Annotated in this window: 54 protein-coding genes and 1 riboswitch (1 of these 55 running past the window's edge); of the genes, 33 read left to right on the top strand and 21 right to left on the bottom strand. The window is 47.0% G+C overall.

Annotated features, from left to right (window positions below):
• Positions 1-259 precede the first annotated feature (259 nt).
• The gene (locus tag IRQ95_RS17110) at positions 260-793 is read left to right on the top strand and encodes an AAA family ATPase (RefSeq protein WP_194438159.1); all 534 of its coding nucleotides are present in this window, start codon (positions 260-262) and stop codon (positions 791-793) included.
• Positions 794-960: 167 nt separating this feature from the next.
• On the opposite strand, the gene IRQ95_RS17115 is transcribed toward IRQ95_RS17110, so the two are convergent.
• Entirely contained in the window at positions 961-1,602 is a 642-nt protein-coding gene (locus IRQ95_RS17115) for a DUF2959 domain-containing protein (RefSeq protein ID WP_194438161.1), read from the bottom strand.
• A gap of 88 nt (positions 1,603-1,690) precedes the next feature.
• Between IRQ95_RS17115 and IRQ95_RS17120 the strand changes: the two genes are divergently transcribed.
• The 3 genes from IRQ95_RS17120 (at position 1,691) to IRQ95_RS17130 (ending at position 4,061) form a co-directional block, all read left to right on the top strand.
• The gene (locus IRQ95_RS17120; RefSeq protein ID WP_194438163.1) at positions 1,691-2,635 is read left to right on the top strand and encodes a virulence factor BrkB family protein; all 945 of its coding nucleotides are present in this window, start codon (positions 1,691-1,693) and stop codon (positions 2,633-2,635) included.
• Entirely contained in the window at positions 2,607-3,041 is a 435-nt protein-coding gene (gene dtd, locus IRQ95_RS17125; protein ID WP_075652004.1) for a D-aminoacyl-tRNA deacylase, read from the top strand. The genes IRQ95_RS17120 and dtd overlap by 29 nt, the downstream gene beginning before the upstream one ends.
• 90 nt (positions 3,042-3,131) lie before the next feature.
• Entirely contained in the window at positions 3,132-4,061 is a 930-nt protein-coding gene (locus tag IRQ95_RS17130; protein WP_194438164.1) for a bifunctional GNAT family N-acetyltransferase/hotdog fold thioesterase, read from the top strand.
• On the opposite strand, the gene IRQ95_RS17135 is transcribed toward IRQ95_RS17130, so the two are convergent.
• The 4 genes from IRQ95_RS17135 to hslR all read right to left on the bottom strand — a co-directional run bounded on the left by IRQ95_RS17135 (position 4,025) and on the right by hslR (position 9,362).
• A complete protein-coding gene (locus tag IRQ95_RS17135; protein ID WP_194438166.1) occupies positions 4,025-5,995 on the bottom strand; it encodes an AsmA family protein in 1,971 nt (656 codons plus the stop codon). The two genes, IRQ95_RS17130 and IRQ95_RS17135, sit on opposite strands and share 37 nt — an antisense overlap.
• 110 nt (positions 5,996-6,105) lie before the next feature.
• The gene (gene pckA, locus IRQ95_RS17140; RefSeq protein ID WP_194438168.1) at positions 6,106-7,734 is read right to left on the bottom strand and encodes a phosphoenolpyruvate carboxykinase (ATP); all 1,629 of its coding nucleotides are present in this window, start codon (positions 7,732-7,734) and stop codon (positions 6,106-6,108) included.
• Positions 7,735-8,070: 336 nt separating this feature from the next.
• The gene (hslO, locus tag IRQ95_RS17145; protein ID WP_194438295.1) at positions 8,071-8,946 is read right to left on the bottom strand and encodes an Hsp33 family molecular chaperone HslO; all 876 of its coding nucleotides are present in this window, start codon (positions 8,944-8,946) and stop codon (positions 8,071-8,073) included.
• 29 nt (positions 8,947-8,975) lie between these two features.
• Positions 8,976-9,362, bottom strand: coding sequence for a ribosome-associated heat shock protein Hsp15 (gene hslR / locus IRQ95_RS17150; RefSeq protein ID WP_194438170.1), 387 nt, complete (start codon positions 9,360-9,362; stop codon positions 8,976-8,978).
• A gap of 220 nt (positions 9,363-9,582) precedes the next feature.
• On the opposite strand from hslR, the gene gspC reads away from it, so the two are divergent.
• The 12 genes from gspC (at position 9,583) to IRQ95_RS17210 (ending at position 20,809) form a co-directional block, all read left to right on the top strand.
• Complete coding sequence (gene gspC / locus IRQ95_RS17155) at positions 9,583-10,443, top strand: type II secretion system protein GspC (RefSeq protein WP_194438172.1); 861 nt, start codon at positions 9,583-9,585, stop codon at positions 10,441-10,443.
• 34 nt (positions 10,444-10,477) lie between these two features.
• Positions 10,478-12,493 carry a type II secretion system secretin GspD gene (gene gspD / locus IRQ95_RS17160; protein WP_194438174.1) on the top strand — a complete coding sequence of 672 codons (2,016 nt, stop codon included), beginning with the start codon at positions 10,478-10,480 and terminating at the stop codon, positions 12,491-12,493.
• On the top strand, positions 12,493-13,983 hold the full coding sequence (gspE, locus tag IRQ95_RS17165; protein WP_194438176.1) for a type II secretion system ATPase GspE: 1,491 nt from the start codon (positions 12,493-12,495) through the stop codon (positions 13,981-13,983). The genes gspD and gspE overlap by 1 nt, the downstream gene beginning before the upstream one ends.
• A complete protein-coding gene (gspF, locus tag IRQ95_RS17170; RefSeq protein WP_194438178.1) occupies positions 13,983-15,218 on the top strand; it encodes a type II secretion system inner membrane protein GspF in 1,236 nt (411 codons plus the stop codon). Before gspE ends, gspF begins: the two co-directional genes overlap by 1 nt.
• Before the next feature lie 32 nt (positions 15,219-15,250).
• The gene (gene gspG, locus IRQ95_RS17175; RefSeq protein WP_194438180.1) at positions 15,251-15,697 is read left to right on the top strand and encodes a type II secretion system major pseudopilin GspG; all 447 of its coding nucleotides are present in this window, start codon (positions 15,251-15,253) and stop codon (positions 15,695-15,697) included.
• Between the two features lie 87 nt (positions 15,698-15,784).
• Positions 15,785-16,369, top strand: a complete 585-nt coding sequence (gspH, locus tag IRQ95_RS17180) for a type II secretion system minor pseudopilin GspH (protein WP_194438182.1) — start codon at positions 15,785-15,787, stop codon at positions 16,367-16,369.
• Entirely contained in the window at positions 16,356-16,712 is a 357-nt protein-coding gene (gspI, locus tag IRQ95_RS17185; protein WP_194438184.1) for a type II secretion system minor pseudopilin GspI, read from the top strand. Before gspH ends, gspI begins: the two co-directional genes overlap by 14 nt.
• On the top strand, positions 16,699-17,364 hold the full coding sequence (gene gspJ, locus IRQ95_RS17190; RefSeq protein ID WP_194438186.1) for a type II secretion system minor pseudopilin GspJ: 666 nt from the start codon (positions 16,699-16,701) through the stop codon (positions 17,362-17,364). Before gspI ends, gspJ begins: the two co-directional genes overlap by 14 nt.
• The gene (gene gspK, locus IRQ95_RS17195) at positions 17,354-18,367 is read left to right on the top strand and encodes a type II secretion system minor pseudopilin GspK (RefSeq protein WP_194438188.1); all 1,014 of its coding nucleotides are present in this window, start codon (positions 17,354-17,356) and stop codon (positions 18,365-18,367) included. The genes gspJ and gspK overlap by 11 nt, the downstream gene beginning before the upstream one ends.
• Complete coding sequence (gspL, locus tag IRQ95_RS17200; protein ID WP_194438190.1) at positions 18,333-19,541, top strand: type II secretion system protein GspL; 1,209 nt, start codon at positions 18,333-18,335, stop codon at positions 19,539-19,541. Before gspK ends, gspL begins: the two co-directional genes overlap by 35 nt.
• 10 nt (positions 19,542-19,551) lie before the next feature.
• Entirely contained in the window at positions 19,552-20,043 is a 492-nt protein-coding gene (locus tag IRQ95_RS17205; protein ID WP_194438193.1) for a type II secretion system protein M, read from the top strand.
• A 4-nt stretch (positions 20,044-20,047) separates the two neighbouring features.
• Complete coding sequence (locus tag IRQ95_RS17210; RefSeq protein WP_194438195.1) at positions 20,048-20,809, top strand: type II secretion system protein N; 762 nt, start codon at positions 20,048-20,050, stop codon at positions 20,807-20,809.
• Positions 20,810-20,878: 69 nt separating this feature from the next.
• Here the strand turns inward: IRQ95_RS17210 and envZ are convergent, their stop codons facing one another.
• Together envZ and ompR are read right to left on the bottom strand one after the other, a co-directional pair.
• Entirely contained in the window at positions 20,879-22,186 is a 1,308-nt protein-coding gene (gene envZ / locus IRQ95_RS17215) for a two-component system sensor histidine kinase EnvZ (RefSeq protein ID WP_194438201.1), read from the bottom strand.
• A gap of 71 nt (positions 22,187-22,257) precedes the next feature.
• Positions 22,258-22,977 (bottom strand): osmolarity response regulator transcription factor OmpR, encoded by a 720-nt coding sequence (gene ompR / locus IRQ95_RS17220; protein ID WP_075652052.1) that lies wholly within the window; start codon positions 22,975-22,977, stop codon positions 22,258-22,260.
• 301 nt (positions 22,978-23,278) lie between these two features.
• On the opposite strand from ompR, the gene greB reads away from it, so the two are divergent.
• Both greB and IRQ95_RS17230 read left to right on the top strand, forming a co-directional pair.
• The gene (greB, locus tag IRQ95_RS17225) at positions 23,279-23,761 is read left to right on the top strand and encodes a transcription elongation factor GreB (RefSeq protein WP_075652054.1); all 483 of its coding nucleotides are present in this window, start codon (positions 23,279-23,281) and stop codon (positions 23,759-23,761) included.
• Between the two features lie 71 nt (positions 23,762-23,832).
• On the top strand, positions 23,833-26,154 hold the full coding sequence (locus IRQ95_RS17230) for a Tex family protein (RefSeq protein WP_194438204.1): 2,322 nt from the start codon (positions 23,833-23,835) through the stop codon (positions 26,152-26,154).
• 96 nt (positions 26,155-26,250) lie between these two features.
• Here IRQ95_RS17230 and IRQ95_RS17235 read toward each other — a convergent pair whose 3' ends face one another.
• Together IRQ95_RS17235 and bioH are read right to left on the bottom strand one after the other, a co-directional pair.
• Complete coding sequence (locus tag IRQ95_RS17235) at positions 26,251-26,721, bottom strand: ATP-dependent Lon protease (RefSeq protein WP_194438206.1); 471 nt, start codon at positions 26,719-26,721, stop codon at positions 26,251-26,253.
• Positions 26,722-26,850: 129 nt separating this feature from the next.
• The gene (gene bioH / locus IRQ95_RS17240) at positions 26,851-27,642 is read right to left on the bottom strand and encodes a pimeloyl-ACP methyl ester esterase BioH (protein ID WP_194438208.1); all 792 of its coding nucleotides are present in this window, start codon (positions 27,640-27,642) and stop codon (positions 26,851-26,853) included.
• Positions 27,643-27,707: 65 nt separating this feature from the next.
• On the opposite strand from bioH, the gene IRQ95_RS17245 reads away from it, so the two are divergent.
• From IRQ95_RS17245 to IRQ95_RS17265, 5 genes are all read left to right on the top strand, one after another.
• Complete coding sequence (locus IRQ95_RS17245) at positions 27,708-28,424, top strand: ComF family protein (RefSeq protein WP_194438210.1); 717 nt, start codon at positions 27,708-27,710, stop codon at positions 28,422-28,424.
• A gap of 91 nt (positions 28,425-28,515) precedes the next feature.
• On the top strand, positions 28,516-29,103 hold the full coding sequence (gene nfuA, locus IRQ95_RS17250) for a Fe-S biogenesis protein NfuA (RefSeq protein ID WP_194438216.1): 588 nt from the start codon (positions 28,516-28,518) through the stop codon (positions 29,101-29,103).
• A 203-nt stretch (positions 29,104-29,306) separates the two neighbouring features.
• The gene (gene nudE / locus IRQ95_RS17255; RefSeq protein ID WP_194438218.1) at positions 29,307-29,855 is read left to right on the top strand and encodes an ADP compounds hydrolase NudE; all 549 of its coding nucleotides are present in this window, start codon (positions 29,307-29,309) and stop codon (positions 29,853-29,855) included.
• A gap of 25 nt (positions 29,856-29,880) precedes the next feature.
• The gene (gene cysQ / locus IRQ95_RS17260) at positions 29,881-30,708 is read left to right on the top strand and encodes a 3'(2'),5'-bisphosphate nucleotidase CysQ (RefSeq protein WP_194438220.1); all 828 of its coding nucleotides are present in this window, start codon (positions 29,881-29,883) and stop codon (positions 30,706-30,708) included.
• Positions 30,709-31,382: 674 nt separating this feature from the next.
• Complete coding sequence (locus IRQ95_RS17265) at positions 31,383-34,028, top strand: beta-N-acetylhexosaminidase (RefSeq protein WP_194438222.1); 2,646 nt, start codon at positions 31,383-31,385, stop codon at positions 34,026-34,028.
• Positions 34,029-34,274: 246 nt separating this feature from the next.
• Here the strand turns inward: IRQ95_RS17265 and recG are convergent, their stop codons facing one another.
• The 5 genes from recG to gmk all read right to left on the bottom strand — a co-directional run bounded on the left by recG (position 34,275) and on the right by gmk (position 41,098).
• Entirely contained in the window at positions 34,275-36,353 is a 2,079-nt protein-coding gene (gene recG, locus IRQ95_RS17270) for an ATP-dependent DNA helicase RecG (protein ID WP_194438224.1), read from the bottom strand.
• A gap of 832 nt (positions 36,354-37,185) precedes the next feature.
• Positions 37,186-37,869 (bottom strand): tRNA (guanosine(18)-2'-O)-methyltransferase TrmH, encoded by a 684-nt coding sequence (gene trmH, locus IRQ95_RS17275; RefSeq protein WP_194438227.1) that lies wholly within the window; start codon positions 37,867-37,869, stop codon positions 37,186-37,188.
• 62 nt (positions 37,870-37,931) lie between these two features.
• Positions 37,932-40,052, bottom strand: coding sequence for a bifunctional GTP diphosphokinase/guanosine-3',5'-bis pyrophosphate 3'-pyrophosphohydrolase (gene spoT, locus IRQ95_RS17280; RefSeq protein WP_194438229.1), 2,121 nt, complete (start codon positions 40,050-40,052; stop codon positions 37,932-37,934).
• Between the two features lie 36 nt (positions 40,053-40,088).
• Positions 40,089-40,361, bottom strand: coding sequence for a DNA-directed RNA polymerase subunit omega (gene rpoZ / locus IRQ95_RS17285; RefSeq protein ID WP_075652078.1), 273 nt, complete (start codon positions 40,359-40,361; stop codon positions 40,089-40,091).
• Between the two features lie 113 nt (positions 40,362-40,474).
• Positions 40,475-41,098 (bottom strand): guanylate kinase, encoded by a 624-nt coding sequence (gene gmk / locus IRQ95_RS17290; RefSeq protein ID WP_075652080.1) that lies wholly within the window; start codon positions 41,096-41,098, stop codon positions 40,475-40,477.
• Between the two features lie 346 nt (positions 41,099-41,444).
• Positions 41,445-41,544, top strand: a riboswitch (purine riboswitch).
• A gap of 63 nt (positions 41,545-41,607) precedes the next feature.
• Between gmk and IRQ95_RS17295 the strand changes: the two genes are divergently transcribed.
• On the top strand, positions 41,608-42,978 hold the full coding sequence (locus IRQ95_RS17295; RefSeq protein ID WP_194438231.1) for a solute carrier family 23 protein: 1,371 nt from the start codon (positions 41,608-41,610) through the stop codon (positions 42,976-42,978).
• Between the two features lie 72 nt (positions 42,979-43,050).
• On the opposite strand, the gene IRQ95_RS17300 is transcribed toward IRQ95_RS17295, so the two are convergent.
• Positions 43,051-43,902: a glycerophosphodiester phosphodiesterase family protein gene (locus IRQ95_RS17300; RefSeq protein ID WP_194438232.1), complete on the bottom strand. Its 852-nt coding sequence runs from the start codon at positions 43,900-43,902 to the stop codon at positions 43,051-43,053.
• A 254-nt stretch (positions 43,903-44,156) separates the two neighbouring features.
• Between IRQ95_RS17300 and IRQ95_RS17305 the strand changes: the two genes are divergently transcribed.
• Positions 44,157-44,582 (top strand): phosphate-starvation-inducible protein PsiE, encoded by a 426-nt coding sequence (locus IRQ95_RS17305; protein WP_194438234.1) that lies wholly within the window; start codon positions 44,157-44,159, stop codon positions 44,580-44,582.
• A gap of 59 nt (positions 44,583-44,641) precedes the next feature.
• Here IRQ95_RS17305 and uxuA read toward each other — a convergent pair whose 3' ends face one another.
• The 3 genes from uxuA to IRQ95_RS17320 form a co-directional block, all read right to left on the bottom strand.
• The gene (gene uxuA, locus IRQ95_RS17310) at positions 44,642-45,829 is read right to left on the bottom strand and encodes a mannonate dehydratase (protein WP_194438236.1); all 1,188 of its coding nucleotides are present in this window, start codon (positions 45,827-45,829) and stop codon (positions 44,642-44,644) included.
• Positions 45,830-45,946: 117 nt separating this feature from the next.
• A complete protein-coding gene (locus IRQ95_RS17315) occupies positions 45,947-46,735 on the bottom strand; it encodes an FCD domain-containing protein (RefSeq protein ID WP_194438239.1) in 789 nt (262 codons plus the stop codon).
• A gap of 100 nt (positions 46,736-46,835) precedes the next feature.
• Positions 46,836-47,819, bottom strand: coding sequence for a TRAP transporter substrate-binding protein (locus IRQ95_RS17320; protein WP_194438241.1), 984 nt, complete (start codon positions 47,817-47,819; stop codon positions 46,836-46,838).
• 316 nt (positions 47,820-48,135) lie between these two features.
• Between IRQ95_RS17320 and IRQ95_RS17325 the strand changes: the two genes are divergently transcribed.
• The 8 genes from IRQ95_RS17325 to IRQ95_RS17360 all read left to right on the top strand — a co-directional run bounded on the left by IRQ95_RS17325 (position 48,136) and on the right by IRQ95_RS17360 (position 55,872).
• Positions 48,136-48,648: a TRAP transporter small permease gene (locus tag IRQ95_RS17325; protein WP_194438244.1), complete on the top strand. Its 513-nt coding sequence runs from the start codon at positions 48,136-48,138 to the stop codon at positions 48,646-48,648.
• A 19-nt stretch (positions 48,649-48,667) separates the two neighbouring features.
• Positions 48,668-49,969 carry a TRAP transporter large permease gene (locus tag IRQ95_RS17330; protein ID WP_194438246.1) on the top strand — a complete coding sequence of 434 codons (1,302 nt, stop codon included), beginning with the start codon at positions 48,668-48,670 and terminating at the stop codon, positions 49,967-49,969.
• 71 nt (positions 49,970-50,040) lie between these two features.
• A complete protein-coding gene (locus tag IRQ95_RS17335) occupies positions 50,041-51,507 on the top strand; it encodes a fructuronate reductase (RefSeq protein ID WP_194438248.1) in 1,467 nt (488 codons plus the stop codon).
• An 83-nt stretch (positions 51,508-51,590) separates the two neighbouring features.
• Positions 51,591-53,012: a glucuronate isomerase gene (gene uxaC, locus IRQ95_RS17340; RefSeq protein ID WP_194438250.1), complete on the top strand. Its 1,422-nt coding sequence runs from the start codon at positions 51,591-51,593 to the stop codon at positions 53,010-53,012.
• Positions 53,012-53,947, top strand: coding sequence for a sugar kinase (locus IRQ95_RS17345; protein ID WP_194438252.1), 936 nt, complete (start codon positions 53,012-53,014; stop codon positions 53,945-53,947). Before uxaC ends, IRQ95_RS17345 begins: the two co-directional genes overlap by 1 nt.
• 33 nt (positions 53,948-53,980) lie before the next feature.
• Positions 53,981-54,607, top strand: coding sequence for a bifunctional 4-hydroxy-2-oxoglutarate aldolase/2-dehydro-3-deoxy-phosphogluconate aldolase (locus tag IRQ95_RS17350; RefSeq protein WP_194438254.1), 627 nt, complete (start codon positions 53,981-53,983; stop codon positions 54,605-54,607).
• Positions 54,608-54,691: 84 nt separating this feature from the next.
• Positions 54,692-55,357 (top strand): hypothetical protein, encoded by a 666-nt coding sequence (locus IRQ95_RS17355; RefSeq protein WP_194438256.1) that lies wholly within the window; start codon positions 54,692-54,694, stop codon positions 55,355-55,357.
• Complete coding sequence (locus tag IRQ95_RS17360) at positions 55,357-55,872, top strand: YgjV family protein (RefSeq protein ID WP_194438297.1); 516 nt, start codon at positions 55,357-55,359, stop codon at positions 55,870-55,872. Before IRQ95_RS17355 ends, IRQ95_RS17360 begins: the two co-directional genes overlap by 1 nt.
• Positions 55,873-55,966: 94 nt before the next feature.
• On the opposite strand, the gene IRQ95_RS17365 is transcribed toward IRQ95_RS17360, so the two are convergent.
• From IRQ95_RS17365 to IRQ95_RS17375, 3 genes are all read right to left on the bottom strand, one after another.
• Positions 55,967-56,404, bottom strand: a complete 438-nt coding sequence (locus IRQ95_RS17365; RefSeq protein ID WP_194438258.1) for a hypothetical protein — start codon at positions 56,402-56,404, stop codon at positions 55,967-55,969.
• A gap of 2 nt (positions 56,405-56,406) precedes the next feature.
• Positions 56,407-56,877 (bottom strand): YhcH/YjgK/YiaL family protein, encoded by a 471-nt coding sequence (locus IRQ95_RS17370; protein WP_194438260.1) that lies wholly within the window; start codon positions 56,875-56,877, stop codon positions 56,407-56,409.
• 178 nt (positions 56,878-57,055) lie between these two features.
• Positions 57,056-57,671 carry the 3' portion of a YicC/YloC family endoribonuclease gene (locus IRQ95_RS17375; protein WP_194438262.1) on the bottom strand. The gene runs 251 nt beyond the window's last position, so 616 of the gene's 867 nt are visible here — the last part of the coding sequence; its start codon lies beyond the right edge, outside the window — the gene reads right to left on this strand; its stop codon occupies positions 57,056-57,058.

A 57,671-nucleotide genomic window follows, 5' to 3' on the forward strand; every position in this document is an offset into this window, starting at 1 on the left:
CCAAAGGGTTGGTTCTATATAAGTCATGATAATCATCCTTGTGATTGCTTAGATGATCAGATCATGAAATTTAAAATTAGTTCAAAAAAATCCCCAAACCGTGGCTTGGGGATTTGTGTATAAGAGACAGGGCCTCTGGTCATCCTTTTTTCATTTTGTACTCACATACGAACTCGCTTACTTAAGAACCATTAATCCTCATGCTACTATCTCTCTAAACTTTCCAAGAACAACCCCTTTCAAATTGGCAGAAAAACAGATGTTACCCATCATAATTACCGGCGGTCCGGGTGCAGGTAAAACCAGTTTAATTAATCAGTTGGCGCAGCAGGGCTATCAGACTTTTGCTGAAGTCTCTCGCGACTTGATTGAACAGCAGGCGCAGTTAGAAAATGGCATTTTGCCTTGGCATGATCTGCCGGGGTTTGCGGATTTATGTTTGACTCATATGGGGGAGCAAAAGCAACAAGCGGCGCAGCATTCAGTGGCTTTTTTAGATCGTGCGATCCCAGATATTTGTGGTTATTTAGCTGAGGCTAAGCTGGATATCGATGCGCGCTATATTGAAGCGAGTGCTGGCTATAATCCGCAGGTGTTTTTCTGTCGACCACATCAGGCTATCTATGTGCAAGATGAGGTGCGTCCCTACCCATTTGCTGGCGCATTAGCGATTCACAATGCGCTGGTGGCAATCTATCAGCAGTTGGGCTATCAGGTGGTGGAAGTGCCTTGGGGCAGCTTAGATGAGCGCGTGGCGTTTATCGAGAGCGCGATTGCGCTCCCGATCGAGTAGTAATTATACCAATCAGCATAAGTCTTTTATCATTCTTGCTGATTAAAATCGCTGATAACGTTGTTGCAGATTTTGTAATTAGAATAACTAGTTATCTGCAATCTGCGCCTAGTTCTAAGCGATTTTCCTTGCGCAATTTTCTGACCACTTACTTATCCTGATTGGTATTATTTCGCTTGCAGTTTGTTGAGGAACTTGTCTGATTCGTTGATCGCTTGGTTCATCTGACTGATCGCTTGTTCAATCTCTTTCTCTAAGCTAACAAATTCACCTTGTAGCGAGCCAATCGCGCTGGCGTTAAGGTTGTGCTTAAGATATAGCGTATTGTCACGTAGCGCATTGAGCACCGGTGTCATGCGTTGCTCAGCGCGCTGCATCGCTTTAATCATCGTATTGTATGAGGTGCGCGTTTCACGCAGCTTTTGCTCGCTGGCGCGACGTAGAGAGGCGCTAGTATAAAGGTCGAGTTCGTCTTGCCACTCTGCAAATAACGCTTCTGAGACATCTTCAATTGCGGCAATGCGATCACTCACATCTTGCGCTGCGCTCTCACTCGCCTCATATTTATCATTGATTTGGTTGTAAACAGTCTCCAGTTCACCGCCATCAAAATTGGTTAAAGCTGACAGAGCTTCCAAAGCACTGGTAAACTCTTGTTGCGCTTCTTGTTGTGACTGCTTAGCATCTTCAACGCGATCGACCATAATATCGCGTTTATGCACGCCGACTTGCTCCATTGCAGCATAGTAGGTGGACTGACAGCCCGAGAGGGTGGTGATGGCAATAAGCATCGCAATCAAATAAGGCATCTTTAGGTCCCTTTAATAATCAAGAATATGTATAACCAAGTCATTCTCGCTGGATTTAACACCTTGATGTCACTTGGGTATAATTAGGATGAATCAGATGATAGGGAGATACAAGTTGAAAATGACTTCTATCATTCAGCATGTTAATCAATTTGTGCGTTATCTCTTAGCGCGGATGCTGCATGACCGTGTCAATGTCAATGCGGGCTATTTAGCTTACATTACCTTGCTCTCAATTGTACCTATGTTGACGGTACTGCTTTCGGTTCTCTCATCGTTTTCGGTGTTCGCCAACGTTGGTACCGTGATCCAAGATTTTGTCATTACCCATTTTGTACCGACCGCTGGTGATGCAGTAAAATCTGCACTGTTAGAGTTTATTCAAAATACCGGCAAGATGACCGCTGTAGGTGGTGCTTTCTTGTTTGTCGCCGCTTTAATGTTGATATCTAACATCGATAAGAACCTTAACTACATTTGGCGTGTGAAGCATAAGCGCCGTGCCGTGTTCTCTTTCTCAATGTATTGGATGATTTTGACCCTCGGACCGATTCTGGTTGGGGCAAGTATCGCAGTGACGTCTTATGTCACCTCTCTGACGGTGATGGATAACCAAGTCGTCTCAACTGCTTACCAATTGATGTTGCGTTGGTTACCGTTAATCCTCTCTTTCTTGGCGTTTGTTGGCTTATATATGTTGGTACCCAACAAAAAAGTGCAACTTTCGCATGCTATGGTTGGAGCGATAGTTGCGGCATTGTTGTTTGAATTGAGTAAGAAAGGCTTTGCCGCTTATATCACGCAATTTCCGTCGTATCAGTTGATTTATGGTGCGTTGGCGACGATTCCGATCTTGTTTATTTGGGTTTATTTGTGTTGGCTGATCGTACTGGTTGGTGCGGAGGTTACCGCGGCGCTTGGTGAGCAAGAGCACTGGAGTGAGGATGCAGAAATGGTACACTCTGCGCCAAGACATTTGCTAGATAAACAAAAAGGAAGTCAAAGTGATAGCCCTGATCCAGAGAGTGAGTGAAGCCGCAGTACGCGTTGATGGTGAAGTCGTGGGTGAAATTGATCGTGGTCTTTTGGTGCTACTAGGCGTAGAAAAAGATGACGATGAAGCGAAAGCCAAACGCTTAATGGAGCGAGTCACGACTTACCGCGTGTTTGAAGATCAAGATGGCAAGATGAACCTCAACGTTAAGCAAGTCGAAGGTAAGGTGCTGGTGGTCTCGCAATTTACGCTGCCAGCTGATACTAAAAAAGGCACGCGCGCTGGCTTCTCTCGCGGTGCCCACCCAGTGGATGCAGAGCGTTTGTATGACTACTTTGCTGACCAGTGTGAGCAAGTACTGCCGACTGAACGTGGACGTTTTGCCGCAGACATGAAAGTGTCGCTGGTTAACGATGGTCCAGTGACGTTCTGGCTGCAAGTATAGTTAGCCCATCTCCGAGCACAGTCACTTGGGGAACCATAGCAACGTTTCGTTGCCTAAACTTATTGATGAGCAGCAATAAAAGGGATTTTTATGTTTAAGCTGATCACGCCTAAAACAGATAACCAACTTAATAAATACTACCAATTTCGCTGGCAGATGCTGCGTGAACCTTGGCGTATGCCGCAAGGTTCCGAGCGTGACGAGTTTGATGCCATGAGCCATCATCGGATGATTGTCGATGGCCGTGGCCGTCCGATGGCGATTGGTCGTCTCTATATGACGCCAGATAGCGAAGGTCAGATCCGTTTTATGGCAGTGAAAAGTAATCGCCGTAGCAAAGGTATGGGCTCGTTGATTTTGGTGGCACTAGAGTCGCTAGCTCGCCAAGAAGGGGCCAAGCGCTTGGTGTGTAATGCGCGAGAAGAAGCGATCAGTTTTTATGAGCGCAATGGTTTTGAGCGCCGTGGTGAATTAAACGATCAACGTGGTCCAACGCGTCACCAGCAAATGGTTAAGTTGCTCGATCCAATGGCGAATGTGCTGCGCAGGCCGGAGTGGTGTGCGGAGTTGCAAGAGCGCTGGGAACACCATATCCCTATTAGCGATAAAATGGGTATTAAGATAAATCAGTACACTGGTTATCAATTTGAATGTAGCGCCCAACTTAACCCTAATCTCAATCCACATAATACCATGTTTGCCGGTTCGGCCTTTACCCTTGCCACGTTAACGGGTTGGGGCATGACTTGGTTGTTACTCAAAGAGCGCGGCCTGCATGGCGATATCGTCTTAGCTGATAGCCAGATTCGTTATCGTCACCCTGTTGAGCAGAATCCGGTCGCGCAAAGTTCATTAGATGGCATCAGCGGGGATTTAGACCGTCTTGCAAGCGGGCGCAAAGCGCGCATCATTATTCGCGTTACTATCTACAGTGGTGATAAAGCCGCGGTTGAATTTGTGGGTACTTATATGTTGCTGCCAAACTACAATGAGTTACTTGATTCCCGACTTGACTGCTGAGCATTAAGCTCAGGGCATATATCGCTGATGTGATACGCTTTACTCGTCAGATCCGCTTGTAGGCGCTGGCATTTATCTTCCACTTGCAACAATATGGTGGCGAGTTCAGGTCTCGCCAGATCGATATTGCCTGCGAGTTGCGTACCGCGACTTGCCTCCTGAGAGCTCAGTGCAATTCTTCCGCGATCTGCGGTGATCATGAGCTTACCTACATGGAAATTGCGACTAAATTGGCTATTTTCTTGAATTTTCGACGACTTTTTTCGGCTTTCCACTTTTGTCATTTCAGTGTTAGCAATCTCTATGTGGCTATCGCGCAGTGTGGCGGTGATATCTCCGGTAAGAGAATGAGCGAGCATTGAGTAGTCACCAGCCAAGCCATTGATCTGAGCATGTAGATCGACGATACCCTCTACCTCTAGTGGTGGTTGAGCACCGCGAAATTGGTGCTGAAGAGGCATACCATCAACGGTCAGCTCCATTTGCCAAGGTGCACTAAGTTGCTGGCGATCCCATTTTCCCGTCGCTTCAATATAGCCGCTTTCTAGTGGCAAGAATAAACGCTCAAGTCGCCAGACTTTCTCTTGGTTGCTCATTTCTACAATGGCTTGCGTGCTGAGATATTGCGCGTAACTGGCACTGTTTGCTGAGATTTGCAGTGAACCTTGCCATAAACCGAAGTTATTGTTCTGCTTAAGCCTTAGCTTTTCTCCTTCGATGTTTAGCCCGGACACTTGCCAAAATGGCTTATTAGCAATTTGAATCAATTGTGCGTTGTTTATTTCGAGCTGTTCAACACTGACCTCGTCAATATTGTCGAACCAATGGCTTAACGCCGCCAGTTTAGTGCCATTAACATCGAGCCATTTTGTGCCCGAAATGGCGAGGTTTTTCAGGCTCACTTCATTTGGTCGAAATTGACCCTGGAGCTGGACTCGCCCCTGTTGCCAGTTGGTATCGAGTTCGGCGATTTCAATGGAGTGAGGGGTAAAATAGAGTGTTGCACTTGGCTCAACAAATTGTTCACCTTGGTAGTTTAAGGTGTCAGCATTAAATGAAAGGTATCCCTCTTTTTGCTGCCAGATCGACACAGATGGTCGAACGTTCTCGACAGATAGATCTAAGTTCAGCCACTCCATCCCACGATAATTAAGATTGCTTTTGAGAATATCGAGACTATTAATGTCGCGAATCCAGCCACTTGATGTGATCTGCTTAAGCCAATTTAATTCGTTATCAGATGATTTGATATTCAAACCTTCAAGGGTGATGTTGATCAGCGACCAGCCTTGCGGATATTGCTCCGCTTGCCCTGATATTTTGGCGCCATTCCATTCAAATGATGCGCCGTACACCGTGCTATCTTGAGCTTGGTAATTAAGGTCGATCAGGAAATGATTGAATGCTTGTCCTTGGTAGTAAAGTTGTTCCGAGGCAAATTGAATTGCGCCGTAAGGTAGCGTCTTTCCTTTTGCCCAAACTGGCTGCTCAATTTGTACATCAACGTTACGTGCGGAGAAATCACCCCAAGCGAGGTCACTATGTTTGATCGATAATTGTTTGGTGGTGAATTGCTTGGTTAGCGAGAGTAAAGTCGTCAAATCTTTAGCTTGATGCTGGGAAAGGTTAGCACCTTCAATTACCAATGTATCAAGCTTTAGACTTGTGGTGTTCGGTAGGGCTCTGGAAAACCATAACTCTGCTTTCGGTAGATATAGCGTTTCATCGCTGGCAAAAGTTATTCCCTCAAGAGTAAGTTGCAGAGGTGGCGTATAGCTTACTTGCTTGACTTGGATATCACTGTGACGGCTATTCAGCAGGTAATTGACTACAGATGTCGCGTATTGGCTGCGCATCGTTGCATACAGCGCGACGATTGCGCCGATACAGAGTACCGCCAATAGCAAAAAGAGATAGCCCAGTCGTTTAATCAATGTCTTGTCCCAACAGAAGTCCTAGCTATGATTCTGTGCGCAATTTTATTCAGCTGCAACAAAAAAGCCCCTCAAAAGAGGGGCTAGTAGTTAGAATCAAGCCGTTGTCACTAATCGAGCTGAGGACCAGCCGCCACTAGTGATTTGCCTTCTGCATTGTCAGTGTATTTATCGAAGTTGTTGATAAAGCGCTGCGCCAGATCGTGCGCTTTGCTTTCCCATTGCAGTGGATCAACGTAAGTGTCACGTGGATCAAGGATGCTAGGATCCACACCGGGTAGTGATGTTGGCACCGATAGGTTGAAAATCGGAATATGCTTGGTTTCCGCATGCTCAATCGATCCATCCAAGATCGCATCGATGATGCCGCGCGTATCTTGAATTGAGATGCGCTTACCGCTGCCATTCCAGCCGGTGTTAACAAGGTAAGCTTCTGCACCCGCCGCTTCCATACGTTTTACCAGTACTTCAGCGTACTTAGTTGGGTGTAGAGTTAGGAACGCTGCGCCGAAACACGCTGAGAAGGTTGGTGTTGGTTCAGTGATACCGCGCTCAGTACCTGCCAATTTAGCGGTAAAGCCAGATAGGAAGTGGTACTTAGTTTGTTCTGGCGTTAGTTTTGATACTGGTGGTAGTACGCCAAATGCATCAGCAGAAAGGAAGATCACCTTATTCGCGTGACCACCTTTTGAAACAGGTTTAACGATGTTGTCGATATGGTGCAGTGGGTAAGAAACACGAGTGTTTTCAGTTTTTGAACCATCATCAAAATCGATCGAACCGTCGTTGCGAACGGTTACGTTCTCCAACAGTGCATCACGGCGAATCGCGTTGTAGATGTCTGGCTCTGCTTCTTTCGATAGTTTGATAGTTTTCGCGTAACAACCACCCTCGAAGTTGAATACGCCGTCGTCATCCCAACCGTGCTCGTCATCGCCGATTAAGGCACGTTTAGGATCGGTGGATAGAGTAGTTTTACCAGTGCCTGATAGACCAAAGAAGATTGCGACATCGCCATCTTGGCCCATGTTGGCACTACAGTGCATTGACGCGATATCTTTTAGCGGTAAGAAGTAGTTCATCATTGCGAACATACCTTTTTTCATCTCGCCGCCGTACCAAGTACCGCCGATTAACTGAGTGCGTTCAGTTAGGTTAAATACGGTGAAGTTTTCAGAATTTAAACCATGCTCTTCCCATTTCTGGTTAGTGCATTTTGCGCCATTCATTACGACGAAGTCAGGCTCAAATGTAGCCAATTCTTCTTCGCTAGGACGAATAAACATGTTTTTTACAAAGTGAGCTTGCCATGCAACTTCTGTGATGACGCGGATACTCAAACGAGTGTCAGGGTTAGCGCCACAGTAACCGTCAATAACAAAAAGGCGTTTACCAGAAAGTTGAGAAGTGACCAATTGCTTAAGATCATTCCAAACTTCTTGGTTGATAGCTTTGTTATCGTTTTTCACCGCGTCCGATGTCCACCACATATGTTCTTCTGTCGTAGCATCTTTGACGATGTATTTATCTTTTGGTGAGCGACCAGTGAAGATACCAGTATCTACTGCTACCGCGCCAAGCTCGGTGACAACACCGCGCTCGTAGCCTTGCAGATCGGCACGAGTTTCTTCCTCGAAAAGCATTTCATAGCTTGGGTTTCTAACCACTTCTTTTACGTCATGTAGCCCATGCTTCGAAAGATCAATTGTTGCAGCCTTTGTATGTTCCATAACGGTCATAGGTGCTCCTTATGATAAGTTTTTGTAGGGATTTTGTAAGAATGTTTTAATTTTTATATGTTAACCATGCTAGCAACGGACCTTCGACAAAACAGGGGTATAGCTCAAAATTTGCCCATAATTTTTCTAAGGTTTTAGGTGACTCGTCACATATTGGCAGGACTATTTTATCGTGTGCGCAAACAGTTGCGCTAGATCAAAAAGATTATTAATGTGTAGAAATTAAGTATAGCGTGCGGTGCTCAAAAAGCCTGTGATGGTGGGGTTTTAGCGATAAAAAAAGCCAGCTAAGTGCTGGCTATAGAATTATTTTATCGACTTGATAATCAATGCAAATTAATGAATTGTTTTGTTACCACTTTCTGCATCGATGAATAGTTCAGATACCTGAGCTTCATCGAACGAATATGTTGTGCCACAGTAATCACAATGTAAAGATACTGTGCCGGACTCGGCTAAAATGTCATTAATTTCAGCACGATCAACGGTAATGATTGCTGCGCCACTACGCTCGCGTGAACAGCCACAATGGAATTCAACGGGTTGCGGTTCAAATAGGCGAACTTTATCTTGGTTGTATAGGCGGTAAAGAAGCTCTTCAGCGCTCAGCCCGAATAATTCTTCGTTTTTCACTGTGTTAGTCAGTTGCTCTAGATGCTCGAAGTCATCTGGCGTACCCGTACCGTCTGGCATTACTTGAATTAGCATACCTGCAGCGTGCGCTTTACCTTCAAATTCGCCAGTGCGAATCCATAGGCGCGTTTTTAGCTGCTCAGAGTTTGCGAAGTAGTTTTCGATTACTTGAGTTAGGTTTTCACCTTCAAGACCAACGACACCTTGATAGCGTTCGCCTTTCTTCGGTTCAATAGTGATCACTAGGTAACCTTTACCCATCATCTCGTGCAGTGTCGCGTCATCAGCGATGTCGCCATCCCAGCGAGCCACGCCACGGATCTTTTGATCGTGGTCGCCGTTGATTACGGCTAGAGATACTGGGCCGTCACCTTGAAGTTGAATAGTAATTGAACCTTCAAACTTCAGTGTTGCTGTGAGTAGCGTGGTTGAAACCAGTAGCTCACCAAGTAGCTTTTGCAGTGCTACTGGGTATTCCTTGCTAGCGATAATTCGTTGGTATGCTTCATCCAGTTGCACCATTTCGCCACGTACTGATAGTTCTTCAAATAGGTAGCGGTTTAAAACATTGTTCTTGATTACAGTATCAGTCATTTGGAGAGTCCAACTTATTGATGTTTAAACTTGATAATATCGCGGCGCTGTTTCTTATCAGGGCGGCGATCTGGGCTAGGGTTATGCGCATTAAGTTTGCGTTGTAGCGCATATTCTTCACGCTTGGCAATACTGGCAGCGGTTTCAGTGTAGAGGGTTTGAGCTTCAGGTGCGCCACGGCGCTGACCAGAGATCTTCTCAATAGTCACTGTTTTTTCTTCATTACCTTGTCGCAAGGTAATCATGGCACCTAGCTCAACAATTTTACTTGGTTTGCTTCGTTGTCCATTATAATGGACTTTGCCGCCGTCAACCATATTTCGCGCGATTGAACGTGTTTTGTAGAAACGGGCAGCCCATAGCCATTTGTCCAAGCGTATTGCTTCTGTTGGGGAACTCATTTTGTTCTCGACCCTCTAACTAGCTCGAATATCGCTCATACAATGGTGATACCTAGTCCATTTTTCAACTTTAGAGTAAAAAAAAATAGTTAACATTCTATTTTGTAGGAATCTTTTTTATATAGCCGCAATCTATAGTTTGTTAGAATTGCTGGTTACTGGTCTTTATTGCACTGAAAGCGCATGACCAAGTTAAACATCCAGTTATCAAGGAAATCCAGTGAAGCTCAGCTCTAGTTCTCCAGTTTTACAAAAGCTAATTGCCAATCAAGCGCGCGTCAGTGCTTTATTGACGATCACCTTACTGTTGCTTACCGCATGGATTTTAGGTCGTTTGATTTGGTTTCCTTACCAGCAAACTCAAATTACCCCATGGAAAGCGAGCACTTCTGCAAGTCAAACGACAGATGCACGTTTAGATACCGCGAATTTGTACAACAGTCATTTATTTGGTGAATACAAAGCGGCGGTGAAGCCCGTGGTAAAACAGAAACTGGAAGATGCACCAAAGAGTCGCCTTAATGTCGTGCTGGTGGGAGTGGTAACCAGTACGAATTCGCAAAAGAGTTTGGCAGTAGTCGCGAAAGGTGGCACGCAAGCGACTTACGGTGTCAATGAAACCATTGAAGGTACGCGAGCCAAATTGGTGCAAGTACAATCAGACCGCATCATTGTTGATAACGCTGGCCGTAACGAGACGGTGATGCTGGAAGGTCTAAAATACTCCGCGCCAGTGCAAAAAACTCAGCGAAAGGCTACAAATAACTTAGGTAAAGGTAAGCTTGATCAGATCCGTGCTGAAATTACCAGTAACCCACAACAAATTTTTCAATATGTTCGTATGTCACAACTTAAACGTGATGGTGAAGTCGCTGGTTATCGACTTAGCCCAGGCAAGAGCCGCGAACTGTTTGACTCGGTAGGCTTAAAAGAGGGCGATGTCGCTACTCATTTAAATGGACAGGACTTACGCAACGCTGCTGCGATGGGTGAGATCTTTAAAAATCTATCGGAATTAACTGAACTGAATTTGACCGTAGAGCGTGATGGACAACCCTACGATATCTATATCGAATTGTAATACGCGCAGAGAATTATCCTTTGAGGAGTAAAAAGTGAAGCATTGGCTTAAAAAAAGCGCATGGTTATTGGCAGCAACTTTAGCTGCCTCTCCGATGGCAACCGCGAGTGAATACAGTGCCAGTTTTAAAGGTACCGATATTCAAGAATTCATCAATATCGTTGGTCGCAATCTAGAGAAAACCATCATTGTTGATCCATCTGTGCGTGGCAAAATTGACGTTCGCAGCTACGACACGCTCACAGAAGAACAATATTACAGCTTCTTCCTCAATGTCTTAGAAGTGTATGGCTATGCCGTAGTGGAAATGGACAACGGCGTCATTAAAGTCATCAAATCGAAAGATGCAAAAACGTCTGCCATTCCAGTCGTGGGTGACGGCAACGTCAAAGGTGATGAAGTCGTCACGCGCGTGGTTGCGGTGCGTAACGTATCAGTACGTGAGTTGTCACCATTGCTGCGTCAGCTTAACGACAACGCTGGTGCGGGTAACGTGGTGCATTATGACCCTGCCAACATTATTCTGATCACAGGTCGCGCAGCGGTAGTTAACCGTCTGGCTGATATCATTAAACGCGTAGACCAAGCGGGTGACAAAGAGATTGAGCTGGTGGAGTTAAATAACGCTTCGGCAGCTGAAATGGTGCGTATTGTTGATGCGCTGAATAAAACTGATAACAAGAATACTCCAGAATTTCTGCAGCCTAAGCTGGTTGCCGATGACCGCACGAATTCCGTATTAATTTCAGGTGATCCACAGGTGCGTAAGCGTCTGCGTAAGCTTATCCAACAGCTAGATGTTGAGATGGCGACCAAAGGTAACAACCAAGTGGTGTACCTGAAATACGCCAAAGCAGAAGAGTTGGTGGATGTGCTGAAAGGTGTATCAGACAACCTGCAAGCTGAGAAATCTGCAGGCTCAAAGAATAGTCGTTCATCGAATGATGAAGTGGTGATTGCGGCGCACGCGGCAACCAATGCGTTAGTCATCACTGCGCCTCCATCGATCATGAGTGCGCTACAGAATGTGATTGCACAGTTGGATATTCGCCGTGCACAAGTATTGATTGAAGCGCTGATTGTTGAAATGGCAGAAGGTGACGGCATCAACCTAGGTGTGCAGTGGGGCTCGCTAGAGACCGGTGCGGTTGTGCAGTACAGCAATACTCAAGCGCCAATTGGTAATGTGCTGATTGGTTTAGAGGAAGCTGGCGACCAAACTCGTACTGAGTTCTATACGGATGCAAACGGCGTACGCCAGCCTCAGTCTGTTACTGAATCTGGAGACTACAGTACGTTGGCTTCAGCGTTAGCTGGTGTTAACGGTGCCGCAGTAAGTTTAGTGATGGGTGACTGGACGGCATTGTTAACCGCAGTTTCAACCGATTCAAATTCGAACATTCTTTCTTCACCAAGCATTACCGTGATGGATAACGGCGAAGCGTCATTTATCGTTGGTGAAGAAGTGCCGGTATTAACCGGTTCAACGGCTGGTTCAAACAACGATAACCCATTCCAAACCGTTGATCGTAAAGAAGTGGGTATCAAGCTTAAAGTGGTACCACAGATCAACGAAGGTAACTCTGTTCAACTGAACATTGAACAAGAAGTGTCGAATGTGCTGGGCGCAAATGGCGCAGTGGACGTACGTTTTGCTAAGCGCCAATTGAACACTTCGGTGATTGTTGAAGATGGTCAAATGATTGTGCTTGGTGGTTTGATTGATGAGCGCGCACTCGAGAGTGAGTCGAAAGTGCCGCTGCTGGGTGATATTCCGGTACTGGGTCACCTATTTAAGTCAACCAGCACTCAAGTTGAGAAGAAAAACCTGATGGTGTTCATCAAGCCAACCATTATTCGTGATGGTGTGACGGCAGATGGTATCACCCAGCGTAAATACAACTTTATCCGTGCTGAACAGCTGTACAAGTCTGAGCAAGGCTTAAAGCTGATGGATGACAGCCACATTCCAGTGCTGCCTGAGTTTGGTCATGAGCGTAAGCACCCGGCTGAAATTCAAGCCTTTATCGATCAGATGGAAAGCAAGTAATGATAGATATGCCGCTCGCTACCGTGCAGCGTCGTCTGCCATTCAGTTTTGCAAAGCGCTTTAACTTGGTGCTCGAGTATGAAGCGCAAGGTGCGACGTTGTTTTACGTTGCCCCTTTAGCGATTGAAGCGCTACTGGAAGTTAAACGTGCGATTTCTGCTGATTTTGCCCTGCAGGCAGTCGCGCAGGATGAGTTTGAGAAAAAACTCACCCAAGCTTACCAACGTGATTCATCGGAAGCGCGTCAGTTAATGGAAGATATCGGCGCTGACAGCGACGATTTCTTCTCGCTGGCGGAAGATTTACCGCAAGATGCAGACTTGCTGGAATCAGAAGACGATGCGCCCATCATCAAGTTGATCAATGCCATGTTGGGCGAAGCGATCAAAGAAGGTGCATCGGACATTCATATCGAAACCTTTGAGAAGAGCTTGTCGATTCGTTTCCGAGTCGATGGTGTGTTACGCGATGTGCTTTCGCCAAGTCGTAAGCTCGCGCCACTACTGGTATCTCGTGTGAAGGTTATGGCGCGTTTGGATATCGCCGAGAAGCGCGTACCACAAGATGGTCGTATCTCGCTGCGTATTGGTGGACGAGCGGTGGACGTGCGTGTTTCAACCATGCCATCGTCACACGGTGAGCGCGTGGTAATGCGTCTATTAGATAAGAACGCGACGCGCCTTGATCTGCATAGTTTGGGCATGAAGCCACATACCTATCAGCAGTTCCGCACCATGATTGAGCGCCCACACGGCATCATCTTGGTAACCGGTCCGACCGGCTCAGGTAAATCAACCACGCTATACGCTGGCCTGCAAGAGCTAAATAGCAACGAGCGCAATATTCTCACCGTTGAAGACCCAATCGAATTTGATATCGACGGTATCGGTCAAACCCAAGTGAACCCGAAGGTGGACATGACTTTTGCCCGTGGCTTACGAGCGATTTTGCGTCAAGACCCGGATGTGGTGATGGTGGGTGAGATCCGTGACTTAGAGACCGCACAAATTGCGGTACAAGCCTCGCTGACTGGTCACTTGGTGATGTCGACACTGCACACTAACACCGCGATTGGTGCCATCACTCGTTTGCGTGATATGGGCATCGAGCCGTTCTTGATCTCCTCATCACTGCTAGGCGTATTGGCGCAGCGTCTAGTGCGCACGCTATGTTCATGTAAGCAGCCATACTTAGCGGATGCGGCGCAAAAAGCGCTGTTTGGTCTTAGCACTGAGCAAGAGCTGACCCTTTACAAGCCAAATGGCTGTGACAAGTGTAGTGGTAAAGGTTACCGCGGTCGTTCAGGTATTTATGAACTGCTGGTGGTCGATGAACAAGTGCAAGAGCTGATCCACAATGAAGCGGGTGAGCAGGCGATTGAAAAAGCGATTCGCGGTAAGACTCCAGCGATCCGCGATGATGGTCTAGAGAAAGTTCGCCAAGGCATTACCTCACTAGAGGAAGTGATGCGAGTGACGAAGGAAGGCTAATGGCGGCGTTTGAATATAAAGCGCTCAATGCGAAGGGCAAATCGCAAAAAGGGGTTATCGAAGGCGATAATGCTCGCCAAGTGCGTGCGCGACTGAAAGAGCAAGGTTTGGTGCCAGTTGAAGTGGTACCGACTCAAGCCAAACAGTCAGCCAACGCTGGTAAGCAAAACACGCAAGAGATCATCACTTTTAAACGAGGATTAAGTACTCCAGATTTAGCGCTCATCACTCGTCAACTATCGACTTTAGTGCAGTCGGGTATGCCGTTGGAAGAGTGTTTGCGTGCGGTATCGGAGCAGTCAGAAAAGCCGCGTATTCGTACTATGCTATTGGCAGTTCGTGCCAAAGTAGTCGAAGGGCATACCTTGGCTGATGGCTTTGGTGACTACCCGCATATCTTTGATGAGCTGTTTCGTTCTATGGTGGCCGCTGGCGAAAAGTCCGGGCACCTAGATAGCGTCCTTGAGCGTTTGGCTGACTACGCAGAAAACCGCCAAAAGATGCGCAGTAAACTGCAACAGGCTTTGATTTACCCAGTGGTACTGGTGGTGTTTGCCATCAGTATCGTGGCGTTTTTATTGGCTTCTGTGGTGCCGAAAATTGTCGGCCAGTTTATTCAAATGGGGCAGGAACTGCCGTTCTCGACTCAGGTATTGATTACAGCAAGTGATTTTGTGCAGAACTGGTGGATACATTTAGCGCTGGGCTTTATTGCTATCGCTTATTTGTGCCGTTTTGCTTTGTCGAAAAAGAGTATTCGCCTAAGTTGGGATCGTAAAGTCATCGGTATGCCTGTGATTGGTAAAATTGCGCGCGGTTTAAATACTGCCCGCTTTGCTCGCACCCTATCGATTTGTACCTCAAGCTCAATCCCTATTCTAGAAGGGATGCGCGTGGCGGTGGATGTGATGTCCAATCAGTATGTTAAGCAGCAAGTGCTGATAGCAGCTGATCACGTACGCGAAGGCGCCAGTTTGCGTAAATCCCTTGAGCAAACCAAACTATTTCCACCAATGATGCTACATATGATCGCATCCGGAGAACAGAGCGGTGAATTGGAGGGGATGTTAACTCGTGCTGCAGATAACCAAGATGCCAATTTTGAATCTATGGTCAATATTTCACTTGGTATCTTCACCCCTTTAATGATTGCTGTGATGGCTGGTTTAGTTCTGTTTATTGTTATGGCAACCATGATGCCAATTTTGGAAATGAATAACTTGATGAGCGGTTAATCCGTCAATCTGTTGTGTTATTGGAGAGAATAATGAAACACCAACACAAGAAAAAACAATCTGGCTTTACCTTGCTAGAACTGATGGTTGTGGTTGTAATCCTTGGCATTTTGGCGAGTGTGGTTGCGCCAAATTTACTGGGTAGCAAAGATACGGCTTCACAAAAGAAAGCGGCAGTAGATATTAAAGCGCTAGAAACCGCGCTAGATACTTACCGTTTGAATCACAATGTTTACCCAACCACCGATCAAGGTTTGGAAGCGTTGGTGACAGAGCCAAGCAACCCAACGCCACGAAACTATCCAAAAGATGGTTACATTAAGCGTTTGCCACAAGACCCGTGGGGCAATGACTACCAATACCTAAGCCCAGGAGACAAAGGTACGATTGATATTTTTACCCTTGGTGCTGACGGCGAAGAAGGCGGCGAAGGTGTCAATGCCGATATCGGTAACTGGAATCTAGAAGACTTCCAGTAACCCTAATAGTCCCAGTGGCGACCATAGGTCGCCACTTCTAGCTTAATCTAGCCTGCTAGATCTCTGAGTAGAATGTTTAAGAGCCAAATGCCCAAGAGTAAAGGTTTTACCTTATTAGAAGTGTTGTTGGTGGTCGCGTTGTTGGCTGTCACCGTTACCACGGTGGTATTTGCTCTGCCTGATAATCAGCGCGATGAAGCGAAGCAACAAGCCAGTGCGTTGTGGCATCGTCTGCAACTGCTGAATGAAGAAGCTTTGCTCAGTGGTCGCGACTTTGGGTTACGCGTTGATGAGAAGAAAGCGACCTACTATTTGCAGCAGCTAGAGGAAAAAGGCTGGCAGAAGCTATCACTGGATCGCATCCCTTATGAAAGCAAGCTTCAAGAGGGCGTAGCGGTTAAGTTCACTTTAGGTGGCTCAGTATGGCAAGACCAAGAACGACTGTTTGAGCCAACGTCCCTATTTGATGAGGATATGTTTGCTGAGTTCGAAGAGAAGAAGCAACTGCCTCAACCACAAGTGTTTTTTATGTCGAGTGGCGAAATTACCCCATTTTCTATTGCTATTTATCCAAGTGATGCCGATATCGAACAGTCGGCGTGGCAAGTAGTAGCAAAAGAAAATGGTCAAATCATCTTACTCGCTCCGGGAGAGCAAGATGAAGCGCAATGAACGCGGGTTAACCCTGCTTGAAGTGCTGGTAGCATTAGCAATTTTTGCCATGTCTGCGATGGCGTTAATCCGTTCAGTTGGGCAGCACATCAACACCTTAACCCTAATGGAAGAGAAAACCTTTGCGGCGATGGTTGCGGATAACCAGATGGCAAAAGTGATGCTCAATCCTAAAGGTTTGCGTAAGCAGTCAGGTAAGGAAAAGTTGGCAGACCGCGAATGGTTTTGGACCATTTCTCCGGTTTCGACCCAACAAGGTTTGCTGCGCGCTTTTGATGTGGAAGTGGCGCGAGAAGCCAAAGGTGAAGCGATTATTTCGGTGAGAAGTTATGTGCCTAAATAAAACGCTGTTGCGCACCACAGTGGCGAGTCGCCGCAAAGGCTTTACCTTAATTGAAGTACTGATCGCAATGGCTATTTTTGCTTTTATGGCGATTGGCGCACAGCAGGTTCTGAGCCAAGTTTATCGCAGTAACGATATTTCTCAGCAGCGCAGCGAGCGGCTCAAAACCTTGCAGCGCACCCTAGTGTTTCTCGACAACGATTTTCGTCAAATGGCGCTGCGTCAGATGCGCACCAATGGTGAAGAGCCGAGTGACAAACTGATTGAATGGCGCGATTACTTATTGGATTCCGATGCGAAAGGCGTGATGTTTGCGCGCAGTGGTTGGCATAACCCTGCCCAGCAATTTCCGCGTGGTGAAGTGACCAAAATCGGTTACCGAGTCAAAGATGGCGTGTTGGAGCGTATCTGGTGGTATTACACCGATACACCAGCAGGTCAACAGGGCGCTGAAATGCCATTGATTGATCAGGTTGAGAAGTTTGATTTGCGCTTTTTCGATGGTCAGCAGTGGAGTAATACTTGGGATAAAACCTTTATGCTGCCTCAGGCGGTGGAAGTGGCTTTAACTTTTAAAGACTATGGCGAAATCAAGCGTATCTATCTCACCGGTGGCGGTAAGATAGCCGTGGAGAGCAGCGATGAAGAGTAATCAGCGCGGCGTCGCGTTACTGATTGTGCTGCTGATACTGGCAATGATGACAGCGGTGGCTGCCACTATGTCAGAGCGTCTGTTTGGTCAATTTAAGCGTTCAGCGAACCAAGTGAATTACCAGCAAGCCTATTGGTATGCCATCGGGGCTGAAGCGCTGGCCGTCGAGGGTATTGAGCAAAGTTATAAAGACAGCGACACCATTAATCTCTCTCAACCTTGGGCGATAGAAGAGCAAAACTTTCCGCTCGATTATGGCAGCTTAACCGGGCGATTGATTGACCGCCAAGCGTGTTACAACCTCAATAGCTTGGTTGATACGCAAGCACCGAGTGATTCTCAGCAGGCTCCGTATGTGGTTAATGTACTGCAAGACTTGCTAAGCGAGCTGGAAGTTGACGAGTATGTAGCTGAAATCGTTGCCCATTCGGCGTGGGAGTTTGTTGATCGTAATAACAACATCAACTCCGTTACTGGCGTTGAAGATAGCACCTACGAGGCAATGTCGCCGAGTTATATGGCAGCTAATGGCGTGTTGGCGGATGAAAGCGAATTTCGCGCTATCAATCAAGTTTCCGGCGAAGTGATGGAGAAGGTGCGTCCCTATATTTGCGCGCTACCAACTTCGGAGTTTCGCCTCAACGTCAACACTCTAATGCCAGAAAAATCGGCACTGCTGGTGGCGATGTTTGCCAAACAACTTAGTGAAAGTGATGCCAAAAGCGTATTAGAAAATCGCCCATTTGATGGCTGGGGAAGTGTTGATGACTTCCTTGCCGAAACACAAATTGCCGCGTTAAGCGATGCGGTAAAAAATGCAGCAAAAGGCTACCTCACAGTAGATAGCCGCTATTTTGAATTGGATGCACAAGTCGTAGTGAATGAATCGCGAGTGCGTATTCGCAGCTTACTATTTAGTGCCAATCGAGAAACTGCGACGGTGATAAGTCGTCGCTTTGGAGGAATCGGTGAGCGAGTATCTAATCGTTCGACTGAGCAATAATCAACAAGCTAACCAGCAATGGTTGGTTTGGTCAGAGAGCCAGCAAGAAGTCATCGCCAGTGGCGAGCTAGCCGCTGAGCAGTCGCTGACAGAGATTGAAAGTTACGCCCAGCAGCGCCCAACTATTGTGCTGCTTAATAGCGCCGATGTGTTACTCAAGCAGGTTGAGATCCCTGCGGGTGGCGCGAGACAGTTCGATAGCATGTTGCCTTATCTGATTGAAGATGATGTGGCGCAAGATGTGGAAGAGCTGCACATTACGACGTTAGCTAAACAAGGTGATCAAGCTTTCATCGCCGCGGTGGATAAAGCGTGGCTATCACAAAAGCTGACTGAGCTTGCTGACGCTGGCTTTGTGGTTAATCGAGTGCTGCCGGATGCGCTGGCTTTGCCGGAGTTTAGCGGCATTAGCGCGGTAGAAATTGAAGGGCAGTGGCTACTGAAAAAGTCCGCTTACCAGGCGATGACCGTGGATGCGGACTGGCTGGCTATGGTGGCGCAGTCTGAGTGGGTGAAAAGCGACGATGAGTGGCTGGAGCTGCAAGCGTTTAGTCCATTGCCGCCGCTAAGCTTAGCCGCAGAGCAAAACTGGCATCAGGCAGAGCCTCAATTGGTGATGCAGATGCTGGCAACTCAAGCCTTACGCAGCAAAATCAATTTGTTGACCGGCAGCTTCAAACCGAAATCTTCTTTGGTTAAACATCTTAAGGTTTGGCGCAAAGTAGCCATCGCGGCGGGTGTGTTAGTCGCGGTGTTGTTGGCGCAAAGTTTGATTCAAGCGCAACAAGCGCAGCAACAGGCAGACGCGTATCGCGCTGAGAGTGAGCGCATTTTCCGTGCGGTATTGGCGAAGAATAAGATCCCAACCACCAGTTATCTTAAGCGTGAATTGGATAATGAAGTGAAGCGTCTGTCCGGTGGTAGCTCTGAAGAGTCGATCATGCATTGGCTGGTCAAACTGCCGAATGCGCTGAAGAACATCCCAGGCTTTGAAATGAGCGGTTTTACCTTTGATAGTAATCGCGAAGAGGTCAAGCTTGAAGCGCGTAGTAAAGATTTCCAAGCCTTTGAGCAAGCTCGCACGCAACTCGAACAAGCGTTTGTGGTAGAGCAAGGGCAACTGAGCAAATCCGGTGAGTTTGTCACCGGCAGCTTTGTACTGAAGCAGCAGTGAGGAGAATACGATGAGAGCTATTTTAAACTCGCTGCAAGTTTGGTGGTATCGCATTACCCCGCGTGAGCAGCGTTTAGTGATGATTGGTGGTGTAGCTTTAGGTTTTGGGGTGCTCTATTGGGGGCTTTACCAGCCGGTAGCACAACGAGCAGAACAAGCTCAGCTTAATCTGAACAGTGAAAAACAGTTACTGAGTTGGGTGCAAGACAAAGCCGATCAAATCGTTGATTTACGTGGCAGTGGAGTGAAAGCGATTTCGCCATTGCCGCTTAACCAAGCGGTATCTTCATCGGCGCGTCGTTTTAATGTTGAAATGGTGCGCGTGCAACCTCGTGGTGAAGAGATGCAAGTTTGGGTGCAACCATTGCCATTTAATCAGCTGATGAGCTGGATTGAGTACATGAAAGCTAACCATGCGATTGATGTGCTGTTTTTGGATATCGATAAGAGCAGCCAAGCGGGTATGGTTGAGGTAAAACGCCTGCAGTTAACAAAGGGATAGTGGAGTGAAGGGAAAACTACTATTGGTTTTGGCACTCTTGGTGACCTTTTTCGCCAGTGCCATTGTCCATTTGCCGATTCAAGCGGTACTTACGTACGCGCCATTGCCTAAGCAACTGCGTATCTCTGGTGCCAGTGGCACCTTATGGCAAGGACAAGTGCAGCAACTGCAGTGGCAGCGCTACAACCTCGGTCAGGTGTCATGGCAACTGCAACCGAGTAAGCTGCTAACCGGCAAGGTGCAGGCGAATGTGCGTTTAGGTCGTGGTAACCCTTGGCAACTGCGCGCGCGCGGTGTGGTGGGCTATGGTTTACAAGGCGCTTACGCTGAGAATGTGATTGCCTCACTGCCTGCTAGCGAAGTGATTAAGTTTGCTCCGCCGATGCCTGTGCCGTTGGATATCAATGGTCAGCTGGAACTAAGCATTCAGTCTCTTGCTTACGCCGCGCCTTATTGCCGAGCAGGTAAAGGTAAGTTGGTGTGGAATACCGATAAGATCGGCACGCCACTCGTGGATCTGCTAGTCGGTCCTGTGGTCGCAGATTTAAGCTGTCAGGACAGCGCTATCAAGATTGCGGGTAACCAGCAAAGCGACCAAGTGAGAAGTGAATTCAGTCTCGATCTACAAGCCAATCGTCAGTACAACGCGAAAGCATGGTTTAGCCCACAAGCAGAGATGCCAGAAGCGCTGAGCCAACAATTGAAATGGCTTCCACAACCAGACAGCCAAGGCCGTTATCAATTTACCTATCGCGGCCGCATTTAGTCAGTGATAAAAAAGCCCCAAGCTCGAAAAAGCGTGGGGCTTTTTGCTATTTGAATCGGTGATAAATCATCACTTGATTACCGGGAAGCTCACTTGCACTTTCAAGCCGCCTTCACCACGGTTATTGACCACCACCGAGCCGTTATGTTGGCTTACGATACGTTTAACAATCGCCAGTCCTAACCCCGTTCCTTCACTGCCGCGTGCGGTATCGCCACGGGTGAAGGGTTCAAACAGTTTCGCGACCTGATCGCTTGCAATGCCCGGACCATTATCTTCAATGCACACCCAACAAAGTTTGTTGTCTGCGGTCATGCCAGTGGAGATTTTTATCCAGCCATTACCATAGCGCACAGCGTTAACTACTAAGTTACTCACTGCACGTTTCATCGCAATTGGGCTACCGAATGCAGGCTTAACATTATTCAGTTCGGTGACCATCTCGATATGCTCGCCACTGCCTTCTGAGTTAGCTAAGTCTTGGGCGATCTCATTGAGGTCAACTTCGGTGAACGACTGCTTATTTACAGGTTTCAGATAATCCATAAACTGACTGATGATTTCGTTACACTCTTCGGTATCGCTGATAATGCCTTCTGCCAAATAGCTATCTTCTGGCGACATCATTTCAGTGGCAAGACGAATGCGTGTGAGCGGTGTACGCAAGTCGTGGCTGATGCCTGCCATCAATAGTGCGCGGTCTTCTTCCAGTGCCTGAATCCCTTTCGACATTTGGTTAAAAGCGCGCGTTACTGAGCGAATTTCAGTGGAGCCTTTTTCTGGGATTGGCGGCGGAATGGCACCGCGACCGACACCTTTCGCGGCTTTTTCCAACGCCAATAAAGGTCGATTCTGCAAGCGCATAAATAGCCAGCCACCGGCGATGATCAGCAGCGCCATCAGTAAACTGTTGCGAAATAGCGGGGTGAAATCCTCTTCTTGCAGTTCAGAGAGTGGAATGCGGATCAGCGAATCTGGCAGCGCTTGAATATTGATCCATAACACATAGCTATCTTCACCTTGCGCCATGCGCACGTCGGTTGGCGTACCAAGCTCATGGCTCATCTCTTCACTCATTAAATCAATGCTGATCGCATGGTGATACTGATTGGCGATTTCACTGTCTTTGGCATGGACGGTTACACCAAGACGTTCGAGCACCTGACGGCGCATAGGGGCATCCATCGCTAGAGCGTTTTCCGTGGTATCGGAGTCGTCCAGCATCAGGTTGATTTCATAGCTGAGGATTTTGTTGAACTGTTGCAAGCTTGGCAGCAAAGCGTAGTTAAAAACGGCGTAGTAAGAGTAGACTTGGCTGGCAATCAGTAGCGTGATGAACAGTAACAAAGACTGAGTAAAGGAACTGCGAAAACGCATAAACTTAACCTATTAGATGATAGGAACGAAAAAGTGCGAGTCTGAACTCGCACTTGTTGGGATAAGTTGGCTTACGCTTCTTTGCCATCTGGCACGAAAACATAGCCTAAGCCCCACACGGTTTGGATATAACGTGGTTTACTTGGGTCCACTTCTAACATGCGACGTAGACGTGAAATTTGTACGTCGATTGAACGCTCCATCGCTGAGTATTCACGACCACGCGCCATGTTCATCAGCTTATCGCGAGACAGTGGTTCACGAGCGTTGGTGACCAGCGCTTTCAGTACTGCAAATTCACCCGATGTCAGCGGCATCGCTTCATCACCACGGTACATTTCACGTGTACCAAGGTTCAAACGGAAATCACCAAACTCGACTACCGACTCTTCTGCGCTTGGTGCGCCCGGCAATTCAATGGTTTGACGACGCAATACGGCTTTGATGCGCGCAAGGAGTTCACGTGGGTTAAACGGTTTTGGTAGGTAATCATCCGCGCCTACTTCTAACCCAACGATACGATCAATTTCGTCCCCTTTTGCGGTTAGCATCAGGATCGGTAATTCATTGTTGGCATTACGCAAGCGGCGACAGATCGATAGACCATCTTCGCCCGGTAGCATTAAGTCGAGTACCATCAAATGAAAGTTTTCGCGCGTTAGTAAACGGTCCATTTGTTCGCCATTAGCAACACTGCGCACTTGGAAGCCTTGCTCCGATAGGTATCGCTCCAACAGCGCACGTAATCGAGCATCGTCATCTACTACGAGGATTTTATGATTTTCTTGCATTGAAACACCTTATTCAAAAGCAAAGCATAGTGATAAAAATGTATCACTGTTTGTAAAAGCGTGCTTGCTCAAATTGTTACTCTTTTTATCTTAAGCAATATTTTGCGGTCAAGAATGGTAGTTGCGGCGCAATTTATTCCCACCAATCGTGAGTTATTTAGCTGTTATTGCTGCTGTTAGCGCTGACATTATCGGCAAAGTGTAAGTTTTGCATCAACTCTCATTATGCGCACTTTTACCGTCGGCTTTTTTATGTCAATGTGTCGCCATTGCGAATTGGGTAACTACAATTACACCTGTTATGAAAACTAACCTAATTACACGTGAAGGCTACGATCGCCTGAAACAAGAACTCGATTTTCTGTGGCGAGAAGAGCGTCCTGAAGTGACAAAAAAGGTCACTTGGGCTGCCAGTCTTGGCGACCGCAGTGAAAATGCGGATTACCAATACAATAAGAAACGTCTGCGCGAAATTGACCGTCGCGTACGTTATCTGCGTAAACGCCTTGAACAAGTCAAAGTGGTTGATTACGCCCCGCAACAAGAAGGCAAGGTTTTCTTTGGTGCTTGGGTCGAAATTGAAAACGAACAAGGTGATATCAAGTCGTTTCGTATCGTTGGTCCAGATGAAATCTATGGGGATGCTAAGAATTACATCTCGATTGATTCGCCAATGGCGCGTGCGTTACTGAAAAAAGAAGTCGATGATGAGTTTTGTGTAAGAACTCCCGATGGCGATAAAGAATGGTTTATTAACCAGATTCGCTATCAAGATACGCTTTAACCCCTTTTATTAGGGTGAGAGTAAAGAATTGCCTCACCCTCACATAGATACCAAATAAAGAGATTGCACGGATGAGCCAAGCTATCTGCAAACTAATCGCTCAGGAACTCAATGTACGTTCTGAGCAGGTCATTGCTGCTGTTAACCTGATTGATGACGGTAACACAGTGCCATTTATTGCTCGTTACCGTAAAGAGGTGACGGGCGGTCTAGACGACACTCAACTGCGTAACCTAGATAGTCGCTTGGCTTACTTGCGTGAATTGGAAGATCGCCGTCAAACCATTCTTAAATCGATTCAAGATCAAGGCAAACTAACGGCTGAGCTTGAGCAAGAGATCAATCAAGCTGACAGCAAGACGCGATTGGAAGATCTGTATTTACCATACAAGCCGAAGCGCCGAACCAAAGGGCAAATTGCGATTGAAGCGGGGCTTGAGCCTTTAGCGGATACGCTATGGAATCAGCCACAAACTGAGCCAGAGAGTGAAGCGGCGAAATACCACAATGCAGAACATGGTATTACGGATAACAAAGCGGCTTTAGATGGTGCGCGCGCCATCATCATGGAGCGTATTGCCGAAGATGCTAACTTGCTTGAGAAGATCCGTAATCACCTTAATCGCAATGCCGAGCTAGTGGCTCGCGTGGTCGCAGGGCAAGAGCAAGCGGGTGAGAAGTTTAAAGACTACTTTGAGCACAACGAAGCACTAAACAAAGTGCCATCACACCGCGCGCTGGCGATGCTGCGTGGTCGCAACGAGGGCTTCTTAACCCTAGCGATGAATGCCGATCCTGAGCAAGAAGAGGGCGTGCGCCAATCTTACTGCGAAACTCTGATTGCTGATCATTACGGCATTTCACTGAGCCAAGCGCCAGCAGATGTGTGGCGTAAACAGGTGATCAGTTGGGCATGGCGCATCAAAGTATCGATGCACATGGAAACTGAGCTGATGGGCGCGATGAAAGAGCGCGCAGAGATCGAAGCGATTGAAGTGTTCGCCACCAACCTTAAAGATCTGTTGATGGCAGCGCCAGCCGGTCCGCGTGCAACGCTGGGTCTCGATCCGGGTCTGCGTACGGGCTCGAAAATCGCGATTGTCGACTCAACCGGTAAGCTATTGGCAACAGAGACCATCTACCCGCATCCACCACAGAACCAATACGACAAATCAGCGCAAATCGTTGAGCAGTTAGTGCGTAAGTACAACGTTGATCTGATTGCGATTGGTAACGGCACCGCTTCGCGCGAAACAGACAGCTTTGTGGCGGACGTGATTAAACGCGGCAACCTTAAAGCGCAGAAAATTATGGTCAGCGAAGCGGGCGCGTCAGTTTACTCAGCGTCAGAGCTAGCAGCGAAAGAGTTCCCGAATCTCGATGTATCCATTCGTGGTGCCGTTTCAATCGCGCGTCGCTTGCAAGATCCATTGGCAGAGTTGGTGAAAATCGATCCGAAATCTATCGGTGTGGGCCAATACCAGCATGATGTCAGCCAATCTATGCTGGCAAAACGCCTTGATGCGGTCGTGGAAGACTGTGTAAACGCGGTCGGTGTAGATGTGAACACCGCTTCGGCAGCACTGCTTAACCGTGTTGCGGGCTTGTCGACGACATTGGCACAAAACATTGTCGATTACCGTGATGAGAATGGTCGCTTTGAAAGCCGCACCACACTGAAGAAAGTGGCGCGTCTTGGACCTAAAGCGTTCGAGCAGTGTGCGGGCTTCCTACGTATTATGGATGGTAAAAACCCGCTGGATGCTTCATCGGTGCACCCAGAGGCTTACCCTGTAGTAAAAACCATTGCTGAGAAAAACGGAAAGCAGGTAAAAGCACTAATTGGTGACTCAAGCTTCCTGAAAGGGTTACATGCGGTGGATTACACCAATGAAAGCTTTGGTTTGCCAACGGTGACTGACATCATTAAAGAGCTGGATAAGCCGGGTCGTGACCCGCGTCCTGAATTCAAGACCGCGACGTTTGCGGATGGCGTAAATTCAGTGTCAGACCTTGAAGTCGGCATGGTATTGGAAGGCGTGGTATCTAACGTGGCGAACTTCGGTGCGTTTGTTGATATCGGCGTGCACCAAGATGGTTTAGTGCATATTTCTGCTCTGACCGATCGCTTTGTTTCTGATCCGCGTGAAGTGGTAAAAGCCGGCGATATCGTGAAAGTCAAAGTGATGGAAGTGGATGTGCAGCGCAAGCGTATTGCTCTTTCGATGCGTCTAAACGATGAGCCGGGTCAAGATAACCGCACTCAACGTAGTGCCGCTCCTCGTGGTGGTAACAACCAGCGAGCGCAAGGGCAACGTCGTCGTGAAGAACCTGCCAGCAATGGTGCTATGGGTGGTGCGTTTGCAGCTGCTTTTGCTAAAGCGAAACGCTAAGCGCTAATTGTCGAGATAAATAAAAAGCCCCGCTCAATGAGTGGGGCTTTGTTTTATCTAGGTATTCACTCTACTTCTTGTTGGAAGTAAGAGCGACTACAACACCGCAATGACCTCTGAAGGCGTATGTGGCGCAACCGCATGACCGTAACGAAATTTAATCACGACCCGACGCTTCGCCATTCGACCTTCGGTTATCGCTGCATCGATAACGCGCTTGGGTAAACGAAACCGCATTGCGTAGCCTGTACCTTGCTGATTGCTATAACTCGACAGCGCGAGCAATTCAAACAAACGATCCAATGGATTCTGTGGCGGGTCATGTTGAGAAGCATCAGTAACTTGCTCGTCATCGGTGCCATAGTTTGGATGTTCGGCCGGGTCCCACGCAGACTCACGTCGGCGTTTATCTTCCCCGCTGATTTTGCGTTCAGCATTACTTTTGGCTAGTGCAACAGTAGGGACAATGGGCTGACGTATGCGATTATCTCGCGCCGTTTGTTCCGTATGCACATTCACCGATGGGGCGATAAGTGGCACGCTCACGTTAGTGGGTGACACGATCATAACCGAGACCTCCTCAGTTTCGCCCGCTGACATTGGCTAATGTCAGCTCCTAGTATTATCGGCGGTGATGGTCAAATATTTAGCGCCTAATTCAAATTTCTGTCGCGATAATATGTAAGTGTATGTATATCACTGGGTTAAGTGAGCAAATTCGCTGACCTGTTGACAAAATAATTCAAATTCGGTCATAAATGGTGCGTGAGATGACTGGGTAAAGACATAGCTTTGGCTATTGGGCATCAGTTGTGATACGTCTTCGGCCACCTGCACAGGTACTAAGCCATCTAAGCGACCATAAAGACGTAAGGTTGGCACGCTGACTTGGTTTAGTAGATGGCGATGGTCGATATCACCCAGCAGGTTTAAGCCTGCCAGTAGGGCTTGCTGATTGGGTACTGGGCGCGATAGCACCGCTTGCTTAAGGTTTTTTAGATCTTGTCTGGCCGATGGGCTACCCATTGCTTGTAGGGCGATAAAGCGTTCAATCGTGAGCTGAAAGTCATCCATTAATTGCGCCGTGAAGGCTTTGAGGACTTTGGTTTGAATTCCGCGCCAAGGTTTCTGCTCAGAAAAACAAGGAGAGCTGGCCACCGTGATGAGAGCGTTAATCCGTTCAGGATGGTGCAAAGCAATATGGGAAGCAACTAAACCGCCGAGTGACCAACCAAGCCAAATCGCTTTTTCTGGGGCATCTTGCAATACTTGCTCGGTGAGATTGTCCAGCGTATCAAAACTGGATTGGTGGCTGTGACCAAAGCCAGGTAAATCAACCACATGAACACGAAAGTTCTGGCTTAATACTTCGGCTGTTTGCTGCCATACCGCCCCATTCATGCCCCAGCCATGCAGTAGTACTAGATCCTTGCCTTCACCAATACTTTGCCAATGTAACTCTACTGACTTTGTCTCAACTTTTACCACTTAAACCATCCTTTCAAGCTGACCGCTGTTGCACTATGAAATAAATCCTTAGCCTTGGGTGGACTATGTTAACGCAATGGTGGCAGAAAAACAGGCAGCGTTTGATTGCGCATTATTGCCAGCACTGTGGCTTGCCGATAGAAAAGCGCGATGTATCGGCGAGTTATATTTGGTTGCTGTGTCGACGCTGCCAAGACTCCTTGCAAGTGCCACGTTGTCGCTGCTGTGGTCTCGCTTGTCAGCGGGTCGTGGATTATTGCGGTCAATGCTTAACGTTGCCTCCGTTATGGCGACATTTGTATTGTGTTGGAGATTATACGCCACCGCTCTCGCACTATGTGCAGCGGCTCAAGTTTAATCACCAACTGCATCAAGCCGATATTCTGGCGCAGATGTTGGCGCAGCAAATTACCCCTGATGTTGATGCAATTACTTTTGTGCCTTTACACTGGCGGCGTCAGTTATGGCGCGGGTTTAATCAGAGTGAGTTGATCGCAAAAGCTTTAGCAAAGCGACTTGGCTTGCCATGTGTCACGCTATTTAAACGTACTCGCGCCACCAAAGCGCAACTGGGGATGAGCCGTAAACAGAGACAACAAAATCTTACAAATGCGTTTGAGTTGATCGAAATTAACCATTATTCCTCGTTGGCGATTGTCGATGATGTGGTGACAACCGGCAGTACCGTTCAGCAATTATGCAAATTACTGCTTGATGCCGGAGCCAAAAGCGTTGATATTTATTGTATCTGCCGTACTCCTGAGCCACATAGTGAGCGATAAGTTTACGATTTCGCCTTAAAGGACTAGATCTGAAAATTTTCAGGAGTAAAATGGTCAACAAATATCCTACAAATTTACTCAGGTATTCGTCGTGTCAAATCCAATTACTATTAGCCAAAGCGCTCAAGAACACTTTGCTAAACTGCTAGCTCAGCAGCCAGAAGGTACTAACATTCGCGTGTTCGTGGTAAATCCAGGTACGCAAAACGCTGAATGTGGTGTTTCTTACTGCCCACCAGAAGCGGTGGAAGCTACAGATACAGAGTTAGAGTTTGAGGTTCTTTCTGCGTATGTGGATGAACTCAGCCTGCCTTTCCTAGAAGACGCAGAGATTGACTACGTGACTGACAAGATGGGTTCTCAGTTAACTTTGAAAGCACCTAACGCGAAAATGCGTAAAGTGTCTGATGATGCGCCACTTGTTGAGCGTGTAGAGTATGTGATCCAAACCCAAGTGAACCCGCAACTGGCTGGTCACGGTGGTCATGTGAGCTTAGTGGAAATTACCAATGAAGGTATTGCGATCGTTGCATTTGGTGGCGGTTGTAATGGCTGTTCAATGGTTGATGTCACACTTAAAGAAGGCATCGAGAAAGAGCTACTTCAACAGTTTGAAGGTGAACTTACTGCTGTGCGTGATGCAACGGAGCATGACCGCGGTGAGCACTCTTACTACTAACTGCTGTTGAATATGATGAAAAAAGGCGCTTACGAGCGCCTTTTTTGTAACTGACTACCTCAAAATTTTGAAATAGCAGCTCCAAGTAGAAAGGGGACGCTAGATCTAAGCTTGCGGAATTAAGTGCTTGAGAAACTGGTTTAAACTATTGTCTTCTCATATATTAAGAATGTTAGTAAGAGCCTAGCATAAGGAGAGATCTTGTGAGTAGAAAGACGCTGCCAGAGATTCTGGATAAACAAGCGGTAGCTCAATCTCGCTTGTTTACCATTGAAGCGTTGGACTTACGTTTTAGCAACGGTGAAGAGCGAACTTATGAGCGTATGCGCCCAAGTGGTCGTAATGCGGTGATGATTGTGCCTGTGACCGCACAAGGTGATTTACTTTTGGTGCGAGAGTACGCCGCGGGTACTGAGCGTTACGAGTTGGGTTTTCCTAAAGGGTTAATTGACCCTGGTGAGAGTGCGACAGAGGCTGCCAACCGTGAGCTTAAAGAAGAGATTGGTTTTGGTGCCAATCAGATCGTGCCATTAAAAGAAGTGGTGCTAGCGCCTTCTTATTTTTCTAGCAAGATGACGTTGTTTGTCGCGCAAGATCTTTACCCTGAAAAATTGGAAGGCGATGAGCCTGAGCCACTAGAGTTGGTGCGCTGGCCATTGGCTCAAGCAGAAGAATTATTAACGCACCTCGACTTTAGCGAGGCGCGCAGTATTACCGCACTGATGCTCGCTTTGAGATACCTAAAACCATAATAGAGTACGTGCCAAGGATTTATTTATGCCAATAACCCAAGACTTATCGCATCACTTACCAGCCGTGATTGATGTGGCGCGCGCAGCAGGCCAGCTGATTTTAGATATCTATCAGAAAAAGCAGTACGAAGAATTTATCAAAGCCGATGAGACGCCTGTGACTAGCGCCGATCTCGCTGCGCACAAGTTTATCGTCGAAAAACTGTCTGAGCTAACCCCTGATATCCCGGTACTTTCTGAAGAAGCGGCTGACATCAGTTTAGAGCAACGCTCGCAGTGGGATCGCTACTGGCTAGTTGACCCATTAGATGGCACACAAGAGTTTATTGCTCGTAGTGGTGACTTTGCCACTATCATTGCCCTGATCGAGAACCACAAGCCGGTGATGGGCGTGGTGTATGGTCCGGTGTCTGGTGTGACTTACTATGCCTACCAAGGCAAGGGCGCATGGAAAATTCCTGATATGAATGAGAGCGTGCGTATTACTACGCATCAGCATCAAGGTCCTCTGCACCCAATCGCGATTGCGATTAGCCGTCGTCAAGATATCAACCGCATTACCAGTCGCATGAGCACTGCATGGAATTATGATTTAGTGCCATTAGGTTCAGCTGCACTCAAAGCATGCTTGGTTGCTGAAGGTGCGGTGGATTGTTATCTGCGCCTTGGTCCAACCGGTGAGTGGGATACCGCCGCAACGCAATGTATCGTCGAAGAGGCTGGTGGACGCATTCTTAGCACCCAACTCGAACCGCTCTCCTACAATGAACGTGACACGTTAGAGAACCCGAACTTTATCGTCCTCGGTGATGAGAACTTACCTTGGAGTGAGATCTTGTTGGTTAAAGACTAGAAGAGCGGAACGCCCAGCGTTGCTGGGCTTACGGATTTTGGAACGGTAATTGGAATGCTTTGCTACGGAACATTCCATTCCGGGAACGTGCCGTAAACGGCACTTACGGAGAGTGGTTCGTTGCGTTTTCGCACTCATGATATCGATTTTTTCATCCTCGAGAGGCGTAAGCCGAACGTCTCGCATCCGTGAGCGTAGCGTTCCCGATTCCTTATCCCCGCATCCGTGAGCGCAGCGTTCCCATTTCCGTATCCCCGCTCCACTTATTCCCCGCCGTGGAAAAACCGTCAAAATCCGCCTTGTTGAGTAAAATTGACGTGTCACAAAGTGGGACTTGAAGCACATTTCTTATCACGAAAATTCAACAACTATCCTTTTTATTAATATGAAACAGTGAGTTCCTACTCGTAAGTTATTGATGTTCTCATCACTAAACGTGACGTTGAGCCCACAATTTTCGTCAAAATAATTTTTGTGATTTTAACGGAGTTATTAAGTATATGATTTTATTGTTTTTATATTTTTATCTCGAGGCGTAATTTGAATCAGATCACTCTATTAACACGATTAATTTTACGCTGAAAAATAACTACTTATATTGCCTGTCATTGGATTTTCTTTTTTGGTAAGTGCAGCTGTTTGGCTGCGTGTTATGTGTTTGAAAGGTAAGTAAGATGTTGAAACCAACTTTGATTGCAGCTTCGGTGTTAGCAACTTTGAGCGGCTGCTCGTCTCTGCAAAACTCACAACAAGTAGTCGATTTGCTCGCAGACAACTTAGATATTCACTACCAAGTTGTTACTAACCACGGAGCCAATGATGGCTTAGCGTGTGAAAACTTAGGTGCGGAATGGGCATCATGTAATCAAGTGATCATGACGCTAGAAAATCAAGGTGAAGCGGTTAATGGTAAAGGTTGGGCGATTTACTTCCACAGCATTCGCTTAATTCTCGATGTGGATAGTGACCAATTTAAAATCACTCGTGTCACTGGTGATCTACATAAACTAGAGCCAACCGATAAATTTGATGGTTTTGCTGCAGGTGAAAAAATCGAATTGGGCTTGATTGGTGAATATTGGCAGTTATTTGCGACTGACTTTATGCCGGGCGCGTTTATCACTGCACCAGATGCACAGCCAAAAATGATTGCTTCACTCAATACAGAAGATGTGGCGAGTTTTGTGTCGGGCTTAGAGGGCGATAACCTAAAACGTACACCGGATGACAACAATGTGTTCGCCACCGCTGTTACCCGTTTTGAAAAGAACGCCGATCTTGCCAAGCAAGATGTATCGACAACACTATTGCCAACCCCACTGATTGTCGAAGAAGGGCAAGGCGTGGTGAGTATCGCTAAGGGCATTAAGCTCAACAATGCTGATTTCTCATCAGAGCAGTACGCGGCACTGCAAGCGCGCGCCAATCTACTTGAAGTGAACCTTGCCGGTGAGTTAGCCATCAATGCTGCAATTGTACCGAGTGAGTTTCCTGAAGATTTAGCGAAATCTGGTGCTTATGAGTTAGTGATCGCTGAAGATGGCATCAAGATCGTAGCATTTGACCAAGCTGGTTTGTTCTATGCTGTGCAATCAATTTTTGCCTTAACGGGTGAGCAAGAGACACTACCAGTATTACGTATTATTGATGCGCCGCGTTTTGATTACCGTGGCGTGATGGTGGATGTCGCGCGTAACTTCCACAGCAAACAAGCGATTCTGGCGACGCTAGACCAAATGGCGGCGTACAAGATGAACAAATTACACCTTCATCTGACCGATGATGAAGGTTGGCGTTTAGAAATACCAGGCCTTCCTGAGCTAACCGACATCGGCGGCCAGCGTTGTTTTGATTTGGATGAACAACAATGTTTGTTACCGCAGTTAGGCTCTGGTCCTTCTTCTGATAATTTTGGTTCGGGCTACTTCAGCAAAGCTGACTACATTGAGATCTTGAAGTACGCGGGCGCACGTAACATCGAGGTGATTCCTGAAATCGATATGCCAGCTCACGCACGCTCTGCAGTTGTTTCAATGGAGGCGCGTTACGATCGCTTAATGGCGCAAGGCAAAGAGCAGCAAGCCAATGAATATCGTTTGATGGACCCACAAGACACATCGAATGTTACGACGGTACAGTTTTACGATAAACACAGTTTCATAAACCCATGCTTGGACTCATCGACTCGTTTTGTCGACAAGGTAATTTCTGAAGTCGCAGCGATGCACAATGAGGCAGGCATGCCACTGACGACCTGGCATTTCGGTGGTGATGAAGCGAAGAACATTAAGCTGGGCGCAGGTTTCCAAGATATCAACGCGCAAGACAAAGTGACGTGGAAAGGCTCAATTGACCTGTCTCAACAAGACAAGCCATTTGCTAAATCGCCACAGTGTCAGGCGCTGATCAACGACGGTACCGTGAGTGACTTTGCTCATCTACCAAGTTACTTCGCTGAAGAAGTGTCGAAGATTGTTGCGCAAAAAGGCATTGCTAACTTCCAAGCGTGGCAAGATGGATTGAAGTACAGCGAAGGTGGTGAGAAAGCCTTTGCCACTGAAAATACCCGCGTAAACTTCTGGGATGTTCTGTACTGGGGCGGCACTTCTTCGGTGTATGAGTGGTCAGCGAAGGGCTATGACGTGATTGTGTCAAACCCAGATTACGTTTACATGGATATGCCTTACGAAGTTGACCCACAAGAGCGTGGTTACTACTGGGCAACGCGTGCGACAGATACTCGTAAGATGTTCGGCTTTGCACCAGAGAACATGCCACAAAACGCTGAAACTTCGGTTGACCGCGATGGCAATGGTTTTACGGGTAAAGGCACCATCGAAGCGAAACCTTTCTACGGTTTGTCTGCCCAGCTTTGGTCAGAGACAGTACGTAACGATGAACAGTATGAATACATGGTGTTCCCACGTGTTCTAGCCGCAGCAGAGCGCGCATGGCACAAAGCGGATTGGGAAAATGAGTACCAAGTGGGTGTAGAGTATTCGCAAAACACCAACTTAGTGGATAAAGCAGCACGTAACCAAGATTACAACCGCTTTGCTAACGTACTTGGTCAACGTGAGTTGGCGAAGCTAGAGAAAGCAGGCATCGATTACCGTCTTCCAGTACCAGGGGCGAAAATTGAGAACGGTAAGTTAGCGATGAACAGTGCATTCCCAGGTATTGAGTTACAGTACTCAATCGATGGTCAAAACTGGCTAACCTATGCTGATGATGCGCGCCCAAGTGTAAGCGGAGAAGTGTGGATTCGTTCAGTCTCAGCCAGCGGTGAGAAAGCGAGTCGCGTAACCACGCTGAAGTAATTAAACAGTTAGTTAATCATTAAATGGATTTAAGTTGTTGGTAAGCCAAAGCGCCCTGCAGATGCAGGGCCTTTTTTTGTAATGGATAACGGAACGCTCAGCTTTGCTGAGCTACGGATTTGGGAACGCTATGCTTACGGAACACTTCGTTCCGGGAACGTGCCGTAAACGGCACTTACGGATGTCTCCCGAAGAGAGGCGTAAGCCGAACGTCCCACATCCGTGAGCAACGCGTTCCCGCATCCGCTAGGCTTTAGAATAAATATCACGCTCACCCAGCCAGCGATCGATGATCGCTAAAGCATTTTGAGGGTAATTGTCGTGAATATGACGCGCTATGCGCTGAACTTCTGGAACTAGGCGTTTATCTCGAACTAAATCAGCGATCTTAAAGTTAGCCATGCCGGTTTGCTTAGTGCCAAGCAGTTCACCTGGGCCGCGGATTTCTAAGTCTTTCTGTGCAATCACGAAACCATCGTTACTTTCACGCAGTACACCAAGGCGCTTTTGAGCCGTCTTGGATAGTGGGGCGTGGTAGAGCAGCACACAGTGACTGGCGACAGAGCCTCGACCAACACGGCCACGCAACTGGTGTAATTGAGCGAGACCAAGACGCTCGGGGTTTTCGATGATCATTAAGCTCGAATTTGGCACATCCACGCCCACTTCAATCACTGTGGTTGCCACCAGTAAGTGCAGCTTGTTGTCTTTGAAGTCTTGCATGACCGCTTGTTTTTCTGCAGGCTTCATACGACCGTGGACTAAGCCAATTTTTACATCCGACAAAATGCGTTGCAGCTCTTCTGCGGTATCAGCTGCCGCTTGTGCTTCTAAGACTTCCGACTCATCAATCAAAGTACACACCCAATACGCTTGCTTGCCTTCGTTTAGACAGGCATGACGCACGCGCTCAATAATGTCATTACGCTTGGTATCAGGGATCGCGACAGTTTGTATTGGCGTTCGACCCGGTGGCAGCTCATCAATCACCGACGTTTCCAAGTCGGCGTACGCTGTCATCGCCAGAGTGCGGGGGATCGGCGTAGCGGTCATGATCAATTGATGCGGGAAACTGCCTTGCTTCTCACCTTTGGCGCGCAGCTCTAGGCGCTGGTGGACACCGAAACGGTGCTGCTCATCGATGATGACTAAGGCTAAGTTGTGAAACTCAACATGCTCTTGGAAGAGGGCATGTGTGCCGACTACCATTTGTGCTTCACCGCTGGCAATACGTGCCAACTCAGCTTCTTTCGCTTTGCCTTTGAGCTTACCAGCCAGCCAACCGACTTGAATGCCCATGCTTTCAAACCAATTGGCAAAGTTGAGTGCGTGCTGCTCGGCAAGCAGTTCGGTCGGTGCCATAAGCGCCACTTGATAACCGTGCTCAATTGCACGAACTGCGGCAAGGGCAGCCACTAAGGTTTTGCCTGAGCCTACGTCACCTTGCACCAAACGCATCATAGGGTGAGGTTTGGCAAGATCTTGTTCAATCTCACCGACTACGCGTGCTTGGGCATTGGTTGGCGAGAACGGCAATTGGCTTAGCAATTGTTGTTTGAGCTTTTCCACCGCAGGTAAAGGTATCGCTACATCTTGTTGACCTTTACTACGGACTGCGAGCATAGAGAGGTTCTGCGCCAGCAACTCTTCTATGATCAAACGCACTTGTGCTGGGTGCTTGCCTTCATCAAATTGCGCCAAATCGATATCCGGAGGCGGTCGATGAATGGTGTGCAGCGCTTGCGCGAGGGTGATCTGATGTGGGTACAAGCCACTAGGCAATAGCTCTTGTACAGCAGCTTTATCGAGTAGCGCTAATGCTTGGTCAGTTAAATTGCGCAGGGTAATTTGGCGCAGCCCATCGGTGGTTGGATAGACAGGCGTTAAGCTTGGTTCTGTTTCGGCAACTTGGTTTGGCGCATAGAACTTGTAATCGGGATGAACGATTTCCAAGCCATAGTTGCCACGCTTTATCTCACCATAAGCATGCACGGTTTTGCCTTCACTGAAGTTGTTTTTCATTCCCGCAGTGAAGTTGAAAAAGCGTAAGGTGAGCGTGCCGTTACCGTCGCTGATCTTTACCGTCAGCATTTTACGCTTACCAAATAAGGTATCCACGCTCATGACTTTGCCTTGCACCGCCGCCCATAGACCAGCATGCAATTTGACGATAGGGTAGACACGGGTACGGTCTTCATAACGCAGCGGCAAATGGAACAACAGATCCTGCACACTACACAAACCAACCTTCTCTAATTTTTCCGCTACTTTAGCGCCGACGCCACTTAAAGACGTCAGAGGGATAGCAGACAGAAGTTGCGACATAACACCAAGCTCATTAACTAAGATGCAGATAGTTAACCATTTGGCTGTGTTTTTGTACAGGAAAAGTGAGCGTAAAGCGTGGAACGCTTTATGGGAACACTTCGTTTACGGAATACGGATTACGGAACGTTCGGCTTGCGCCTCACTGCGGGAGGAGATCGCTTTTCTGTAGCAACGCGTTCCCGCATCAGGAAGTGCAGTTCGCTACACGTTCCTGAAACGCTTCGCTCACGGATTACGGAACGTTCGGCTTGCGCCTCACTGCGGGAGGAGATCGCTTTTCTGTAGCAACGCATTCCCGCATCAGGAAGTGCAGTTCGCTGCACGTTCCCGAAACACTTCGCTCACGGATTACGGAACGTTCGGCTTACGCCTCACTGCTGTAGGAGGTCGCTTTTCTTTAGCAACGCGTTCCCGCATCTGGAAGTGCAGTTCGCTGCATGTTCCCGAAACGCTTCGCTCACGGATTACGGCACGTTCGGCTTGCGCCTCACTGCTGTAGGAGGTCGCTTTTCTGCAGCAACGCGTTCCCGCATCTGGAAGTGCAGTTCGCTGCAAGTTCCCGAAACACTTCGCTCACGGATTGGGGAACGTTCGGCTTGCGCCTCACTGCGGGAGGTGGTTGCTTTTCCGTTGCAACGCGGTCCCATATCCGTAAGTGGAGTTCGCTGCACGCTCCCGAAACGCTTCGCTCACGGAATCGGAACGTTCGGCTTGCGCCTCACTGCGGGAGGAGATCGCTTTTCCGTAGCAACGCGTTCCCGCATCCGTAAGTGCAGTTCGCTGCATGTTCCCGAAACGCAGTGTTCCGTAACGCGCTGCGTTCCTCGCTCTATTTGGCTTGCATCTCCGCCCACCAAGCTTCGTCTGCGACGATCTGACCTTCGTCATCCAGTGGCGGGTATGGGAGTTTTTTGCGTTTGGCGACTTTCGCCAGCACAGGGTGACCGCGTTCAAATAGAGTGCGGTGAATCACTTCTTCTGGCAGAGCGCTTTGCTCGTTGTCGTACATGCCCGCTTCTTGACGCTGACGCTGTGCTTCGTAAAGAATAATCGCGCTGGCGACTGAAACGTTAAGTGACTGCACCATGCCCATCATTGGAATGATAATGTCTTGATCGGCCAGTTTTTTTGCTTGCTCTGATGCGCCGACTTTCTCACTGCCAAGAATAATTGCGGTCGGTTTGGTGTAATCGATTTGACGAAAATCGACAGCGGTATCAGAGAGGTTAGTCACTAAGACCTGCATTCCTTGCGCTTTGAATTCGGCGACTGCCTCTTCAATGGTGCGATGGTTGTCTACTTCTACCCAGTTACGTGCGCCAGCTGACGTGTGAGTCAGGGTACGCATTCTGTCTGGCCAGATGGCGTGGACTTTATGTAATCCGGTTGCGTCTGCGGTGCGGACTACCGCAGAAACGTTGTTAGGTTTATGCACTTCTTCCATACAGACGGTGAGGTCGGTTTGGCGAGCTTTAAGGACTTGTTGGATACGTTGGTAGCGTTCTAGGTTCATAACAGTGATCGTAAAAATAAGGCCCTTGAAAGCAAAGCTTCAAGGGCCTGAAGTGACGTTAATTAGTGCTTACGGCGACGAACGCGCAGTGTCTGTGGCATGGCCTTAATGCGACGCATAATGCCAGCCAGATGCACACGATCTTTGGTGGTCAGCAATACCGTGACGGTATAGAGGCGGCCATCGCGCTCTTTGGTTGATAAACCATGAATGTTCGAGCCCGTTTTTGAGATAACATTAGTTAACTCGGCCAATGCACCTTGACGGTTTTGCACCTCAACACGCAGTTCAGCGGTAAACTCTTGGTCGTAGTCTTCTGACCAAGCCACAGCCATGTACTTATCAGGTTCACGTTGGTAACCACGTACGTTTGGACACGTCTCGCGGTGTACCACTAAGCCTCGGCCAGGTGAGACGTGTGCAATGATGTGGTCATCCGGAATAGGGTGACAACAGTTAGCAAACGTCAACAAAATACCTTCAGCACCGCGGATCGGCAGTTTCTTCGTACTATCGCTAGGGATTGAGCTGGTGGTGGTCAGTTCATCGGTATCACCCAACAGGCGACGCGCGATGACGATACTCATTAGCTCTCCGAGCCCGATCGCTGCCAAAAGATCATCGACGCTTTCTAAGCGCAGATCAGTCAGTACTTCCTGAATGTTTTCAGGGTAGATAGAGTCGATATTGTGACGACCTAAAGCGTGGTTCAGCAGGCGACGACCTAAGATGATCGACTCTTCACGACGCATGGTTTTCAGCACTTGACGAATCTTAGTGCGAGCACGTGAAGTCACTACGTAGTTGAGCCATGCTGCATTTGGTCGTGCACCCGGCGCGCTGATGATTTCAACCGTTTGGCCGTTCTTCAGTGCTTTGCTGAGTGGGTAAGGGTTGCGATCAACTCGTGCACCAACACAGGCATTACCGACATCTGTGTGTACTGCATAAGCAAAATCCACTGCGGTTGCGCCCAGTGGCAATTCAACGATACGACCTTTTGGCGTAAAGACGTAAATCTCATCTGGGAAGAGGTCTGATTTTACGTTTTCGATAAATTCAAATGAGTTACCCGCACTTTGTTGCAGCTCAAGTAGGCTCTGCATCCAACGCTGTGCTTTAACTTGCGCCGTGGTACCTGTGCGCTCACCATTGCCTTTGTAAGACCAGTGCGCCGCGACACCTTTATCCGCCATTTGATCCATATCTTCAGTACGGATCTGCACTTCTACTGGTACGCCGTGAGGGCCGACCATTGAAGTATGGATAGATTGGTAGCCGTTCGCTTTCGGTACCGCGATGTAATCTTTTACGCGACCAGGACGTGGTTTGTACAAGCTATGTACCTGACCCAGCACGCGATAACAGGTGTCGGCACTGTCCACAATCACACGGAATGCATAGATATCCATGATGGTGTGGAAACGCTGCTCTTTGGTTTTCATCTTGTTATAGATGGAGAACAGGTTTTTCTCACGACCTACGACGCGTGCTTTAAGCCCCACATCTTCTAGGCGACCTTCGATTTCGCCGTGGATGCGTTGAATCATCTCTTTACGGTTACCACGTGCCGCTTTGACCACTTCTTTTAGAACGCGGTAGCGGTTTGGATAGAGGGCTTCAAAGCCAAGCTCTTCCAATTCAGTTTTGATGTTGTGGATACCAAGGCGGTGTGCCAAAGGAGAGTAGATCTCAAGAGTTTCGCGGGCAATACGACGCTTTTTATCTGGGCGCAGAGCACCGAGCGTACGCATATTGTGTGTGCGGTCAGCCAGTTTGATCAGAATAACGCGGATGTCTTGCACCATGGCAAGCACCATTTTGCGGAAGTTTTCTGCTTGGGCTTCTTTGCGATCACGAAATTTAAGCTTATCCAGCTTAGAGACACCGTCCACCAGTTCAGCAACTGAAGTGCCAAATTGTTCTTCAAGATCTTCTTTGGTGACATCGCAATCTTCGATTACGTCGTGCAGGAGAGCAGCTTGAAGGGTTTCAAGGTCAAGGCGCATTTCGGCCAAGATGCGAGAAACAGCAACAGGGTGGATGATATAAGGTTCCCCGCTTGAACGGGTTTGCCCTTCATGGGCATTTTTCGCTACCACATAAGATTGACGCAGAGCCTCAATTTGAGGCTCTGTTAGGTATTCTTGGGCAACGTCTTTGAGGCTATCGAATAGATACAAACTTTAGGCCCGGAAGATAGTTGTAGAGAAAGTCTATTAGCGACCGTGAGCGATGCTGCTAACTGCTGCCAGTTCAGCTGCTTCTTGCTCTTGCTGCTCTTGACGCTCACGAGCATCAAGGATTTCTTTAGTGATTAGACCTTCTTCGATTTCGCGTAGAGCGATAACCGTTGGTTTATCGTTCTCTTCTGGCACTAGTGAATCTTTACCGCCAGTTTGCATTTGACGAGCGCGGCGTGCCGCAATCAGTACTAGGTCGAAACGGTTGCCAACTTTTTCAACAGCGTCTTGAACAGTTACGCGTGCCATGAGGACTCCAAATAGTTAACTAAAATTTTGAATGACGAGAAATTATACAGCCTAAAGCCAGTATATTCTAGCCAAAGCGTTTTCTCGTCGGTGATATGGCTTTTGGGAGACCCTTACTCAGCCAGTAGCGCTTCAAGCATGCCTTTATATTTAGCAGCTTGTTTATCTTGCTTCAATCTTTCTGCACGAATGATTGATTTGAAATCAACCAGTGCATTATCAAAGTCATCGTTCACAATAACGTAGTCATACTCGTCATAGTGAGAAATCTCTGATTTCGCTTCTGCCATGCGTTTTGCAATCACAGCTTCGCTATCTTGACCACGAGCATTAAGACGACGCTCTAGCTCACCGTTTGATGGTGGCAGAATGAAAATGCTTTTTGCTAGTGGCATTTGTTCGCGGATCTGACGAGCACCTTGCCAGTCGATATCAAGAAATACGTCGATACCTTTATCAAGGTTGTCTTCAATCCATACACGAGAAGTGCCGTAGTAGTTACCGAATACTTCTGCGTATTCTAGGAACTGGCCTTTTTCGATAAGTTCTTCAAACAGCTCTTTTTGCACAAAGTGGTAGTGCACACCATCTTGCTCACCCGGGCGCATACCGCGCGTTGTGTGAGACACAGATACTTTCATCGCGTATGTTGGATTGGTTTCCAGCATCGCATTGATCAAGCTAGATTTACCAGCGCCGCTCGGTGCCGAGACGATATATAGAGTACCTTTGCCCATATGTAACGTTCCACATTTGGTTGGATGGTGTCGAGAAGAGTCGACAGTTTAAAGATAGCACTGACCAAGAAGTATCACTTGAGTGGTGAAAAATAGGTCAGAAAAATGGAGGCGAAGAGTAGCACGATCTTAAGGATCTCCACAAGGAAAACAAGCAATCCATAGCGTTAAAGTCGATCTTGATGATTTTCTTGTTTTGGGATTCTTTGTCGAGGATTTAAGCAATACACTATATGCGTCATGTTGGTTAATAAAGTGGTATTTACTGGCACTCTTAAAGCAAACGTTTGCTTATTTTGTCGGTTTTGGGCAAAAACAGTTGAATATTCACTCTAGATCAATACAATTCGCGCAAACGTTTACGTGCTGTATATATCTAGTGAATTGGACTGGATGTTTCTACCACCGAGCCTATCTTGGTGACTACAGTAAGTCTTGGCTACTTGCCAAGATTTTCTCTATCAGCATGTGTATCCCTCTACTTATTTTACAGTTGCAAAGGTTACATAGTGAGTCTCGAATCTACCCTTAAAGAGCAAAAATCTGGCAGTGTTCTTGAGTCGATCTTTAAGATCTCAGAGCGCAAAACCACCATCAGTACCGAGTTATATGCGGGTTTTATTACTTTCCTTGCAATGACTTATATCTTGGCCGTGAACCCAGCTATTTTGGGTGGCATTCCGGGTATGGATAAAGGTGCGGTATTTACTGCAACGGCATTGTCAGCAGCGATTGCAACGCTGATCATGGGCATTTGGGGGAACTACCCAGTAATGCTTGCACCAGGCATGAGTATGAATGGCTTTTTTAAAGGCATGCTACTCAGTGGCTCAGTGGCTTTGGTGTGGAACGAAGCGCTGTTTGGTATCTTTCTATCTGGTATTGTTTATTTGATTCTATCAATGACCAATATTCGCAAGACTTTAATTGAGTCAATTCCAGAAGATCTTAAGCTAGCGATCACCGTTTCTCTGGGTATGTTTATCGCGTTTTTGGGTCTTAAGAATGCCGGGATTATCGTTTCAAACCCAATCATTTTGGTGAGCATGGGCGATATCTCCAACCCGCAAGTGCTGATTGCTTACATCAGTATCTTTATCGCTCTCGGTTGTATGATTCGCGACATCAAGTTAGCAACGTTTATTTCGTTTGTGTCAGCGATTCTGCTAACCGTGATTGCTGACGTTGTTATGGGCACCAACAATGCGCCTATTCCTGATCAGGTATTTTCAATGCCACCAAGTATTGATAGCACCTTTGGCGCAGTCTTTGATATTTCCGGTTTAACGGCAGACAAATGGTTCGATTTGCTGTTTATCGTGGTGATTTTTCTGATTGTCGACTTCTTTGATGGCTTAAGCACCATCGTAGGGGTGGGGCGCGATGCGGGGATTATCGATGATGACGGTAAAGTGCCAAATGCGCGATCAGCACTAGTTGCGGATGCTGGTGGTACGGTTATCGGTTCAATTCTTGGTACCACATCAATCACTGCGTTCTCTGAGTCAGGTATTGCTTCTTCACAAGGTGCCAAAACTGGTCTAGCTGCGGTGATGGTGGCAGGTCTGTTTGCGCTATCCCTGTTTATGTACCCAATTTTCTCAATTTTCTCAGCCGCGATGGTGGCGCCAGCGATGGTGGTTGTGGGCATCTACATGATTGGTCGTTTGGGGCAAATCAGTTGGGATCAGAAAGAGTCTCGCATAGCGACTTTCTTTACCATTATGTTCACCGTACTGAGCTTCTCGCCAGCTAACGGTATGGCAATGGGCTTTATCAGCTACAGCTTCTCAATGCTAGTTGCGGGTCGTGGTAAAGAAGTTCACCCAGTGATTTACGTATTGTCACTGGTATTTTTGACTTACCTCGTGCTGCTTTAAGTTTTGAAGGTGGCTGGTCCGTTGGGTTAGCCACCGATTTTGAATGCGTGATTGATACTGATAGGAAGTTGGTTAATGACAAGTGCCATCTTCAATGAAATCAACGTAAATCAGACTGTTAGATATGCCTAGCGGGCCTCTAATCTTATCTATATCTAAATCCTCATATGAGTAAATCAACGAGTAAACGCCATGGCTAGCAAGTTTCTGTGCGTTTCCCATACTTTGACTGTCTGACTCTAAATGGTCGCCTCGGTAGGTGACTGCTTTGATATTGTTACTGATAATGAAATCGATATCTTCACTTTTATCTATGTCGATATTGAATGCGACATTATTGAAACCATACCTTATAGCTTGGTTATATCCATAAATATCAAAAGCTTCCACTATTACTCTGTCTTTGTAGCTGACATTTTCTGAGAGTAGTTGGATATCTCGAATTTTGTCGGTAACTAAAGCTAAGTAATTGTTATTATTAAAGATCTCATTGATGTCGCTGATGTCTATAGTCGTAAACTGCGATAGATATTTTTGCTTTTTGAACTGCTCGTGATCTGGTCGTTCATTGATTTCAGTATTGTTGATGAACGACTCCCAATCATGGGCTGCAACGATGATGTTATCGGAAGAGGTTCGTAAATCTAGCTCAATTAACTTATACCCTTTGGATATCGAATTTAAAACGGCTTCTTTCGAGTTTGTATACTTGGCGCCATTAATCTCGCCACCAGCATGGGCAATAAAGGAACAGCTTTGTAATAGTTCACTGATGTTCGATTCAGTATTATCGCTCACAAGGTTGATGCCAATTTTATATGCTTCATTGACTATCTTTTCATGAATATAGTCTTTTTTGATTATCGAAGTGATGCATAATGCTATGGCTGCAATTCCAACGATATGTTTTGATGTTATCTTCATTTAGATGGCTAAGTCCTGAAATGAGAGAGGCATTGAAGCCAAAATATTTCCCTAAAATGATTAGGCTTTGGAGTTTATACCCAGTTTACTTAAGCAAATATAGGTAAGTGCTGCCGGGGTGATTTTTTGTAGCTTATTTCTCAAACTTGATCGTACTTGTTTGGTTTTATTTGAACTAGACGTTCATCACTCAATGCATGATTTGATGTTATCATTAACAACAAATTAATAAAAAATAGAGCGGAATTGTCATAATGCCTTCCCATTTACCTCCTTCGTTTAGTCGCCCATTTCTGAAGATTTTCCATATTCTCGAAGCTGTACTACTCGTTGCCATTACCATGGCGACTGTGTGGGCAATGGTGGAAGAGTTTGTGCATATTTATGTGCAGCGACGTGTATTGCTTGAAGATATTCTGCTGATGTTCATCTATCTGGAAGTGCTCGCTATGGTCGGGCAGTTTGTGATGAACGGTAAGATCCCGGTGCGCTACCCAATTTATATTGCGATGATGGCGATAGCTCGCTATATCACACTGGGTATGAAAGAGCTCGATTCGGTGATGATAGTCTGGTTATCACTGGCGGCATTTGTACTAGCGGCCGCGACTTTACTGATTCGCGTTGGTCACCATTACTGGCCATATATCGATGGAAAAACAGCAGAGAAAGACGAATAGTTTTTGTGACAGATGTTTAAAAGCCCCGCGATGCGGGGCTTTTGCATTATTAGATAGGTTTACTTAGTAAAGAATGCGCGTTTTAGCGCAAGCTCTAGGCCGCGAACTTCAGCTAGACCTTTCAAGCGACCAATCGCAGAGTAACCTGGGTTGGTTTTCTTCTTCAGGTCATCCAACATTTGGTGACCGTGGTCAGGACGCATTGGGATCTTACGTAGATCGCCTGTTTCTTCACGGCGTTGTTCTTCTTCAAGAATCGCCATTACTACGCCGTACATATCCACATCACCTTCTAGGTGTGCAGCTTCGTGGAAAGTCATTGGGTTATGCTCTTCACGCTTAGTTGAACGTAGGTGAGTAAAGTAAACGCGATCGCCGTGCTTTTTGATCATGTTCACTAGGTCATTGTCGCCGCGTACGCCGTAAGAACCCGTACACATAGTGATACCGTTATTTTGGCTAGGCACTTGCTCGGTTAACCAATCGATATCTTCGATAGTTGAAACGATACGTGGCAAGCCTAGGATAGGGCGCGGTGGATCGTCTGGGTGAACGGCCATCTTAATGTTTTCTTCGTCACACACAGGCATTAGTTCTGCTAGGAAGTGACGCATGTGTTCACGTAGCTTGTCTTTGTTGATACCTGCGTAACGATCTAGTTGCGCTTGGAATGCTTCTAGTGTGTAGCCTTCTTCTGCGCCTGGTAGGCCAGCAATAATGTTGCTTGTTAGCTGCTTAACTTGCTCTTCAGACATGTTGTTGAAGTATTCAAGTGCTTGAGCTTGTTCTGCTTCAGTGTAGTCAGCGTTTGCACCAGGACGTTTTAAAATGTGAAGTTCAAAAGCGGCAAACGCAATCTGGTCAAAACGTAGCGCTTTCGAGCCATCTGCCATTTCGTATTCAAGATCAGTACGAGTCCAATCTAGAACAGGCATAAAGTTGTAGCAAACAGTGTCGATACCACATTGCGCTAGGTTACGCAGAGTTTGCTTGTAGTTTTCAATCCATTGTTGGTAGTTGCCAGTTTGAGTTTTGATCTCTTCGTGTACAGGCACGCTTTCAACTACTGACCAAGTTAGACCTTTTGCTTCGATGATTGCTTTACGAGCTAAGATTTCTTCTTTAGTCCACACTTCACCATTTGGGATGTGGTGCAGTGCGTTAACGATACCAGTTGCGCCAGCTTGGCGAATATCGTCTAGTGATACTAGGTCATTAGGACCGTACCAACGCCACGTTTGTTCCATGACAAATTACCTTTCAATGGGCAGACTTGACCTGCTCAGCTCAGTGAGTGGCTAAGTTGCGAATTATAAATATAACGACTTATGTAGGTTGCTAGCAAAGCTTCCTGTAGGGGCGAATTATTTTCCGCCGCCTAGTAAGACGACTGGGTTGGAGCTAAATAAGTAGCCATCAAAGTCCGGGTCGTCTATATCGGATAGTTCGAGAAGTCGTTGCTTTACGTTTTCAAGGTGCTGCCACATGGCGTTTTTCGCGGCAATTGGATCTTTACGCTGCATTGCAGCTAAGATTTTTGCATGATCTTCCATCCATTCTTGGCGGTAGTCATGGCCGCTAATGCGCGAGTGAAGCTTTTGCCACATAGGGCTTTGCTCACGACGTTCCCATGATTGTTTGAGCATGTCGACTAACACAGAGTTATGTGTTGCTTCAGCAATGCTCATATGGAATCGTTCGTCTCCCACACATTGTTCGCTTTGTGCTGCTAACTCTTGACGCTCTAATTTGAGCGCCGAGCGCATTTTGGCGATGTCCCCAGGCGTGACTTGGATTGCAGCAAACTCTGCAATGTTACTTTCTAGTAACTGTCTCGCCTGTAACATTTCGAAAGGTCCCGCATCATCACTGATGATGCGTTCGCGATGAGGTGATTGGTCAGGAATATTCGTGACATACACACCAGAGCCTTTTTTTACTTCAACAAGGTTTTCCAACTCAAGCATGATGATTGCTTCACGTACAACCGTACGGCTGACATCAAGTCGTTCAGCAATATCGCGCTCAGGCGGTAGACGGTCACCAACTTTGTAGTGTCCTTCTATTAACTCTTTTCGTAAAACCAAACCCAACTCTTGGTAAGGACGCTTGGGTTCAAAAGGCATCATGATGATGTTATCGCTTATTTCCATTACTACTCACGCCATCATAACCAATCAGAATAATTGGTCAACCTATCTCAATAGTTATGTGGCAATACCTTTACTTCTCTAACAAAAATACTTTAGTTAATTACTTAACTGCTTGAATACGTTCGATCAGTGTTGACAACTCAGGGTTGTTTTTCTTCACGTCGTCGTACATTGGTTGTACCGCTTGAGCAAATGATGCTTTGTCTACATTGACAAACGTTACGCCCATATCTTCTGCTTTCTTACGTTCTTCAGCTTCTGATTCAGCCCACAATTTCTTCATCAATTGCATTGAGTTCAGTGCTGCCGTCTTCACTGCTTGTTGGTGCTCTGCTGATAGACCATCAAAGGCATCTGTCGACATTACTAGTACGTCAGGAACCATAGTGTGCTCATCAAGCGAGAAGTACTTTGATACTTCGCTATGGCGGCTCATGCCGTATGAAGGAATGTTGTTTTCCGCTGCATCTACAACGCCTTGTTGTAGTGCCGTGTATAGCTCACCGTAAGCTAGAGGCGTTGGGCTACCACCTAGAGCTTCAACCATCGCGATCGCTGATGGGCTTGGCTGCACGCGAACTTTCATGCCTTTTAGATCTTCTGGAGAGTTGATTGGCTTGTTGGTGTAGAAGCTACGTGCGCCTGCATCGTAGTAAGTCAGACCAATGAAGCCGCTTTCACGAGATGACGCTAGAATTTCCTCACCGATTTGACCTTCTTGAGTTGCGTAAAAGTGTGCTTGGTCACGGAATAGGTAAGGCATGTTGAATGCAGAGTAAGCAGGTGCAAACGCTTCTAGTTCTGCTGCGTTGGTTTTAACCATGTGCAGCGCACCATTTTGCATTAGTTCCATCGATTCACGCTGAGAACCCAGCTGTGCATCAGGGTAAATACGAATACGTACTTCGCCATCAGTGGTTTTACGCACTTCTTTCGCCATTGCATCCATTGCTTTATGCACGGCGTGGTCACGAGTGTGGTTGTGGCTCAGTTTTAGAGTAGTAGCAGCAAACGCTTGTGCACTTACACCGAATGTTAGCGCCGCACCAATCACAGCTGTTAGGACACTTTTACGTGTTTTCATTATTGTTTCTCCGTGAGATGGAATCCGTAAATTTTTTGTAGGGGGTTACAGGTTTCGGAGCCAATCTTGCGACCAATTCTGACAACCGTCAAAACAAAAAACACAATTGGTTGAGCAATATCACAGATAAAACGCTTAAATTGGTCAACCAATCCAAATGTGAAGATGGTCACAGTCATCAAAGTGATACTGCCTATAATGCCCGCAGAAAAAGAAATGTTATTGGTCGGGTAATATGAGCTTGAGTTTATATTGGTTAACCAGTGGCGAGACGCGGTTCGTTATATGAGATAGCGACGTTGTTAAGGAAACAATAATGAAAAAATTGGTTGAGTACATCAATAAAGGCTTGGCGACATTTACCGTCTCGCTGTCTTCTTTCCTAGTGCTTTGTGTGGTTTGGCAAGTTCTATCACGCTACATCATTGGTAAACCAAGTACCGTTACTGACGAACTTGCACGTTACTTGTTTATGTGGGTGGCACTGATCGGTGCGGCTTACACTACTGGCCTAAAACGCCATCTTGCGATTGACCTTCTGACCATGAAGCTGAAAGGTAAACGCAAAATTATCAACGAAATTATTATTCAGTTTGCGATTGCGGTTTTCGCTTCTGTTGTACTGGTTTATGGCGGCTCAAACCTAGCAATTAAAACTCTAGCAACAGGTCAGTTGACGCCTGCGCTAGGTTGGGAAATGGGTTACATCTATTTCTGTCTACCAATTAGTGGTGCGTTGATGATTTTCTATTCTGTGGTTTATGGCATTGAAAAGATTCAACAATTGATTTCTGGCGACGTGGCAGTTAGCGACGTACAACAAAACTAATTTTTAGAGGAATTCCACAATGGAATGGCAATTAATTCTTACCCTATTTGGTACTTTTGCAGTCTTATTGACGCTGGGTATTCCAGTTTCATTTGCAATCGGTCTTTCGTCGCTTGCAACCATCATGATGAGCCTACCGCTAGAGCCTGCAATCGCTGTAGTAGCGCAGCGTATGGCCGCTGGTCTAGATAACTTTGCTCTACTGGCTATCCCGTTCTTTATTCTAGCGGGTAACATCATGAACCAAGGTGGTATCGCACTACGTCTGATCAACTTTGCTAAAGTGTTAGGCGGTCGTCTACCTGGTTCACTGGCGCACGTAAACGTACTAGCAAACATGATGTTTGGTTCTATCTCTGGCTCTGCAGTAGCATCTGCAGCGGCAGTAGGTGGCACGATGGCACCACTACAAAAGAAAGATGGTTACGATGAAGCGTACAGCGCAGCGGTAAACATCACTTCTTGTCCTACTGGTCTTTTGATCCCGCCAAGTAATACCCTAATCGTTTTCTCTCTTGTATCTGGCGGCACATCAATTGCAGCACTATTCCTAGCAGGTTACCTACCAGGTATCTTGATGGGTCTAAGCTTGATGGTAGTTGCAGGTATTATTGCTAAGCGTCGTGGTTACCCAGTGGCAAAGCGTCCAACACTTGCAGCAGTATGGGATACATTCATCAAAGCAGCACCATCACTACTACTTATTGTAGTAATTATGGGCGGTATCATCGGCGGTATCTTTACGGCAACAGAAGCTTCAGCTATCGCGGTGGTATACACGCTAGTGTTAGCGGTTGGTGTTTACCGTGAAGTAAAAGTAGGCGATCTACCAAAAATCGTTCTTGAGTCAGCGGTAACCACTTCTATCGTGTTGCTACTTGTTGGCGCATCAATGGGTATGTCATGGGCGATGGCGAACGCTGACATCCCTTACATGATTGCTGATGCACTACTAGCGGTTTCTGAGAACCCATTGATCATTCTACTGATCATCAACATCATTCTTCTGATTGTTGGTATCTTCATGGATATGACGCCAGCGGTACTTATCTTTACACCAATCTTCCTACCAATCGTGTTGGACCTAGGTGTTGACCCAGTTCACTTCGGCATCATGATGACGTTCAACCTAGCAATCGGTCTATGTACACCACCAGTAGGTAGTGCGCTATTCGTAGGTTGTTCTGTTGCGAACATCAGTATCGATAAAGTAATTAAACCTTTGTTGCCTTTCTATGCAGCACTGTTCCTAGCACTACTAGCAGTAACGTTCATTCCACAAATCAGTCTACTGCTACCACAACTGTTCCTAGGTTACTAATCTCCCAAATTTCGGATTTGCCTCCCAACAAAATACCTTACCGCTACGGCGGTAAGGTTTAGGAAAAAACAATGAAAACAATCGCAAATACCTCTCTGAATGCTCAAGTTGTTCGACCAAATTACGATCGCTCTGCTCTGAAAAGCCGTATTGTGCACCTAGGTTTTGGTGCGTTCCACCGCGCACACCAAGCGCTATTTACTAACGAAATGTTAGAAAAAACCGGCAGTGATTGGGGCATCTGCGAAGTTAACTTGTTCGGTGGCGAAGAACTGATTGAACAACTTCGCGCGCAAGACCACCTTTACACAGTGGCAGAGAAGGGCGCAGAAGCAACAGAAGTAAAACTGATTGGTTCGGTAACAGAATCATTGCACCCAACGCTAGATGGCAAAGCGGCTGTACTAGCAAAAATGACCGAAGAACAAGTCGCGATTGTTTCTATGACAATCACGGAAAAAGGCTACTGTGCTGACCCTGCAACAGGCCGTTTAGACAAAAACAATGCACTGATTGTGAGCGATCTGGCTAATCCGCAAGATCCGAGTTCAGCGATTGGCTACATTGTGGAAGCACTGCGTCAACGCCGTGACAAAGGCATTGCGCCGTTTACGGTAATGTCTTGCGACAACGTGCAAGAAAACGGTCACGTTGCGCGCGCAGCGGTACTGGATTTCGCTAACTTGGTGGATGCAGAGCTAGCGGCATGGATTGAAGCAAATGTGACTTTCCCATGCACCATGGTTGACCGCATCGTACCGGCGGCAACAGAAGAAACACTGAACGAAATTGCAGAGCTTGTTGGCGTTGCAGACTCTTGTGGCATCGCTTGTGAGCCATTCCGTCAATGGGTTATCGAAGATAACTTCGTTGCAGGTCGCCCTGACTGGAACGTAGCTGGCGCTGAGTTTGTTGCTGACGTAGTACCATTTGAAGAAATGAAACTGCGCATGCTAAACGGCAGCCACTCTTTCCTAGCCTACCTAGGTTTCCTAGGTGGTTACGCGCATATCTCAGATACCATGACTAACGAAGATTACCGTCAAGCGGCATTCGACATGATGATGAAAGCGCAAGCACCAACGCTAAATATGCCTGAAGGCACAGATCTAGAAGCGTACGCGAAGCTACTGATTGAGCGCTTTACTAACCCAAGCCTGAAGCACCAAACATGGCAAATTGCGATGGATGGTAGCCAGAAGATCCCGCAACGTATGGGGGGGTCACTACGTCATCACCTAGCGCAAGGTACAGACTTTAAATGGCTTGCAATGGGTATTGCTGGCTGGATGCGTTATGTTTCTGCACAAACTGAGCAAGGCGAAGCGATTGATGTTCGCGACCCAATGGTTGAGCAGTTCCAAGCGATTTACGCAGAACACGGCTTGAACGTAAGCGTAGTTAAAGCGCTACTCTCAATTGAAGCCATCTTTGGTACTGATTTAATCCAAAATGAAACCTTCGTAACTGCAGTGACGGACGCGTACCAGCGCCTACTGAGCGATGGTGCTCGCGGCGCAGTAGCCTCTCTTATCTAATTTAATATGCCCTCCTAAGTGAGGGCATTTCTATTTCTACCCGATCTTCGGTGTGGGCAATGCCGGCGCCAATGGAGTTACCAATGAAAAACTTTTTGTGTGAAGACTTTTTACTAGCAAATGATACTGCTCGCGAGCTATACCATGACTACGCGAAAGCAATGCCTATCTATGACTACCACTGCCACCTAAACCCTAAGGAAGTGGCGGAAAACCGTCAGTTCGACAACTTGGGTCAAATCTGGTTGGAAGGCGATCACTACAAATGGCGCGGTATGCGCTCAGCAGGAGTGCCAGAGTCACTGATCACAGGTAAAGAAACTTCAGATTACGAGAAGTTCCAGGCATGGGCGAGAACCGTTCCTCAAACACTGGGTAACCCTCTTTACCACTGGACTCACCTAGAACTGCGTCGCCCGTTTGGTGTAACAGGCAAGCTATTTGGCCCTGAAACTGCCGATGAAATTTGGCATGAGTGTAATGAGCTATTGGCAACGCCTGAGTTTTCAGCACGCGGCATCATGAAGCAGATGAATGTGGTGATGGCAGGGACAACGGATGACCCAATTCACACGCTTGAGTACCACAAAGCGATTGCTGAAGATGAAAGCTTTGACGTGGAAGTGGCACCAAGCTGGCGCCCTGACCGTGCATTTAAAATTGAGCTTGAAGGCTTTGCTGAATACATGACGTTGCTTGGTGAAGCGGCGGATGTGGAAATCATCCGTTTTGCTGATCTGCTTACTGCGTTAGAGCGTCGTCTTGAACACTTTAGTGCGCACGGTTGTCGCGCTGCTGACCACGGTATCGAAATTGTGCGTTATGCAGCAGTACCGGCTGAAAGTACGCTAGACAGCATTCTTGCGCGTCGCCTATCAGGTGAAACACTATCTGAGCTAGAAATTGACCAATTCTGCACTGCAGTACAAGTATGGATGGGCAAACAATACGCAAAACGCGGTTGGGTGATGCAGCTACACATTGGCGCACAGCGCAATAACAATACACGCATGTTCCGCCAGTTAGGTGTGGATTGCGGTTTTGACTCAATTGGTGACCGTCCATTCGCGCTGCAGCTTGCTTGCCTAATGGATGCAATGGATGTGACGAATGAATTGCCGAAGACTATTCTGTACTGCCTAAATCCACGTGATAACGAAATGATGGCAACCATGATTGGTAACTTCCAAGGTGGTGGTATCGCAGGCAAAATCCAATTTGGCTCAGGTTGGTGGTTTAATGACCAAAAAGACGGCATGGAACGTCAAATGCAGCAACTCTCTCAATTGGGATTATTGAGTCAATTTGTAGGAATGTTAACAGATTCTCGTAGTTTTCTTTCATATACTCGCCATGAGTATTTCCGTCGTATTCTTTGTAACATGATGGGACAGTGGGCAGAGAACGGTGAAGTGCCACGCGATATGCCAATGCTTGGCAAAATGGTGCAAGATATTTGCTATCACAACGCGAAAACGTACTTCACTCTACCAGGAGAGAAATAATGAAACGTATCGCCTTACTAGGTGAATGCATGATTGAGCTTAATGGCGCCCCTTTTGGTGCCATGGTTCAAGCTTACGGTGGTGATTCATTGAATACCGCTGTGTATCTTTCGCGATGCACCAAAGGTCAGGTCGGCGTGGAATATGTATCAGCGCTAGGTACTGATGCGATCAGCGATGGCATGATTTCGCGTTGGCAAGAAGAAGGCGTTGGCACCGAGTTGGTACTTCGCGACAGTACGCGTCAGCCAGGTCTATATCTAATCCAGCTTGATGAGCAAGGTGAACGTACCTTCCTTTACTGGCGCAACCAATCAGCAGCACGTTGCATGATGCAGCACGCTAATTTTTCCAAGGTGGAAGCCGCGCTTGCGAATGTTGATATGGTTTACCTTAGCGGCATCAGCTTAGCGATTCTGCCGGCAGAAGACCGCATACGCCTAGTTGATATGTTGGTGAAACTGAGCCAACAAGGCGTTGAGATCGCCTTTGATTCTAACTACCGCCCAGCGCTTTGGCAGAACGCAGATGAAGCGCGTGAGTGCTACCGTCAAATCCTCGCGCTGACCGATCTTGCTCTTGTGACGAATGATGATGAGCAGAACCTATGGGGCGATAGCGATGAAGAGCAAACGCTAGTCCGTTTGCAAGCGGCTGGCGTCAAAAAAGCGGTGGTGAAGATGGGCGCACAAGGCAACCATTACAATGATTTTGTCGCAGGTACGCGTCAAACCATCCCAACGACACCGGTTGAAACTGTGGTGGATACTACTTCAGCAGGCGACTCATTTAACGCCGGTTTCCTAGCGGGTTACCTACAAGGTAAAGGTGCAGAGCAATGTTCACGTCAAGGTCACCAGCTAGCGGGTATCGTGATCCAGCACAAAGGTGCGATCATCCCTAAACAAGCCACTGATGCGATTGATTTCGCGTAATAAAATAACATAATTGAAATTAAGGTACGAAAAATGACTACAATTGCACAGCAGCTTGCAGCGATTAAAGTAATCCCAGTTATCGCGATTGATCGCGCAGAAGACATCATTCCTCTAGGTAAAGCACTGGCAGAAAACGGTTTACCAGCGGCTGAAATTACTTTCCGCTCTGACGCTGCGGTTGAAGCGATTCGCCTACTGCGTGAAGCTCAACCTGAAATGTTGATCGGTGCGGGTACCGTACTAAACCGTGAGCAAGCACAAGCGGCAAAAGACGCGGGCGCAACCTTTGTGGTATCACCAGGCTTTAATCCAAATACAGTGATTGCATGTCGCGAAATCGGCATCGATATCGTACCGGGCGTGAACAACCCAAGTGCGGTAGAAGCGGCAATCGAAATGGGTCTAACAACGTTGAAGTTTTTCCCAGCAGAAGCGTCTGGCGGTATCAACATGGTGAAATCTCTGCTTGGTCCTTACACGCAGATCCAATTTATGCCAACTGGCGGTATCAGCCCAAGCAACGTAAAAGATTACTTAGCTATTGACCGCGTTATCGCATGTGGCGGTACTTGGATGGTTGATAAAGCGATGATTAACGAAGGTCGTTGGGACGAAATCGGTCGTCTAGCGCGCGAAGCGGCTGACTTAGTGAAATAAGCGACACGTGCCAAATTTGGTTCGGGAATAAAGTGAGTAGAGTAAGGCTTCCATCAGGAAGCCTTTTTTAAAGGAGCGCTCAGGATGAAAGTTGCGTTTTTACATACTTTAGCGGCTAATCAAACCTTGTTTGATGAATGTATACAAGGCAGTAAATTGGCTGAACTTGCGGATGTGGTGCATTATAGCGCACCGGATTTATTGCAGTATGCGAGTAATGTTGGTTTTGATGAACACTTGGCTAAATTGGTTGCTCAGCAAGTTCAGACTCTTGAGTCGTTAGGGGCAAATTGGGTTATTTGCACTTGTTCGAGTATCGGCCGTTTAGCCGAAAGCTGCGTCACTCAGCATGCAAAGGTGCTGCGTATTGATAGACCGATGGCGCAAGTGGCAAGCAAAGCTAAACAACTTACCGTTCTTGTGGCGCTTCCGACCACCATCGAACCAACCATGAATTTATTGGCAGAGTATCAAGCGAATATTGAAAACCGTGCTAGCGTGCGAGTAATTGATGGCGCTTGGCAGCATTATCTGGATGGTGACTTAACGGCATATCAGCAGACTATTGCCGATTACATCGAGCAATATTGTGCTCAGGATGAAACGATCTTATTAGCTCAAGCATCAATGGCTCCGGCTGTGAACTTACTGGTGAAGCCTTGTCAGGAAAAGGTACTAACCAGTCCAAGATCATGTATTGAATATTTAGTCGAGCAATTAGTGTTACAAGCTGAAAAGAGGGAAAGTTGATGGTGACTCTCCCGGAATGGAATCTCGCCCAAGCAATCGGTATGGTCGCATTTGCGATTGGAGCGACGGCATTTTTGCATAGTGATGGGCGTAGATTTCGCCTGCATTTGATGTTGTTTCAAATCGTACTTTGCAGCCACTTCATCATGATGGGGGCACTAGTGGCAGCGTTTGGTTGTGGTATCAGTGCGATTCGTAGTTACGCTTCGACCAAAACCCAGTCGACTGGGGTGATGCTATTTTTCATTGCAATGCTTTGGATTATGGGGCTTCCGCAGCTCGAGTATAGTTATGAATTATTAACTATCTTTGGCTCATCAGTGGCAACGTGGGCGTTGTTTAAAACTCAAGGGATTCAGATGCGTCTCTTGGTGATGTTTAACTCGTTTTGTTGGGTGACTAATAATTTGTTGCTCGGCTCGATTGGCGGCACGTTGATGGAGTTAACCTTTATCATCGTTAACAGTCTCACTATCGTTAGGATGTATCGCGCAGAGCGGCGCGCGGTAGTTTGATTCAGCACATTAAACAAAAACCGAGCCTACTGCTCGGTTTTGTCTTTCTATAGTTGTATCGCTTTATCTAATACCAATCGGGATAAGTAAGTGGTCAGAAAATTGCGCAAGGAAAATCGCTGAGAACTAGGCATGGATTGCCGTAACTAGTTATTCTAATTACAAAATCCGTAACGACGTTATCAGCGATTTTAATCAGCATGGCAGGAACCCAAGCTAGACGGTCGGTCGACATTTTGTTGCCACATGGCATTTTGATATGGTTAACCATCCAGATCACGCAGCCATTTTCTAAATTAAATAGCACGCGAACTTGCGAGTAGAGATCGCCATCATCATAAGCTTCTGATACCGGCATTGCCGCGCCTTGCCAAGCCTCAGAAAGTGTTTCTAGTGACCAATCAACACTTAAGCCAATCACTTCGGGTTCAATATCTTTGACGATACGCATTTCAATTCGTGCGTGCTGACCTTCGTTTTCCAAAGCGATTTGGTGCGGAATATTGCTATCATTCCAAGTTAGAGTATGCATGATTATGCCTCCAACCAGTCGTTGGCAACTTTGATGATCGCTTTACGCACAGGCATTGGCTGATCCATCGCTATCAATGGGCGATGTGGCTGAGTTACATTGAAAATAATAAAGTCATGTTGGGCCAGATCAGCAAACTGCTCGTCGACTAAATCTTCACTAAAGGCAATATCTTTGGCATCTAGTAAGTCTTCAGCAATGCTCTGGAATGGCTGTAAGCTGTAGCCGTAACGCTCTTCGCCTTCTAGAAGGATTTGTACATCAACATACTTGCGGTGACACTCAGAACGACGATCGCTCAACAGCTGAGTATTATCATCCACCACGAAGAAAAATACGTCATCGCCTTCAATTGAATAGCGGCCATTCTCAACAGAATCATAAATACGCTGTTTGACTTTTTCGATAACGCTTAACAGCTTAGTTGGCAGGTGCTGATAGTTGCTCAGCTCAGATAGGTTGCCTTTAAACACTTTATACCTCAATAACCACACAGGCGGCGGTGTTAGAAAGGCTAATTATAAAATGCTTAGTAGGTTTGGTTGACCAATTTAAGTTAGGAAGGAGAAGCGGATCAAAAATTAGGGTTAATCTTCAATCCGCTACCAAATAGGCCTTTACTTATGGATAAGAAAAGCCGAAATATCGAGATTACTCGATGTTTTGAATTTGCTCGCGCATCTGTTCGATAAGTACTTTAAGCTCAACGCCTGAAGCAGTGATATCGGTGCTGATTGATTTAGAGGCTAGCGTGTTCGACTCACGGTTGAACTCTTGCATCATAAAGTCAAGACGACGGCCTACCGCACCACCTTTCTTCAAAATATTAGTGGTTTCTTTTACGTGAGAGTCTAAGCGGTCTAGCTCTTCTGCCACGTCAGATTTTTGTGCCAGCATGATCAGCTCTTGCTCAACGCGCGCGGCATCAAGTTCAATTTTTGCTTCTTCAAACTTGCCAAGTAGACGTTCACGTTGCCAAGCAAGGATCTCTGGCATGCGAGCACGAACTTTGACTACTTCGTCAGTGATCGCGGTTAGGCGTTGTTCAATCAGCTCTTTCATGTTGTCGCCTTCACGACCACGAGCTTCAATAAATTCGCTTAGCGCTTCGTCAAAGCCTGCAAGTAGGTCTTTGTTTACCGTATCCATATCTTGCTCTGGAGTTTCCATCACACCAGGCCATTGCATAACTTGGAATGGGTTAATACGGCTCAGTTCGCCCGTCATGTGCATCACTTGCTCTGCCGCTTTGATGACTTGGTTAGCG

The sequence above is a fragment of the Vibrio fluminensis genome, from assembly GCF_015278125.1.
In the GTDB taxonomy this organism is placed as follows: domain Bacteria; phylum Pseudomonadota; class Gammaproteobacteria; order Enterobacterales; family Vibrionaceae; genus Vibrio; species Vibrio fluminensis.

What these genes read in the sequence shown, in the direction of transcription:
- IRQ95_RS17110 (WP_194438159.1), top strand. Translation starts at nt 260, where the DNA reads ATGTTACCCATCATAATTACCGGCGGTCCGGGTGCAGGTAAAACCAGT.
- IRQ95_RS17115 (WP_194438161.1), bottom strand. Translation starts at nt 1,602, where the DNA reads ATGCCTTATTTGATTGCGATGCTTATTGCCATCACCACCCTCTCGGGC.
- IRQ95_RS17120 (WP_194438163.1), top strand. Translation starts at nt 1,691, where the DNA reads ATGAATCAGATGATAGGGAGATACAAGTTGAAAATGACTTCTATCATT.
- IRQ95_RS17130 (WP_194438164.1), top strand. Translation starts at nt 3,132, where the DNA reads ATGTTTAAGCTGATCACGCCTAAAACAGATAACCAACTTAATAAATAC.
- pckA (WP_194438168.1), bottom strand. Translation starts at nt 7,734, where the DNA reads ATGACCGTTATGGAACATACAAAGGCTGCAACAATTGATCTTTCGAAG.
- hslR (WP_194438170.1), bottom strand. Translation starts at nt 9,362, where the DNA reads ATGAGTTCCCCAACAGAAGCAATACGCTTGGACAAATGGCTATGGGCT.
- gspE (WP_194438176.1), top strand. Translation starts at nt 12,493, where the DNA reads ATGATAGATATGCCGCTCGCTACCGTGCAGCGTCGTCTGCCATTCAGT.
- gspF (WP_194438178.1), top strand. Translation starts at nt 13,983, where the DNA reads ATGGCGGCGTTTGAATATAAAGCGCTCAATGCGAAGGGCAAATCGCAA.
- gspG (WP_194438180.1), top strand. Translation starts at nt 15,251, where the DNA reads ATGAAACACCAACACAAGAAAAAACAATCTGGCTTTACCTTGCTAGAA.
- gspH (WP_194438182.1), top strand. Translation starts at nt 15,785, where the DNA reads ATGCCCAAGAGTAAAGGTTTTACCTTATTAGAAGTGTTGTTGGTGGTC.
- gspI (WP_194438184.1), top strand. Translation starts at nt 16,356, where the DNA reads ATGAAGCGCAATGAACGCGGGTTAACCCTGCTTGAAGTGCTGGTAGCA.
- gspJ (WP_194438186.1), top strand. Translation starts at nt 16,699, where the DNA reads ATGTGCCTAAATAAAACGCTGTTGCGCACCACAGTGGCGAGTCGCCGC.
- gspK (WP_194438188.1), top strand. Translation starts at nt 17,354, where the DNA reads ATGAAGAGTAATCAGCGCGGCGTCGCGTTACTGATTGTGCTGCTGATA.
- IRQ95_RS17205 (WP_194438193.1), top strand. Translation starts at nt 19,552, where the DNA reads ATGAGAGCTATTTTAAACTCGCTGCAAGTTTGGTGGTATCGCATTACC.
- envZ (WP_194438201.1), bottom strand. Translation starts at nt 22,186, where the DNA reads ATGCGTTTTCGCAGTTCCTTTACTCAGTCTTTGTTACTGTTCATCACG.
- ompR (WP_075652052.1), bottom strand. Translation starts at nt 22,977, where the DNA reads ATGCAAGAAAATCATAAAATCCTCGTAGTAGATGACGATGCTCGATTA.
- greB (WP_075652054.1), top strand. Translation starts at nt 23,279, where the DNA reads ATGAAAACTAACCTAATTACACGTGAAGGCTACGATCGCCTGAAACAA.
- IRQ95_RS17230 (WP_194438204.1), top strand. Translation starts at nt 23,833, where the DNA reads ATGAGCCAAGCTATCTGCAAACTAATCGCTCAGGAACTCAATGTACGT.
- IRQ95_RS17235 (WP_194438206.1), bottom strand. Translation starts at nt 26,721, where the DNA reads ATGATCGTGTCACCCACTAACGTGAGCGTGCCACTTATCGCCCCATCG.
- IRQ95_RS17245 (WP_194438210.1), top strand. Translation starts at nt 27,708, where the DNA reads ATGTTAACGCAATGGTGGCAGAAAAACAGGCAGCGTTTGATTGCGCAT.
- cysQ (WP_194438220.1), top strand. Translation starts at nt 29,881, where the DNA reads ATGCCAATAACCCAAGACTTATCGCATCACTTACCAGCCGTGATTGAT.
- IRQ95_RS17265 (WP_194438222.1), top strand. Translation starts at nt 31,383, where the DNA reads ATGTTGAAACCAACTTTGATTGCAGCTTCGGTGTTAGCAACTTTGAGC.
- recG (WP_194438224.1), bottom strand. Translation starts at nt 36,353, where the DNA reads ATGTCGCAACTTCTGTCTGCTATCCCTCTGACGTCTTTAAGTGGCGTC.
- trmH (WP_194438227.1), bottom strand. Translation starts at nt 37,869, where the DNA reads ATGAACCTAGAACGCTACCAACGTATCCAACAAGTCCTTAAAGCTCGC.
- rpoZ (WP_075652078.1), bottom strand. Translation starts at nt 40,361, where the DNA reads ATGGCACGCGTAACTGTTCAAGACGCTGTTGAAAAAGTTGGCAACCGT.
- gmk (WP_075652080.1), bottom strand. Translation starts at nt 41,098, where the DNA reads ATGGGCAAAGGTACTCTATATATCGTCTCGGCACCGAGCGGCGCTGGT.
- IRQ95_RS17300 (WP_194438232.1), bottom strand. Translation starts at nt 43,902, where the DNA reads ATGAAGATAACATCAAAACATATCGTTGGAATTGCAGCCATAGCATTA.
- IRQ95_RS17305 (WP_194438234.1), top strand. Translation starts at nt 44,157, where the DNA reads ATGCCTTCCCATTTACCTCCTTCGTTTAGTCGCCCATTTCTGAAGATT.
- uxuA (WP_194438236.1), bottom strand. Translation starts at nt 45,829, where the DNA reads ATGGAACAAACGTGGCGTTGGTACGGTCCTAATGACCTAGTATCACTA.
- IRQ95_RS17315 (WP_194438239.1), bottom strand. Translation starts at nt 46,735, where the DNA reads ATGGAAATAAGCGATAACATCATCATGATGCCTTTTGAACCCAAGCGT.
- IRQ95_RS17320 (WP_194438241.1), bottom strand. Translation starts at nt 47,819, where the DNA reads ATGAAAACACGTAAAAGTGTCCTAACAGCTGTGATTGGTGCGGCGCTA.
- IRQ95_RS17325 (WP_194438244.1), top strand. Translation starts at nt 48,136, where the DNA reads ATGAAAAAATTGGTTGAGTACATCAATAAAGGCTTGGCGACATTTACC.
- IRQ95_RS17330 (WP_194438246.1), top strand. Translation starts at nt 48,668, where the DNA reads ATGGAATGGCAATTAATTCTTACCCTATTTGGTACTTTTGCAGTCTTA.
- IRQ95_RS17335 (WP_194438248.1), top strand. Translation starts at nt 50,041, where the DNA reads ATGAAAACAATCGCAAATACCTCTCTGAATGCTCAAGTTGTTCGACCA.
- uxaC (WP_194438250.1), top strand. Translation starts at nt 51,591, where the DNA reads ATGAAAAACTTTTTGTGTGAAGACTTTTTACTAGCAAATGATACTGCT.
- IRQ95_RS17345 (WP_194438252.1), top strand. Translation starts at nt 53,012, where the DNA reads ATGAAACGTATCGCCTTACTAGGTGAATGCATGATTGAGCTTAATGGC.
- IRQ95_RS17350 (WP_194438254.1), top strand. Translation starts at nt 53,981, where the DNA reads ATGACTACAATTGCACAGCAGCTTGCAGCGATTAAAGTAATCCCAGTT.
- IRQ95_RS17355 (WP_194438256.1), top strand. Translation starts at nt 54,692, where the DNA reads ATGAAAGTTGCGTTTTTACATACTTTAGCGGCTAATCAAACCTTGTTT.
- IRQ95_RS17360 (WP_194438297.1), top strand. Translation starts at nt 55,357, where the DNA reads ATGGTGACTCTCCCGGAATGGAATCTCGCCCAAGCAATCGGTATGGTC.
- IRQ95_RS17365 (WP_194438258.1), bottom strand. Translation starts at nt 56,404, where the DNA reads ATGCATACTCTAACTTGGAATGATAGCAATATTCCGCACCAAATCGCT.